Annotated in this window: 49 protein-coding genes and 2 pseudogenes (2 of these 51 running past the window's edge); 22 read left to right on the plus strand and 29 right to left on the minus strand. The window is 72.5% G+C overall.

Going from position 1 to position 55,972, the window contains the following annotated elements; genetic code table 11:
- From AB8A24_RS04550 to AB8A24_RS04560, 3 genes are all read right to left on the minus strand, one after another.
- Positions 1 to 556, minus strand: partial view of a thiolase domain-containing protein gene (locus AB8A24_RS04550; protein WP_328964649.1) — the 5' portion only. The gene continues 503 nt to the left of window position 1, outside the view; the window shows 556 of its 1,059 coding nt (coding positions 1–556); the start codon lies at positions 554 to 556; the stop codon falls past the left edge of the window.
- Positions 556 to 1,515 carry an OB-fold domain-containing protein gene (locus AB8A24_RS04555; RefSeq protein ID WP_328964648.1) on the minus strand — a complete coding sequence of 320 codons (960 nt, stop codon included), beginning with the start codon at positions 1,513 to 1,515 and terminating at the stop codon, positions 556 to 558. Before AB8A24_RS04555 ends, AB8A24_RS04550 begins: the two co-directional genes overlap by 1 nt.
- Positions 1,516 to 1,797: 282 nt before the next feature.
- Positions 1,798 to 2,598: a crotonase/enoyl-CoA hydratase family protein gene (locus tag AB8A24_RS04560; RefSeq protein WP_369474797.1), complete on the minus strand. Its 801-nt coding sequence runs from the start codon at positions 2,596 to 2,598 to the stop codon at positions 1,798 to 1,800.
- A 166-nt stretch (positions 2,599 to 2,764) separates the two neighbouring features.
- Between AB8A24_RS04560 and AB8A24_RS04565 the strand changes: the two genes are divergently transcribed.
- On the plus strand, positions 2,765 to 4,393 hold the full coding sequence (locus AB8A24_RS04565; RefSeq protein ID WP_369474799.1) for an acyl-CoA synthetase: 1,629 nt from the start codon (positions 2,765 to 2,767) through the stop codon (positions 4,391 to 4,393).
- Positions 4,394 to 4,468: 75 nt separating this feature from the next.
- Here the strand turns inward: AB8A24_RS04565 and AB8A24_RS04570 are convergent, their stop codons facing one another.
- Positions 4,469 to 4,828 (minus strand): hypothetical protein, encoded by a 360-nt coding sequence (locus AB8A24_RS04570; protein ID WP_369474800.1) that lies wholly within the window; start codon positions 4,826 to 4,828, stop codon positions 4,469 to 4,471.
- Positions 4,829 to 5,345: 517 nt separating this feature from the next.
- Between AB8A24_RS04570 and paaK the strand changes: the two genes are divergently transcribed.
- Both paaK and AB8A24_RS04580 read left to right on the plus strand, forming a co-directional pair.
- Positions 5,346 to 6,650: a phenylacetate--CoA ligase PaaK gene (paaK, locus tag AB8A24_RS04575; RefSeq protein WP_328964644.1), complete on the plus strand. Its 1,305-nt coding sequence runs from the start codon at positions 5,346 to 5,348 to the stop codon at positions 6,648 to 6,650.
- A gap of 71 nt (positions 6,651 to 6,721) precedes the next feature.
- Positions 6,722 to 7,585 carry a YhjD/YihY/BrkB family envelope integrity protein gene (locus AB8A24_RS04580; protein WP_328964643.1) on the plus strand — a complete coding sequence of 288 codons (864 nt, stop codon included), beginning with the start codon at positions 6,722 to 6,724 and terminating at the stop codon, positions 7,583 to 7,585.
- 44 nt (positions 7,586 to 7,629) lie between these two features.
- Here the strand turns inward: AB8A24_RS04580 and AB8A24_RS04585 are convergent, their stop codons facing one another.
- Entirely contained in the window at positions 7,630 to 9,171 is a 1,542-nt protein-coding gene (locus AB8A24_RS04585; protein ID WP_369474803.1) for a fatty acyl-CoA synthetase, read from the minus strand.
- A 157-nt stretch (positions 9,172 to 9,328) separates the two neighbouring features.
- On the opposite strand from AB8A24_RS04585, the gene AB8A24_RS04590 reads away from it, so the two are divergent.
- Positions 9,329 to 11,773, plus strand: coding sequence for a penicillin acylase family protein (locus AB8A24_RS04590; protein WP_369474805.1), 2,445 nt, complete (start codon positions 9,329 to 9,331; stop codon positions 11,771 to 11,773).
- A 74-nt stretch (positions 11,774 to 11,847) separates the two neighbouring features.
- Here AB8A24_RS04590 and AB8A24_RS04595 read toward each other — a convergent pair whose 3' ends face one another.
- Both AB8A24_RS04595 and AB8A24_RS04600 read right to left on the minus strand, forming a co-directional pair.
- On the minus strand, positions 11,848 to 12,126 hold the full coding sequence (locus AB8A24_RS04595; protein WP_328964640.1) for a hypothetical protein: 279 nt from the start codon (positions 12,124 to 12,126) through the stop codon (positions 11,848 to 11,850).
- A gap of 121 nt (positions 12,127 to 12,247) precedes the next feature.
- The gene (locus AB8A24_RS04600; RefSeq protein WP_369474807.1) at positions 12,248 to 13,351 is read right to left on the minus strand and encodes a calcium:proton antiporter; all 1,104 of its coding nucleotides are present in this window, start codon (positions 13,349 to 13,351) and stop codon (positions 12,248 to 12,250) included.
- 142 nt (positions 13,352 to 13,493) lie between these two features.
- On the opposite strand from AB8A24_RS04600, the gene AB8A24_RS04605 reads away from it, so the two are divergent.
- Positions 13,494 to 14,096, plus strand: coding sequence for a hypothetical protein (locus AB8A24_RS04605; protein ID WP_369474809.1), 603 nt, complete (start codon positions 13,494 to 13,496; stop codon positions 14,094 to 14,096).
- Here the strand turns inward: AB8A24_RS04605 and AB8A24_RS04610 are convergent.
- Both AB8A24_RS04610 and AB8A24_RS04615 read right to left on the minus strand, forming a co-directional pair.
- Positions 14,078 to 15,661, minus strand: a complete 1,584-nt coding sequence (locus tag AB8A24_RS04610; protein WP_328964637.1) for an acyl-CoA synthetase — start codon at positions 15,659 to 15,661, stop codon at positions 14,078 to 14,080. The two genes, AB8A24_RS04605 and AB8A24_RS04610, sit on opposite strands and share 19 nt — an antisense overlap.
- A gap of 5 nt (positions 15,662 to 15,666) precedes the next feature.
- Positions 15,667 to 16,782 carry a nitronate monooxygenase family protein gene (locus AB8A24_RS04615; protein ID WP_328964636.1) on the minus strand — a complete coding sequence of 372 codons (1,116 nt, stop codon included), beginning with the start codon at positions 16,780 to 16,782 and terminating at the stop codon, positions 15,667 to 15,669.
- Between the two features lie 408 nt (positions 16,783 to 17,190).
- Between AB8A24_RS04615 and AB8A24_RS04620 the strand changes: the two genes are divergently transcribed.
- Complete coding sequence (locus AB8A24_RS04620) at positions 17,191 to 19,092, plus strand: serine hydrolase (protein ID WP_369474810.1); 1,902 nt, start codon at positions 17,191 to 17,193, stop codon at positions 19,090 to 19,092.
- Positions 19,093 to 19,114: 22 nt separating this feature from the next.
- Here AB8A24_RS04620 and AB8A24_RS04625 read toward each other — a convergent pair whose 3' ends face one another.
- The 4 genes from AB8A24_RS04625 to AB8A24_RS04640 all read right to left on the minus strand — a co-directional run bounded on the left by AB8A24_RS04625 (position 19,115) and on the right by AB8A24_RS04640 (position 22,652).
- Positions 19,115 to 19,489, minus strand: a complete 375-nt coding sequence (locus tag AB8A24_RS04625; protein WP_369474811.1) for a VOC family protein — start codon at positions 19,487 to 19,489, stop codon at positions 19,115 to 19,117.
- Between the two features lie 9 nt (positions 19,490 to 19,498).
- Positions 19,499 to 20,056, minus strand: coding sequence for a hypothetical protein (locus AB8A24_RS04630; RefSeq protein WP_328964633.1), 558 nt, complete (start codon positions 20,054 to 20,056; stop codon positions 19,499 to 19,501).
- A 137-nt stretch (positions 20,057 to 20,193) separates the two neighbouring features.
- Positions 20,194 to 21,597 (minus strand): alpha/beta hydrolase family protein, encoded by a 1,404-nt coding sequence (locus tag AB8A24_RS04635; RefSeq protein WP_369474813.1) that lies wholly within the window; start codon positions 21,595 to 21,597, stop codon positions 20,194 to 20,196.
- A 425-nt stretch (positions 21,598 to 22,022) separates the two neighbouring features.
- Positions 22,023 to 22,652, minus strand: a complete 630-nt coding sequence (locus tag AB8A24_RS04640; RefSeq protein WP_328964631.1) for a TetR family transcriptional regulator — start codon at positions 22,650 to 22,652, stop codon at positions 22,023 to 22,025.
- A gap of 94 nt (positions 22,653 to 22,746) precedes the next feature.
- Between AB8A24_RS04640 and AB8A24_RS04645 the strand changes: the two genes are divergently transcribed.
- Together AB8A24_RS04645 and AB8A24_RS04650 are read left to right on the plus strand one after the other, a co-directional pair.
- Positions 22,747 to 23,955, plus strand: coding sequence for an FAD-dependent monooxygenase (locus tag AB8A24_RS04645; RefSeq protein WP_369474815.1), 1,209 nt, complete (start codon positions 22,747 to 22,749; stop codon positions 23,953 to 23,955).
- Positions 23,956 to 23,995: 40 nt separating this feature from the next.
- Positions 23,996 to 24,445, plus strand: coding sequence for a nitroreductase family deazaflavin-dependent oxidoreductase (locus AB8A24_RS04650; protein ID WP_266387751.1), 450 nt, complete (start codon positions 23,996 to 23,998; stop codon positions 24,443 to 24,445).
- A 105-nt stretch (positions 24,446 to 24,550) separates the two neighbouring features.
- Here AB8A24_RS04650 and AB8A24_RS04655 read toward each other — a convergent pair whose 3' ends face one another.
- Entirely contained in the window at positions 24,551 to 24,958 is a 408-nt protein-coding gene (locus tag AB8A24_RS04655; protein ID WP_033213962.1) for a PPOX class F420-dependent oxidoreductase, read from the minus strand.
- Positions 24,959 to 25,194: 236 nt separating this feature from the next.
- Here AB8A24_RS04655 and AB8A24_RS04660 point away from each other — a divergent pair, with 236 nt between their 5' ends.
- Positions 25,195 to 25,644: a hypothetical protein gene (locus AB8A24_RS04660; protein WP_328964629.1), complete on the plus strand. Its 450-nt coding sequence runs from the start codon at positions 25,195 to 25,197 to the stop codon at positions 25,642 to 25,644.
- A 154-nt stretch (positions 25,645 to 25,798) separates the two neighbouring features.
- On the opposite strand, the gene AB8A24_RS04665 is transcribed toward AB8A24_RS04660, so the two are convergent.
- The 3 genes from AB8A24_RS04665 to AB8A24_RS04675 are packed head-to-tail and all read right to left on the minus strand — an operon-like array spanning position 25,799 to position 30,407.
- On the minus strand, positions 25,799 to 27,367 hold the full coding sequence (locus AB8A24_RS04665; RefSeq protein ID WP_328964628.1) for an NAD(P)/FAD-dependent oxidoreductase: 1,569 nt from the start codon (positions 27,365 to 27,367) through the stop codon (positions 25,799 to 25,801).
- Positions 27,364 to 29,475: a serine/threonine-protein kinase gene (locus tag AB8A24_RS04670; protein WP_328964627.1), complete on the minus strand. Its 2,112-nt coding sequence runs from the start codon at positions 29,473 to 29,475 to the stop codon at positions 27,364 to 27,366. The genes AB8A24_RS04665 and AB8A24_RS04670 overlap by 4 nt, the downstream gene beginning before the upstream one ends.
- Before the next feature lie 26 nt (positions 29,476 to 29,501).
- Entirely contained in the window at positions 29,502 to 30,407 is a 906-nt protein-coding gene (locus AB8A24_RS04675) for an oxygenase MpaB family protein (RefSeq protein ID WP_369474818.1), read from the minus strand.
- Between the two features lie 140 nt (positions 30,408 to 30,547).
- Between AB8A24_RS04675 and AB8A24_RS04680 the strand changes: the two genes are divergently transcribed.
- A complete protein-coding gene (locus AB8A24_RS04680; protein ID WP_328964625.1) occupies positions 30,548 to 30,940 on the plus strand; it encodes a TOBE domain-containing protein in 393 nt (130 codons plus the stop codon).
- A 231-nt stretch (positions 30,941 to 31,171) separates the two neighbouring features.
- On the opposite strand, the pseudogene AB8A24_RS04685 reads toward AB8A24_RS04680, so the two are convergent.
- Positions 31,172 to 31,643 (minus strand): annotated as a pseudogene (locus AB8A24_RS04685) (trehalase-like domain-containing protein); the annotation flags it as partial.
- A 274-nt stretch (positions 31,644 to 31,917) separates the two neighbouring features.
- Between AB8A24_RS04685 and AB8A24_RS04690 the strand changes: the two are divergent.
- Together AB8A24_RS04690 and AB8A24_RS04695 are read left to right on the plus strand one after the other, a co-directional pair.
- Positions 31,918 to 32,481, plus strand: a complete 564-nt coding sequence (locus AB8A24_RS04690) for a MepB family protein (protein WP_369474819.1) — start codon at positions 31,918 to 31,920, stop codon at positions 32,479 to 32,481.
- The gene (locus AB8A24_RS04695) at positions 32,478 to 32,891 is read left to right on the plus strand and encodes a VOC family protein (protein WP_369474820.1); all 414 of its coding nucleotides are present in this window, start codon (positions 32,478 to 32,480) and stop codon (positions 32,889 to 32,891) included. Before AB8A24_RS04690 ends, AB8A24_RS04695 begins: the two co-directional genes overlap by 4 nt.
- A gap of 15 nt (positions 32,892 to 32,906) precedes the next feature.
- Here the strand turns inward: AB8A24_RS04695 and AB8A24_RS04700 are convergent, their stop codons facing one another.
- A complete protein-coding gene (locus tag AB8A24_RS04700) occupies positions 32,907 to 34,373 on the minus strand; it encodes a sialidase family protein (RefSeq protein ID WP_369474822.1) in 1,467 nt (488 codons plus the stop codon).
- Positions 34,374 to 34,838: 465 nt separating this feature from the next.
- Here AB8A24_RS04700 and AB8A24_RS04705 point away from each other — a divergent pair, with 465 nt between their 5' ends.
- From AB8A24_RS04705 to AB8A24_RS04725, 5 genes are all read left to right on the plus strand, one after another.
- On the plus strand, positions 34,839 to 35,210 hold the full coding sequence (locus AB8A24_RS04705) for a hypothetical protein (protein ID WP_369474824.1): 372 nt from the start codon (positions 34,839 to 34,841) through the stop codon (positions 35,208 to 35,210).
- A 108-nt stretch (positions 35,211 to 35,318) separates the two neighbouring features.
- Positions 35,319 to 36,164, plus strand: coding sequence for a hypothetical protein (locus AB8A24_RS04710; RefSeq protein ID WP_369474826.1), 846 nt, complete (start codon positions 35,319 to 35,321; stop codon positions 36,162 to 36,164).
- A gap of 16 nt (positions 36,165 to 36,180) precedes the next feature.
- The gene (locus tag AB8A24_RS04715; RefSeq protein ID WP_369474828.1) at positions 36,181 to 38,205 is read left to right on the plus strand and encodes a hypothetical protein; all 2,025 of its coding nucleotides are present in this window, start codon (positions 36,181 to 36,183) and stop codon (positions 38,203 to 38,205) included.
- Between the two features lie 222 nt (positions 38,206 to 38,427).
- Positions 38,428 to 38,961, plus strand: coding sequence for a hypothetical protein (locus tag AB8A24_RS04720; RefSeq protein ID WP_369474830.1), 534 nt, complete (start codon positions 38,428 to 38,430; stop codon positions 38,959 to 38,961).
- Positions 38,962 to 39,118: 157 nt separating this feature from the next.
- Positions 39,119 to 39,781: a hypothetical protein gene (locus AB8A24_RS04725; protein ID WP_369474831.1), complete on the plus strand. Its 663-nt coding sequence runs from the start codon at positions 39,119 to 39,121 to the stop codon at positions 39,779 to 39,781.
- Positions 39,782 to 39,934: 153 nt separating this feature from the next.
- On the opposite strand, the gene AB8A24_RS04730 is transcribed toward AB8A24_RS04725, so the two are convergent.
- Positions 39,935 to 41,125 carry an acyl-CoA dehydrogenase family protein gene (locus AB8A24_RS04730; RefSeq protein WP_109781959.1) on the minus strand — a complete coding sequence of 397 codons (1,191 nt, stop codon included), beginning with the start codon at positions 41,123 to 41,125 and terminating at the stop codon, positions 39,935 to 39,937.
- 147 nt (positions 41,126 to 41,272) lie between these two features.
- On the opposite strand from AB8A24_RS04730, the pseudogene AB8A24_RS04735 reads away from it, so the two are divergent.
- Positions 41,273 to 41,395 (plus strand): annotated as a pseudogene (locus AB8A24_RS04735) (DUF664 domain-containing protein); the annotation flags it as partial.
- Between the two features lie 73 nt (positions 41,396 to 41,468).
- Positions 41,469 to 42,155, plus strand: a complete 687-nt coding sequence (locus tag AB8A24_RS04740; RefSeq protein ID WP_328964616.1) for a hypothetical protein — start codon at positions 41,469 to 41,471, stop codon at positions 42,153 to 42,155.
- 67 nt (positions 42,156 to 42,222) lie between these two features.
- Here the strand turns inward: AB8A24_RS04740 and AB8A24_RS04745 are convergent, their stop codons facing one another.
- From AB8A24_RS04745 to AB8A24_RS04755, 3 genes are all read right to left on the minus strand, one after another.
- Positions 42,223 to 42,765 carry a hypothetical protein gene (locus tag AB8A24_RS04745; RefSeq protein ID WP_328964615.1) on the minus strand — a complete coding sequence of 181 codons (543 nt, stop codon included), beginning with the start codon at positions 42,763 to 42,765 and terminating at the stop codon, positions 42,223 to 42,225.
- A gap of 78 nt (positions 42,766 to 42,843) precedes the next feature.
- Positions 42,844 to 43,680: a class II fructose-bisphosphate aldolase gene (locus AB8A24_RS04750; protein WP_328964614.1), complete on the minus strand. Its 837-nt coding sequence runs from the start codon at positions 43,678 to 43,680 to the stop codon at positions 42,844 to 42,846.
- Positions 43,677 to 44,579 carry an SIS domain-containing protein gene (locus AB8A24_RS04755; RefSeq protein ID WP_328964613.1) on the minus strand — a complete coding sequence of 301 codons (903 nt, stop codon included), beginning with the start codon at positions 44,577 to 44,579 and terminating at the stop codon, positions 43,677 to 43,679. Before AB8A24_RS04755 ends, AB8A24_RS04750 begins: the two co-directional genes overlap by 4 nt.
- A 188-nt stretch (positions 44,580 to 44,767) precedes the next feature.
- Between AB8A24_RS04755 and AB8A24_RS04760 the strand changes: the two genes are divergently transcribed.
- The gene (locus AB8A24_RS04760) at positions 44,768 to 45,547 is read left to right on the plus strand and encodes a DeoR/GlpR family DNA-binding transcription regulator (protein WP_328964612.1); all 780 of its coding nucleotides are present in this window, start codon (positions 44,768 to 44,770) and stop codon (positions 45,545 to 45,547) included.
- A 59-nt stretch (positions 45,548 to 45,606) separates the two neighbouring features.
- Here AB8A24_RS04760 and AB8A24_RS04765 read toward each other — a convergent pair whose 3' ends face one another.
- From AB8A24_RS04765 to tdh, 4 genes are all read right to left on the minus strand, one after another.
- On the minus strand, positions 45,607 to 47,520 hold the full coding sequence (locus tag AB8A24_RS04765; RefSeq protein ID WP_328964611.1) for a S41 family peptidase: 1,914 nt from the start codon (positions 47,518 to 47,520) through the stop codon (positions 45,607 to 45,609).
- A gap of 137 nt (positions 47,521 to 47,657) precedes the next feature.
- Positions 47,658 to 48,572 carry a LysR substrate-binding domain-containing protein gene (locus tag AB8A24_RS04770; protein ID WP_369474835.1) on the minus strand — a complete coding sequence of 305 codons (915 nt, stop codon included), beginning with the start codon at positions 48,570 to 48,572 and terminating at the stop codon, positions 47,658 to 47,660.
- A gap of 48 nt (positions 48,573 to 48,620) precedes the next feature.
- Complete coding sequence (locus AB8A24_RS04775) at positions 48,621 to 49,829, minus strand: glycine C-acetyltransferase (protein ID WP_369474837.1); 1,209 nt, start codon at positions 49,827 to 49,829, stop codon at positions 48,621 to 48,623.
- 151 nt (positions 49,830 to 49,980) lie between these two features.
- A complete protein-coding gene (tdh, locus tag AB8A24_RS04780; protein ID WP_266387813.1) occupies positions 49,981 to 51,009 on the minus strand; it encodes an L-threonine 3-dehydrogenase in 1,029 nt (342 codons plus the stop codon).
- A 211-nt stretch (positions 51,010 to 51,220) separates the two neighbouring features.
- On the opposite strand from tdh, the gene AB8A24_RS04785 reads away from it, so the two are divergent.
- Entirely contained in the window at positions 51,221 to 52,129 is a 909-nt protein-coding gene (locus AB8A24_RS04785) for an alpha/beta hydrolase fold domain-containing protein (RefSeq protein ID WP_369474838.1), read from the plus strand.
- A gap of 55 nt (positions 52,130 to 52,184) precedes the next feature.
- On the opposite strand, the gene AB8A24_RS04790 is transcribed toward AB8A24_RS04785, so the two are convergent.
- Positions 52,185 to 52,922, minus strand: a complete 738-nt coding sequence (locus tag AB8A24_RS04790) for a class I SAM-dependent methyltransferase (protein WP_266387818.1) — start codon at positions 52,920 to 52,922, stop codon at positions 52,185 to 52,187.
- A 187-nt stretch (positions 52,923 to 53,109) separates the two neighbouring features.
- Between AB8A24_RS04790 and AB8A24_RS04795 the strand changes: the two genes are divergently transcribed.
- The gene (locus tag AB8A24_RS04795) at positions 53,110 to 55,329 is read left to right on the plus strand and encodes a SpoIIE family protein phosphatase (protein ID WP_369474905.1); all 2,220 of its coding nucleotides are present in this window, start codon (positions 53,110 to 53,112) and stop codon (positions 55,327 to 55,329) included.
- Positions 55,330 to 55,342: 13 nt separating this feature from the next.
- Here the strand turns inward: AB8A24_RS04795 and AB8A24_RS04800 are convergent, their stop codons facing one another.
- Positions 55,343 to 55,972, minus strand: partial view of a glycoside hydrolase family 15 protein gene (locus tag AB8A24_RS04800; protein WP_328964608.1) — the 3' portion only. Its footprint extends 1,155 nt past the window's final position; 630 of the gene's 1,785 nt are visible here — the last part of the coding sequence; its start codon lies off the right edge, out of view; its stop codon occupies positions 55,343 to 55,345.

A 55,972-nucleotide genomic window follows, 5' to 3' on the forward strand; every position in this document is an offset into this window, starting at 1 on the left:
CGGGGCCGCGGAGCTGGGCGTGCGGGTTGGCGACGGCCGCGTCCCGGCTGCGTGCCCCGACGGCTGCCAGGGCGGTCTCGTCGGTCTCGCCCGCATCGATCAGGGCCTGGGCCTGGAGAGCGGCCAGGGCGACCGCGTCGGGCCAGAGCGGGGCGACGTAGTACGGATCGAGCTGGCGCGTCAGCACGTCGCGGACCGATCCCGGGGAGGACTTCCCGTACGAGTAGACGAGCGCGGTGTCGGCCTCGCCGGTCTGGATCTTGACCCAGGCCTCGTAGAGGGCCCAGGCCCCGTCCATCTCGACGTGCGATTCGGAGATCGGCGGCCAGGCCCCGACCCCGTCGAGGGTCATGGTGAAGGAGAAGGCCCGGCCGGCCAGGTAGTCGCTGGAGCCGGAGCAGGTGAAGCCGATCTCGCCGGCCTTCAGGCCGGTGGCGGCCAGCACCTGGTGGAGGACCGGCATGACCATCTCGACTTCGCTGAGCTCGTCGGTGCGGCGCAGGTGGTCGCTCTGCGCGAAGGCGACCACCGCGACCTCGCGGGCGTATCGGGCCATCAGATGAGCTCCTTGTACGCGTCGTAGTCCGCGTCCGGTTCGCCGGTGGGGCGGTAGTGGTCGGGGTGGCGACCGCCCTCGGTCCATACCGGCTCGACGCGCAGGCCCATGCGGACCTGGTCGTAGGGGATGCCGCCGATCCGGCCGTGGAGGGCGAGGCCGGCGCCGTCGAGGGCGATGTGGGCGTAGACGTAGGGGACCTCGATGTCGAGGTTCTTCGCCTTGATGTTGACGATGCAGTAGGTGGTGACCGTGCCGGCGGGTCCGACCTCGACGCGGTCGGTGGTGGCGACCCCGCAGGTGGGGCAGGCGCCGCGCGGCGGGACGTACACCTTGTGGCAGGAGGGGCAGCGCTCGCCGACGGTCCGCCGCTCGGAGAGGGCGGCGATGTACGCGGTCTGGGCGCGGCCGGGGCTGTACACGTAGTCGAGGCGGGCCTCGGCGACGATGCCGGTGACCGCGTCGGCGAAGTCCCCGTCGTGCGGGACCGCTTCCCCGCCCGCGGGGCCGTCGTACGGTTCGAAGCAGGCGATGTCGGTGATGGCGCCGGTGCGCTCGGCGGCCCAGCGCACGCGTACCCGCATGCCGGTGCGGACGGCGTCGGGGCCGGGCGCGTCGAGGGCGTGCAGGAGGGCGGTGTCGGCGCCGTCGAGCTTGACCAGCACCCAGGCGAAGGGGGTGTCCAGGGGCTGTTGGGGGCGGGGGCGATCGTTCCACGCCCAGGTGGTGACGGTACCGGTGGCGCCGACCTCGACGAGTTCGCGGATCTCCTCTGCGGTGACGGGGTCGTACTCGACGGGCGGGACCATCACCTTGCCGTCGGAGGTCTTCACCCCGAGGACGACGCCCTCGCGCAGCCCGGTGAGGAAGGCGCTCTGGACGGGCCCGAGGGACCGGGTGAAGGGGAACTCGACGACGAGGGGCGCGCGGAGCACCTCCGGTGGGGAGGCAGCTGTCATGGCGATTCTCCGATGCGATCGATTCCGATGTTTTCAGCCCCCGGCGGCGCCCTTCCGGCCCGGCCGACGCTCGCTCAGCCCGCCGACGCCCTTTCAGCCGGGCCGGCGCCATCTCAGCCCCGCCGGCGTTTGAGGCGCCATCTCAGCCCCGCCGGCGTTTGAGGCGCAGGGGTCCGGGGGCGGCGCCCCCGGCAACGGCGCCGCACCCGGGCACGGGCGCAGCCACGGGCACGGCCACGGGCACGGCCACAGGCGCAGCCACGAGCACAGGCGCGGCCCGAACTACTCGCGCCGATACACCGCGGGCCGCTTCTCCGCGAAGGCCCGCGCCCCCTCCTTCGCATCGGCGGTGTCGAAGATCGGCCACCCCCGCAGGAGTTCGGACGCCAGCCCTTCCCGCTCCGTCAGCTCGGCGGTCTCGTAGACCGACGCCTTGACGGCCTCCACCGCCAATGGCCCGCACGCGTTGATCCGCTCCGCGATCTCCAGGGCGGCCGCCAGCGCCGTACCGTCCGGCACCACCCGCCCGACCAGCCCGATCCGTTCGGCCTCCGCCGCGGAGTAGGGACGTCCGGTCAGCAGCATCTCCAGGGCGTGCGTCCGTGGGATCTGCCGCGGCAGCCGCACCGTGGAGCCGCCGATCGGGAAGAGCCCGCGCTTGACCTCGAACAGCCCGAAGGTGGCGCCCTCGGCGGCGACCCGGATGTCCGTACCCTGGAGGATCTCCGTACCGCCCGCCACGCAGTACCCCTCCACCGCCGCGATGACCGGCTTGCGCGGGCGGTGGTGGCGCAGCATCGCCTTCCAGTGCAGGTCGGGGTCGGCCTTCAGCCGGTCCCGGTACCGGTCGCCCGCCAGTCCCTTGCCGGCCAGTGCCTTGAGGTCCATTCCGGCGCAGAAGTCCCCGCCGGCGCCGGTCAGGACGATGGAACGGATCCCGTCGTCGGCGTCCGCCTCCAGCCAGCCGTCGTACAGCCCCACCAGCAGCGGCAGCGAGAGCGCGTTCTTCGCCTCGGGCCTGTTCATGGTGAGCACCAGCGTGGCGCCGTGCCGATCCACGGTCAGGTGTTCTGTCCCACCCATTGCCGTCCTCCCGTCTCAAGACCTAGAACAGGTTGCAGTAGGGGAGGGTGCAGTTCAATAGTTTTCTGACACCCAGTCAGACTTCTTGAGCGGTGCCCTTCCCAGTTGCCGTCTCCGACGCTCTAATGACCGCCGGAGCAGACCAGTCACGGGGTCAGGAGGAACGGTGGAGTACAACCTTGCCGACCTGTTCGAGTCGGTCGTGGACGTGGTCCCGGACCGCGAGGCCCTGGTGTACGTGGACCACCCCGGGACCGGCGCCGAGCGCCGCCTGACGTACGCGGAGCTCGACACGGCGGCGAACCGGATCGCCCACCACCTGCTCGACAGCGGCCTGAAGGCGGGCGAACACCTGGGCCTGCACCTCTACAACGGGATCGAGTACCTGCAGACCGTGCTGGCCTGCCTGAAGGCCCGACTGGTCCCGGTGAACGTCAACTACCGTTATGTGGAGGAGGAGCTGGTCTACCTCTACAACGACGCCGATCTCGCCGCCCTCGTCTTCGAGGGCGAGTTCACCGAGCGGGTCGCGGCCGCGCTGCCGCAGACGACGAAGCTCCGGCACCTGATCCGGGTCGGCGAGGCTCCCGATGGCGCCCCGGAGCCCTCGATCGCGCCGGTCCCGTACGCGGAGGCCGAGGCGGCCGGCTCACCCGGGCGCGGATTCCCGCCGCGCAGCCCCGACGACCTCTTCATCATCTACACCGGCGGCACGACCGGCATGCCCAAGGGCGTGATGTGGCGCGCCGAGGACCTCTTCTTCGCAGGGCTCTTCGGCGGCGAGCCCTCGGGCGAGCCGGTGAAGCGGCCGGAGGAGCTGGCCGAGCGGGTCGCGGCGCGCGGCGCCGGGCTCACCTTCTTCCCGGCGCCGCCATTGATGCACGGCACGTCGACGCTGACCTCCTTCATCGCCTTCAACTACGGCCAACGGGTGGTCATCCACCGCAAGTACGCGCCCGAGGAAGTGCTCCGCACGATCGAGAAGGAGAAGGTCTCCAGCGTCTCGTTGGTCGGCGACGCGATGTTGCGGCCGCTGATCGACGCCCTGAACGGCCCGCTCAAGGGCACGGACCTGTCGTCGCTGTTCAGCGTCTCCTCGTCCGGGGCGATCATGTCGGAGACGGTGCGCGCCGAGTTCCAGCGGCTGGTGCCGAACGTGCTGCTCCTGAACAACTTCGGGTCGTCCGAGTCCGGGTCCAACGGCCGGGCGACGGACGACTCCGGCCCGGAGAAGGGCTTCCGGCTGGAGGTCAACGACCGTACACAGGTGGTGGACCCGGTGACGCACGAGCCGGTCGCGGTGGGCGAGCCGGGACGCCTCGCCCAGCGCGGGCATGTCCCGCTCGGCTACTACAACGACCCGGGGAAGACCGCCGAGACCTTCTTCCAGAAGGGCACGGAACGCTGGGTGCTGCTCGGCGACATGGCGACCGTCGACGAACAGGGCATCGTCACGGTGCTCGGGCGCGGCTCGCAGTGCATCAACACCGGCGGCGAGAAGGTGTATCCGGAGGAGGTCGAGCAGGCGCTGAAGTCCCACCCGGACGTGTACGACGCCTTGGTGGCGGGGGTCCCGGACCCGACCTGGGGCAGCCACGTGGCCGCGGTGGTCCAGGTCCGGGAGGGTGCCCGGGCGCCGTCCCTGGACCAGATCCAGAGCCACTGCCGCACCAGGCTGGCGGGCTACAAGATCCCGCGGCAGCTGGTCATCGCGCCCGCCATCCAGCGCTCGCCGAGCGGCAAGGCGGACTACCGCTGGGCGAAGGCGGTGGCGACGGAGGCCGACACGGCCTGACCAGGGCCCGCGCGCCGGAAGCCGCCCCCAGGCGGTTTCCGGCGAGCCGTACGGGTCGCACCCCGGGCAGCTCGCTCAGGACGACGCGGGCGCGGGTGCGACGGCCGGGGCGGAAGGCGCCGTGGGGGCGGTGGTGGTGTCGCCGTCGATGCACGTCATCGACACGATGACCATCGCCGGCAGACCCGCCGGCGGCGTGCTCGCGAAGCCGGACGTGACCGTCCAGTTGTTCTTCTTGAGGGTGAGCACGTCCCCGCCCAGGTCGGGGCCGGTCTGCCAGCCGCGCTCGGAGCGGGCCCGCTCGAACGCCGCTTTCAGGGCCGCCTGGACCGTCTCCGGCGCATGCTGCCCTGAGAGCCGTTCGTGGCACGTGCGTATGCCCCCGGAGGGTTCCCGCTCCACCGTGATGCCCTCCGCCGCCAGTATCGCGGTCATCTCCGACACCACCGTTTCGCGAGGCAGCGGCGGACCCGAGTATCGCGGGGGCAGCGGGCCGAGGTCCCTCAGCAGATACGCGCCGGCGGCCACCGTGGCCGTCGCCAATGCCGCCAAGGCCAGGGACGCCACGGCTGTGAGCATCAGTATCCGTCGCACAATGATGTCGGTCCTCTCGGTTCGCGATACGGCCGGCCATTCTGTCACCCCGCCGATCTTGAAGGATCATCGGCCGTCCGGTATCGCCGAGTCGCCCGTACCGCGCGGGTCGAGGAGGATCGGAAGACGCCGCGCCGCGAGTCCGCCGAGGTCTCCCAGGTATGCGGAAGCCCGGGATGCGGGCCGGCGGCTCACCGTCCCCGTGGAGGTACCAGGCGAGTTCGGTTCCGTCATAGATGGTGAGGGTGGACATGCGGGCCACCACAACAGACGACCGCTCGTTCGAGTCATTGATTTAACCTGCGGATTCCTGGCAATCTACCGAATGATCGGTCGGTTCTCATGATGAGGTGACGGCATGGCGGTGTACACGGATCTCCACGACGAGGGTGAGCGGCTGGGCCGCGACGAGTTGGCCGCGCTCCAGCTCACCCGGCTGCGCGCGACCCTGCACCGCGCCTACGAGAAGGTCCCCTTCTACCGGCAGGCCTTCGACAAGGCGGGCGTGCATCCCGACGACTGCCGCTCGCTCGCCGACCTCTCCCTGTTCCCGCTGACCACCAAGGCCGATCTGCGCGACCAGTACCCCTTCGGGATGTTCGCCGTGCCGCGCTCGCAGGTGCGCCGCATCCACGCCTCCAGCGGCACCACCGGGCGGCCGACCGTCGTCGGGTACACCGACGCAGACCTCGCGACCTGGGCGGATGTCGTCGCCCGGTCCATACGCGCGGCCGGCGGACGGCCCGGTCAGATCATCCACATCGCCTACGGGTACGGGCTGTTCACCGGCGGCCTGGGCGCGCACTACGGCGCCGAGCGCCTCGGCTGTACGGTCGTGCCCGCGTCGGGCGGGATGACGGACCGGCAGGTCCGGCTCATCGAGGACTTCCGGCCGGAGGTCATCATGGTGACCCCTTCCTACATGCTGACCCTGCTGGACGAGATGGAGCGCCAGGGGATCGACCCGCGCGCGACCTCACTGCGGACGGGGATCTTCGGCGCGGAGCCGTGGACCGAGGAGATGCGCCGGGAGATCGAGGAACGGCTCGACATCGACGCGGTGGACATATACGGCCTGTCCGAGGTCATCGGACCGGGTGTGGCCCAGGAGTTCGCGGAGACCAAGGACGGCCTCCACATCTGGGAGGACCACTTCTTTCCCGAGGTGGTCGACCCGCTGACGGGCGCGGTGCTGCCGGAGGGTGAGCCCGGCGAGTTGGTCTTCACCTCCCTCACCAAGGAGGCCATGCCCATCATTCGCTACCGCACCCGGGACCTGACGCGGCTGCTGCCCGGGACGGCCCGGCCGGCCTTCCGCCGGATGGAGAAGATCACGGGCCGCAGCGACGACATGATCATCCTGCGTGGGGTGAATGTGTACCCGACCCAGATCGAGGAGGTCCTGCTGCGGACGCCGGGGCTGGCTCCCCACTTCCAGCTGCGGCTGACCCGGGAGGGCCGGATGGACGCCCTGACGGTACGGGTGGAGGCACGCCGGGAGACGGACGCCGAGCGGCGGCAGGACGCGGCCGCAGCCGTGGTCCGGGCCGTCAAGGAGGGGGTCGGGGTCTCCGTGCGGGTCGAGGTGGTCGACCCGGAGACACTGGAGCGTTCGGTGGGGAAGATCAAGAGACTGGTCGACCTTCGGGGAGCCGGCCGCTGAAACCACCCCTTCGGACCCATTTGGGGGTGGCCTCCGGGAGCGAGCCGGCGCTCGGGGGTAGTGCATGAGGTGTGATCTCCACCCTCCGGCAGCTCTACGACCGGCTCCAGGGCTCCCAGATCGGGCTGGCCTGGAGCCGCGGCCGGGAGATGGAGCTGATGCACCGGGCGATGGGCTTCGCGGCTCTCGGCTTCCTCACCCTGGTGCCGCTGCTGGTGGTCGTGGCGGCCGCCGCGCCCGGGAGCGGCTCGGGCTTCGGCCGCTGGCTGGGCCAGGCCCTCGGGGTGACGGAGGCCTCGAGGGTCCGGGTCGAGATGCTGTTCGGCGCCGCGGACCTGGCGCTGGAGCGGACCACGGCGTTCGGTCTGGCCGCCCTCGCGGTGTTCGGCCTGACCTTCGGTTCGGCCGTGCAGACCGGCTACGAGAAGGTCTGGGACCTGCCGACAGCGCGCTGGCACACCATGTGGCTGCACGTCGTCTGGCTCGCCCTGCTCGTCTGCTACCTCGGCCTGCTCGTGGGGATCCCCTCGCCGTCGAACGACGCCTTCGGCACGGTCCTCGGCGCGCTGGGCGACCTCGTCGGCACCTGCCTGTTCTTCATCGCCTCGCAGCGCCTGCTGCTCGGCGGCCGGGTCCGCTGGCGCGCCCTGGTGCCGGGAGCGGTGGCGACCAGCCTCGGGCTGCTGGGGCTGCGGATCTTCTCGCAGCTGGTGTTCTCCCCGCTCATCGCCTCCAACGCGGTGATCTACGGCCCGTTCGGCACCCTGCTCGTCGTCCAGTCCTGGCTGGTCGGCGTCGGCTTCGTGGTCTACGGGGGCGCGCTCGTCGGCCGTCTCGTGCACGAGCACCTCACCCTGCGCCGGCTCCGGCGCGGCGGGCTCTTCCCGCCCGAGGACCCCGCCGCGCACCCTCCGCACCCTCCGCACCCCGGCTGACCGGGCTCCCCCGCGTCGGCGGCCGGAAGTCGGTGGCGGCAGGCTCAGGTGCCCGGCTCCGCGAAACGGTCGCGCAGTTCCCGCTTGAGGATCTTGCCGCTGGCGTTGCGCGGGAGGGCGTCCACGAAGAGCACCCGCTTCGGGGCCTTGAAATGGGCGAGCTTCTCCCGGGCGTAGGCCATCAGCTCCGCCTCCGTCACCTCGCCCGCCTCCCCACGCGGTACCACCACCGCCGTGACGGCCTCGATCCAGCGCTCGTCGGGCAGCCCGATCACCGCCGCCTCGGCCACGCCCGGGTGGGTGTAGAGCACGTCCTCCACCTGCCGTGAGGCGACGAGCACCCCGCCCGAGTTGATGACGTCCTTCACCCGGTCCACGACCGTGAAGTACCCCTGCGCGTCGCGCACCGCGAGGTCGCCCGAGCGGAACCAGCCGTCCCGGAAGGCCTTCTCCGTGGCCACCGGGTCGTTCCAGTAGCCCAGGCAGAGCTGGGGCGAGCGGTAGACCACCTCGCCCGGCGTGCCGTCCGGCACGTCCTTGCCGTCCTCGTCCACCACCTTCGCCTCCACGTGACGCACGGGCCGCCCGCAGGAGTCCATCCGTCCCTCGTGCTCCGCCGGCCCGAGCACCGTGGCCAGCGGGCCGATCTCGCTCTGGCCGAAGCAGTTGTAGAAGCCGAGGTCCGGCAACCGCTCGCGCAGGCGTTCCAGGACCGGGACCGGCATGATCGAGGCCCCGTAGTACGCCTTCCGCAGCGCGCCCAGCTCACGCACCGCGAACCGAGGGTGGTTGGCCAGGCCGATCCACACCGTCGGCGGGGCGAAGAGGCTGTCCGCCTCCCCCGCCTCGACCAGGTCGAAGATCCGCTCCGCGACCGGCGCGTCCACGATCGTGTTCCGCGCCCCGACCGCCAGGTACGGCAGCAGGAAGACGTGCATCTGCGCCGAGTGGTAGAGCGGCAGCGAGTGGACGGGCCGGTCGTCCTCGGCCAGGTCCAAGGCCTCGATCGCGCTCTCGTACTCGTGCACGAGGGCCCGGTGGGTCATCATGGCGCCCTTGGGCAGGGCGGTGGTCCCTGAGGTGTACAGGAGCTGTACCAGTGCGTCCGGATCCCGGTCGGCCTCGAAGGGCAGCGGATCGGCCAGCTCCGCCAGGAAGGAGTCGGGGGCGTCGCGCAGCGCCCGTACCCGGTACCCGTCGGGGATCCGCCCGGCCAGGTCTGGATCGGCGAGGACCAGGGCGCTCGCGGAGTTGTCCAGGATGTACGCGAGGTCCTCGCCGGTGAGGTTCTGATTGACCGGGACGTGGGTGAGCCCGCCCCGGGCGCAGGCCAGGTAGGCGAGGAGGTAGGCGTCGGAGTTGTGGGCGAAGGTGGCGACCCGGTCCCCGGCGGCCAGTCCGTACCGCTCCCGCAGCACGGCGGCCCCGGTGGTGACGGCCGCGTCGAGTTCCGCGTACGTCCAGGTCCGTTCGCGGTAGCGGACGGCCGGGCGGTCGGGGACCCGCCGCGCGCTGTCGTGCACCAGTCCGTCGACCGTGTCGTCCCGTACCGCTCGCCCTGCCCGCACCGCCCGCTCTGCCGTCATGGCGCGATCCTCGTCCTCCCGTACGCCCAAGGTCAATAACCGGATACCGAACGGGATGTTGACAGATCATCGGACGGGCTGAATGAGTGTGGGGGCACGGAAGTACCGCCTGTCAATCGGGTAACCACGCCCACCCACAGGCCACTTGGGAGGACTGTTGCGTCTCAGCACTCGTCCGATACTCCGCCGCGTCGCCCTCACCGGCGCCGCTCTGCTCGCCGCGTCGGCCGCCGTGCCCCAGGCCTCGGCGGCCGCGGCGCCCGACGGCCGGACCGCCGCCGGGGGCGGCCTGTCCGCCGTCATCCGGTACACCGAGAACGGCATCCCGCACATCCTCGCCCGCGACTACGCGCACCTCGGCTTCGGCACCGGTTGGGCCCAGGCCGCCGACCAGGTCTGCGTCCTCGCCGACGGATTCGTGACCGTCTCCGGTGAGCGTTCCCGCTGGTTCGGTGCCGACGCCGCGCCCGACTTCTCGCTCTCCTCGGCCACGAAGAACCTCTCCAGCGACCTCTACTTCAAGGGGGTGCGGGAGTCGGGCACGGTGGAGAAGCTGCTGGCGACCCCCGCCCCGGCCGGTCCCACCAAGGACCTCGAGGAACTGATGCGCGGCTGGGCCGCCGGGTACAACGCCTGGCTGGCCCAGAACAAGATCACCGACCCGGCGTGCAAGGGTGCCGGCTGGGTCCGCCCGGTGACCACGGCCGATGTGGCCGCCCGCGGCTTCGCCGTCTCGGTCCTCGGCGGCCAGGGCCGCGGCATCGACGGCATCACGGCCGCCCGGCCCCCGGGCCCCGCGGGCTCGCCGACCGGCCCCATGGCGCTCCCCCAGGGGGCCGATCCGGCGGCCGCCGCCGAGGCGGCACGGGAGTACTTCGACACCGGCCGCTACGACATGGGCTCCAACGCCGTGGCCTTCGCCGGCTCCACCACGGCGAGCGGCCGCGGCCTGCTGCTCGGCAACCCGCACTATCCGTGGCACGGCGGGCGCCGTTTCTGGCAGTTCCAGCAGACCATCCCGGGCGAGCTGAACGTCTCGGGCGCCTCCCTCCTCGGCACCGCCGTGGTCAACATCGGCTTCAACGAGAAGGTGGCCTGGAGCCACACGGTGGCCACCGGCACGCCGGTGAACCTCCATCAGCTCGCGCTGGATCCCGCCGATCCGACCGCCTACCTGGTCGACGGCACGCCGGAGCGGATGACCCGGCGGACCGTCACCGTCCCGGTGACCGGCGGCGCCCCGGTCACCCGCACCCAGTGGTGGACCCGCTACGGACCGGTGGTCTCGGACCTCGGCCCGAGCCTGCCCCTGCCGTGGACCGCGCAGACGGCGTACGCGCTGAACGACCCGAACGCCGCGAACCTGCGCGGCTCCGACACCGCCCTCGCGATGGGCAAGGCCCGCTCGGTGGCCGGGATCCAGGACGCGCTGGGGCGCACCCAGGGCCTGCCCTGGGTCAACACCGTGGCCGCCGACTCCGCGGGCGGCACCCTCTTCACCCAGGCCCAGGTGCTGCCCCGGATCACCGACGAGTTGGTGGCCCGCTGTTCCACCCCGATGGGCCGGGCCACGTACCCGGCCTCGGGGCTGGCGGTGCTGGACGGTTCGCGCGGCGACTGCGCGATCGGCTCGGATCCGGACGCGGTGCAGCCGGGGGTCTTCGGCCCGGGGAAGGCGCCGACGCTGCGGGACGCCCCGTACGCGGAGAACTCCAACGACAGTGCCTGGCTGGCCAACGCCGACCGGCCGCTGACCGGCTACGAGCGGATATGGGGCAACGTCGCCACCGCGCGCTCGCTGCGGACGCGCGGCGCGGTCGAGGACGTGGCCGCGATGGCCGCGAAGGGCCGGCTGACCGTGGCCGACCTGCAGAAGCAGCAGTTCGCGAACCGGGTCCCGGCCGGTGAGCTGGCGGCGGCGGACGCGGCGAAGGCGTGCTCCGCCCTGCCGGGCGGCACGGCGACGGCGAGCGACGGCGGTGCGGTGGACGTCTCGGCGGCCTGCGGGGTGCTGGCGAGCTGGGACCGTACGACCGACAGCACCAGCCGCGGCGCGCTGCTCTTCGACCGGTTCTGGCGCAAGCTGACGGCCTCGACGCCGACCAAGGACCTGTGGCTGGTGCCGTTCTCGGCGGCCGATCCCGTACGTACCCCTCGTACGCTCGACCAGGCGGCACCCGGCATCGGGCGGGCGCTCGCGGACACGGTGGCGGAGCTGAAGGCGTCCGGGATCGCGCTCGACGCCCCGCTGGGTGAGCACCAGTTCGTGGTCCGCGGCGCGCGCAAACTGCCGGTGAGCGGTGGCACGGAGGCGCTCGGCGTCTGGAACAAGATCGAGGCGCCGTGGAACGCGGCGGCCGGCGGCTACGCGGAGGTCACGCACGGGTCCAGCCACATCCAGGCGGTCGGCTGGGACGGCGGGCGCTGCCCGGTGGCGCGCACCCTGCTGACGTACAGCCAGTCCTCGAACCCGGGCTCGCCGTACCACGCCGACCAGACCCGGATGTACTCCGAGGAACGCTGGGTCACGGCACGGTTCTGCGAACGGGACATCCTCACGTCGCCGAAGCTGAAGGTGGCCCTGGTCCGCGAACGACGGTGAGCCCCGCGCCCGAACCCACCGCCGCCCGACCCGCCTCCTCCTGACCGCACAGGAGGAGGCGCGGGCGGCGGCGGTCATCCGGCCGGCGTCGCACCGAGGGCGGTGGCCAGGGCCCGGGCCTGATCCGGGGTGATGCCCAGGACGAGCGGTACCCGGCGGGGGCTGTACGGGGCGGAACACACGGGGATCGGATGGGCGTCCGTCGCCGCCCACCGGGGCCCGCCAGCCGGGTCAGGCGCCCCCAGCAGGGTCGCGGCCAGTTCCCCGGCGGCGTCCGCGCGTATCCCGCAGTGGGCGGGCGCGCGGGCCACGGTGTCGGGTGCCTCGGCGGGCAGGTCGGCGTCGCCGAGCATCGGGAGCAGGAGCAGAGGGCGCTCGGACGCGGCCTCGCGCGGCCTCGCGCGGGGTCACGTGGGGTCACGTGGAGTCGTGCGGGGTCACGTGGAGTCGTGCGGGGTCACGTGGGGGCATTCGCTACGGGCTGACCGCCAGGAAGAGGTACGCGGCCAGCAGCACGATGTGGACGCCGCCTTGGAGCAGCGTGGCGCGCCCCGGGACGATGGTGAGGGCGCTGACCACGATGGTGAGGGCGAGCAGCACCATGTGGATCGGGCCGAGGCCCAGCAGGAGCGGGCCGGAGAGCCAGATCGAGGCGAGGGCGATCGCCGGAATGGTCAGGCCGATGCTGGCGATGGCGGATCCGTAGGCGAGGTTGAGGCTGGTCTGGACGCGGTCGCGGCGGGCGGCCCGGACGGCGGCGAGGGTCTCGGGCAGCAGGACGAGCAGGGCGATGATCACACCGACGACCGCCTGGGGCAGCCCGGCGGCCGCGACGGCCCGCTCGATGGTCGGGGACACGGCCTTGGCGTCGCCCACCACGGCGACGAGCGCGATCAGCAGGAGGCCGAGGCTGACGAGGGAGGCGCGGGCGGTGGGCGGGTCGGCGTGGTCCTCGCCGCCGGCGACGCCCCCTCCGGTGTCCACGGGCAGGAAGTAGCTGCGGTGACGGACCGTCTGGACGGCGACGAAGAGCCCGTACAGGGCGAGCGAGGCGACGGCGGCGAAGGTGAGCTGCGCGGTGGAGAACTCCGGGCCCGGCTTGCTGGTGGTGAACGTCGGCAGGACCAGGCTGAGGGTGGCCAGGGTCGCGACGGTGGCCAGGGCGGCCCCGGAGCCCTCGGGATTGAACACGGCGACCCGGTTGCGCAGGGCGCCGACGAGCAGGGAGATGCCGACGATGCCGTTGCAGGTGATCATGACGGCGGCGAAGACGGTGTCCCGGGCCAGGGAGGCGGTCTTGTCGCCGCCGTCGGCCATCAGGGTGACGATGAGCGCCACCTCGATCACGGTGACCGCCACGGCGAGGACGAGGGAGCCGAAGGGTTCGCCGACGCGGTGGGCGACGACCTCGGCGTGGTGGACGGCCGCGAGCACCGCGCCCGCGAGACAGAGCGCGACGAGCGCCACCGCGAAACCCGGTAGGTCCCGTCCCCAGCTGAAGACCAGCGCGACGAGCGCGACGACGGGGACGACGATGGTCCAGTCGGTCAAGAACGATCTGCGGGTTGCCGTACTCATATCGGCCAAGTTGCCAGAATTGTCCCGATGGTGCGGCGCAAGGCGCGCCTCAGGGTGCCTCTCGTGGCATTTCTCACGCGATCCCCGGGCGTGGCGGGGGCCGGCTCCACCGGGAACGTCGCACCGCACCGCAGGATGGCGCATGACCTCGGCGGACGCGCCGTCGCAGTGGACCGAGCCCGAGCTGACCGGCCTGCACCGCATCGCGCTGCGGGAGCTGCTGCGCCACGTCTCCCCGGCGCCGGGGGCCGAGCACGCGGGTGTGGGGCGGCCCGTACTCGGGGTGCTGCGGCCGCCCGGACGACCGGGGCACACCCGGGTGGTCCTGTGGGACGGCCGCGACCTCGGCTCGTCGGTCGCCTACGACCTGCCGCTGGTCGACGCGGACGACAGCAACGTCCCGTGGCCGGCGATCGCCGGGACGGTGCGCCGGCTCGCCGCCCGGCCCGGGGCGGCGGACGGACCTGCGGCCCGGGACGGCCTGGGCATCCCCGTCGTCGACGCCACCGCCGAGGCCGCGCGCTTTGGAGCCGAGCCCTCGTACGACCGGACCGACGCGCTGCACGCGGCCGTCTCCATGCTCAGGCCCTTCCACCACGTGGAGCCCGAGCCGGACCCGGACCCGGAATCAACATCGGCATCGGCATCGGATCCCGAGCCCGAGCTGCTGCTCGGCGGTTTCCTGCCGGTCGGGCCCCGGGTGAGGGCCGCGGTCGGGGCGTACCGTCACATCGCGCGCTCGTGACCCTCCCAGTACGGGTCGCGCAGCCGCCGCTTGTAGAGCTTGCCGTTCGGGTCGCGTGGCATCGTCTCGATGAAGTCGACCGTCTTGGGGCGCTTGTAGCCGGCCAGCTGCCGCTCGCAGTGGTGCAGGATCTCCGCGGCCAGGGCGTCGCCCGCCACGAAACCCTCGGCCGGTTCGACGACCGCCTTGACCTGCTCGCCCCAGTCGGCGTGCGGGATGCCGAAGGCGGCGGCGTCCGCGACGGCCGGGTGGGTGAGCAGGGCCGACTCGATCTCGGCGGGGTAGATGTTGACCCCGCCCGAGATGATCATGTCGATCTTGCGGTCGCGGAGGAAGAGGTAGCCCTCCTCGTCCATCAGGCCCAGGTCGCCGACGGTGAAGAAGTCGCCGATCCGGTTCTTCCTCGTCTTGCCCTCGTCCTTGTGGTAGCTGAAGCCACCGGTGTTCATCTTGAGGTAGACGGTGCCCAGTTCACCGGCGGGCAGCCGGTTGCCGTCGTCGTCGAAGATGGCGAGTTCGCTGATCGGCCAGGCTTTGCCGACCGTTCCCGGCTTCTTCAGCCAGTCCTCGGCGGTCGCGAAGGCGCCGCCGCCCTCGCTGGCCGCGTAGTACTCCTCCACGCACCGGCCCCACCAGTCGATCATCGCCCGTTTGACGTGGTCGGGGCAGGGCGCGGCGCCGTGGATGGCGTGCCGCATCGAGGAGACGTCGTACGCGTCCTTCGTCTCCTGCGGGAGGGCGAGGAGGCGGTGGAACTGGGTCGGCACCATGTGGGTGTGCGTGCAGGCATGGCCGTCGATCAGGCGGAGCATCTCCTGCGGGGTCCACTTGTCCATCAGGACCAGCGGATGCCCGATGTGCAGGGCGGCGCCCGCGAATTGGAGGACGGCCGTGTGGTAGAGCGGCGAACAGACCAGGTGGACGTTGCCGTCGAAGGGCCGGATGCCGAAGATGGCGAGGAAGCCGCCCAGGTACGTCTGCTCCGGGAGCTTGCCGGGCAGCGGGCGGCGGATGCCGCGCGGGCGGCCGGTGGTGCCGGAGGTGTAGTTCATGACCCAGCCCAGCGTGCGGCCCTCGGGGACGGTCGCGGGCTGCCCGTCGAGGAGCTGCGCGTACGGGCGGAAGCCGGCGACCGCTCCGACGGCGTACCGGTGGCTCGCGGGCAGGGCCGCCTCGTCGGCGGCGGCCGTGGCGGCGTCGGCGAAGCGCTCGTGGGCGATGAGGACCTTGGCTCCGGAATCGGAGACGATCCAGGCGATCTCGGGGCCCACGAGGTGGTGGTTGACGGGAACGAGGTAGAAGCCCGCCTGCGAGGCGGCCAGGTAGGCGGTGAGGAACTCGACGCCGTTGGGGAGGACGACGGCGAAGACGTCCCCCTTCTCCAGTCCGGCGGCGCGCAGGCCGTGGACGAGGCGGTTGACGTCGGCGTGCAGCCGGCCGGCGCTCCATTCCTCACCCTCGGGGGTCACGAGTACGGTGCGCCCGGGGTCGGCGGCGGCCTGGGCCCAGAAGCCGTTGGGCGGCTGCTGGTCGGTGGCGGGGGTCGTGGACGTCGTCGCGGTCATGTCGGTCACGCCTCTCGGACTCGGCCGGCGATGCGGTTGATGCGGTCGATCGCCCGCTCGAAGCCGCTGGTGAGGTCGTCGAAAACGGCCTGGACGCTGCGTTCCTCGGTCATCCGGCCCACGATCTGGCCGACGGGGGTACCGAGCAGGGGCCGGACCTCGTACTTCTGGATCCGGGAGACGGCCTCGGCGACGAGCAGGCCCTGGAGCGGCATGGGGAGCGCGCCCGGGCCCGCCGGGTCGTCCCAGGCGTCGGTCCACTCGGTACGCAACTGGCGGGCGGGCTTGCCGGTGAGGGCGCGGGAGCGGACGGTGTCGCCGGAGCCGGCGGCGAGCAGTTTCTCGGTGAGGGCGCGCGAGTGGAGGTCCGCCTCGGTGGTGGTGAGCCAGAGCGAGCCGAGCCAGGCGCCCTGGGCGCCGAGGGCGAGGCCGGCGGCGATCTGCTCGCCGCTGCCGATGCCGCCGGCGGCGAGGACCGGGAGGGGGGCGACGGCCTCGACGATCTCGGGCACCAGGACCATGGTGGCGATGTCGCCGGTGTGGCCTCCGGCTTCGTAGCCCTGGGCGACGACGATGTCGATGCCGGCTTCGGCGTGGCGGCGGGCGTGCTTGGCGCTGCCGGCGAGGGCGGCGACGAGGACGCCGTGGTCGTGGGCGCGCGCGATGACGTCGGCGGGCGGCGAACCGAGGGCGTTCGCCAGGAGTTTGATGGGGTAGTCGAAGGCGACGTCGAGCTGGCTCCTGGCGACCTGTTCCATCCAGCCGGTGATCCGCCAGCCGGAGGCCTCGCCCTCGGCGAGCTCGGGCACGTGGTGCTTGGCGAGGGTGTCGCGGACGAAGGCGCGGTGCGCGGCCGGGATCATCGCCTCGATGTCGGCCTCGGCGATGCCGTCGACGGCCTTCTTGGCGGGCATCACGACGTCGAGGCCGTAGGGCTTGCCGTCGGTGTGCGCCTGCATCCATTCGAGGTCGCGTTTCAGGTCGTCGGGGGCCGTGTAGCGGACCGCGCCGAGCACACCGAAGCCGCCCGCGCGGGTGATGGCAGCGGCGACCGCCGGGAAGGGCGTGAAGCCGAAGATGGCGTGCTCGACTCCCAGTTTCTTGCTCAGCTCCGTCTCCATGGGCGGCAGGATGCCGCAGCCCGCCGGCCGAGGGAAGAGATTTTCTGATGCAGTGTCAGATTCTTTACGGGTCGGTCGGTGCGGAGGGTGCCCGATGGGCGGGCAGATACCCACTACCGTGCGGATCGCCTGCGGCGCGCTCGGCGGGTACGGGGCTCCGGCCCGAGCCGGTTCGCCTGCGGCGCGCTCGACCGGTACGGGTTCCGGCCCGGACGGCGCGGCTCCGGGAAGAGCGGCGGGCCGGCGGGCGGCGCGCCCGGAGGACGACGGACCGCCCGCGGCGGACCGCGGTGCCGGTGCCGGGTGCCTGGTGCCGTGCGGACGGCGGGGCCGCGGGGCCGCGGGCGCGGAATGCGCACGGCGGGTGCGGGTGTTGTGGGCGCGGGTTGCGGACGAGGAGGACCGGACATGGCAGCGGACACGGGGGCCGAAGCGGTGGCGGAGGTCGGCACGGAACGGCCGGGCGGTGTCGGCCGTGAACGACCGCACGACCGCGGGCAGGGAGGCGACGGCGTGGCCGAACCGGGCCGCGGGCTGAACCGGCGGCGCCTGGGGGCGCGGTTGCTCGCGCTGGGCGGGGTGCTCGTCCTGCACGCGGCCCTCCCGGGCTCCGCGGGCGCCGCGGGCGGGCCCGCCGAGCGGCGCGCGCTCCAGGGGCTGCGGCTGCGGTACGGGTCGGCGCGCCAGGCGGGCCTGTCGGAGCAGCACCTGGAGGGGGTCGCGGACGAGGCCCGGCGTTTCCTGGGCCCCTCCCCCGAACACCCCTACTACGCCGGGGCGGTGGTCCTGGCCGGCCGGGGCCGCACCATCGCCCTGCATCGCGCCATGGGGTACGCGGTCCGGTACGCGGACTACGACGGCCGGGCCGACCGGGTCCGGGAGTTCCCGGCGGCCGAGCGGATCGCGATGGCCGAGGACACCGTCTTCGACCTGGCCTCGCTGACCAAGCTGTTCACCTCCATCCTGGCGGTGCAGCAGATGGAACGCGGGCGCCTGGAGCTGGAGGCTCCGGTGTGCCGGTACCTGCCGGAGTTCGTCGGGGGCGGCAAGGAGATCATCACGGTCCGCCAGCTGCTCACGCACACCTCGGGGTTGCGTTCCTGGGCACCCTTCTACCAGGAGTCCACGCGGGAGGGGCGGCTGAGGCTGCTGTGGTCGGTCCGACCGCAGGAGACCCCGGGGACCGTCTACCGGTACTCCGACCTCAACCTCATCGCGCTGCAACTGCTCCTGGAACGGATCACCGGTCGCACTCTGGACACACTGCTCCACGACGAGATCACCGCTCCGCTCGGAATGCACCGCACTCGTTACAACCCACCGCTCTCCTGGCGCCGAGTGATCGCCGCCACCGAGGTGCAGCGCCCGCCCTGGTCCGGCCTGGACCGCGGGCTGGTGTGGGGCGAGGTCCACGACGAGAACGCGTACGCGCTCGGCGGCGTCGCGGGCCACGCCGGGGTCTTCGGCACCGCCTGGGATCTGGCCGTCCTGGCCCGCGCCCTCCTCGACGGCGGGGTCTACGCGGGCAGGCGCATCCTGCGCCCCGCCTCCGTCGAGCTGCTCTTCACCGACTACAACACGGCCTTCCCCGGTGACGACCACGGCCTCGGCTTCGAGCTCTACCAGCACTGGTACATGGGCGCCATGGCCACCCCGCACTCCGCCGGGCACACCGGCTTCACCGGTACCTCCCTGGTCCTGGACCCCTCCACCGACTCGTTCCTGATCCTGCTCGGCAACTCCGTCCACCCCGTACGGACCTGGCGGGCCGGCAGCGCGCCGCGGGTCGCGGTCGGCAACCGCTTCGCCCGCGCCGTCCCGGTCCGTACCCGGCACGGCGGGGCGGCCTGGTTCTCCGGCATCCGGCCGGGCGCCTCGGGCACCCTCACGCTGCCGCCGCTCGGCCCGGCGACGGCCGCCGCCCGGCTGCGCTGCGCCGTGTGGTGGGACACGGTGCCGGGCGAGGGCGCCCTGCACCTGGAGGCCTCCGCCGATGGGGAGCACTGGGAGCCGCTGCCCTTCAGCACGCTGCGGTCCACCGGCGGCACGCCCGAGCAGTGGCCGCGGGGCTCCGTGAGCGGCTGGTCGGGTCGCGTCTGGCACCGCCTCGAAGCCCCCCTCACGGCCGCCTGGGCAGGTCGCGAGGTACGGCTGCGCTTCCGCCACACCGCGACCGGCCGCTACGTGGGACGCGGGGCCTACGTGGACGTCGTCCGCGTGGCGGAACCGGGCCGGCTGCTCTTCGCGGAGGACCGCCCGGCCGACGCCCACCGCATCGAGGCCATCGGCTGGACCCGATCGACGGACTGACCGCTCCGACCGGGTCCGTGACTCAGTCTCGGACCAGGCAGAAGGGGTGCCCCGCCGGATCCGCGTAGATGCGCCAGCCGCGCCCGTCCGAGCCGTCGAGCAGTGTCCCGCCGGCCGCCAGTACCTCCTCCTGGGCCCGGTCCAGGTCCGGGACGCCGAGGTCCAGGTGGAACTGCTGCGGCCGGGTGGGGTCGGACCGGCGCGGGGGCACGTGGTTCAGGGCCTGCTGGAAGGCGAGGACCAGGCCCGAGGGCGTGTGGAGCGTCGCCCAGCTCTCGTCGAGCGCCCAACGCCGGTCCTGCTGGTTGACGTTCCCGCCCAGCAGGGACCGGTAGAACTCGGCGAGCGACTGCGGATCGGGGCAGTCCAGGACCACGCACTGCAGTTCAGCGATCATGGTCGGATCCTAGAGCGTGTCCGATCGGTCGGACCGGATCGGGGAGCTGCGCCGATGCTTGCCGCGGGTGGCGGGCCGGACCGGGTCCTGCCGGGCGGCGCCGGGCGGCCAGAGGACCTCCACCGGTAGCCCCCGCGCACGGGCCGCGGCCACCGCGTGGCCCGTCCCGCCCTGCCTGCCGCCGGCCCCGCCGTCCCACACCGCGACCAGGAGTTCGGCCCGGCCGAGCAGGAGTCGGTTGGCGGCGGCGTAGGCGTCCGTACCGGCCCTTCGATAGGGCATGACCTCGACCTCGGCGGCGGCCTCCAAGAGGCGGTCGAAGGCGACGGCGTCCGGACCCTCCCGCATCCGCGCCCGGTAGTCGTCCGAGGGGAGCACCGCCACCAGCCGCCCACCCAGGGCGAGTACGGCATTCCCGAAGACCGTGTCGGCGCCGGGGGCCAGGCAGGACATGCCGGTGAGCTCCGCGGTCGGGTAGCGGGCGAGCAGCGCGCGCAGCGCCTCCTCGACCGGCGCGACGCTCGCCCCGGTGAGGTTCGCGTGGCCGGTCACCGCGATGGTCGCCATGGCAGTACTGCTCCGCTTCGGGGGTCGGTGTCGTCGCCGCGGGCGGGCGACGACGTCCCCATGATGCGGAGTCGGTGCGGCGCCGGCCAGAAGTGCGTGTCCTGGCGGGACCGCGTCTCCTGGCGGGGAGCCGTTCGTCAGCGGTCCGGGAGCGTCTTCCGGAGCCAGTCGAAGACGACTTCGCAGTGCAGCTGCGGGGCCATCGGGGAGCAGTGCAGCTGCGCGCCTTCGGCGGCCGTCAGTTTCAGGTAGTCCTTGGGCGAGGTGAGGGCGTCGTACATGCGGCGCGGCTGGCCGGGGTAGAACTGCTCGCCCTCGTAGTCCAGCACCAGGGTGGGGGCCTTGATCCGGCCGACGACATCGGTGATGGACAGCGCCTGGATCCGGGTGGCGGGCGTGTAGAAGTCGGTGAACAGCTTGCCCTGCCGCGCTTCGAGCATGGCCGGGATCGAGAAGGGCTCGAAGCGCTTCTTCATCACGTCGGCCGCGTCCGGAGGCAGTTCGGGGACGACCTCCTTGTTCCAGATGTCGTTCGTCTCCTGCTTGTCGGGGGTGAGGATCTGCCGGATCTCGGGTGGGAAGCCCAGCCACGGCTCCAGACAGCCGGGCATGGCGACCAGCGCGGCGATCCGGGTCTCGAAGGCGGCCGCCCGCGGGGCGAGGTCGCCCGCCATGCTCAGACCCGTCAGGGCGATCCGGTCGGGGTCCACGTCGGGGCGGGCGGACAGCCAGTCGACGAGGGGCGTGACGACCTCCTCCCAGGTGGGCGTGAACACCACCTGGTCCACGAAGAACAGTTGTCCCTGGCCCGGCCCGTCGTAGACGAGTGCGTTCCAGCCGCGGTCCAGCGCGGCAGGGACCCCGTAGGTCCACATGTCCACGTTCTGGCCGTCGCTCCCGTTCGTCAGGATCACCGTCGGGCGGGGGGTGTCGCTCGTGTCGGGGCGGAAGAACCACACCGGCAGGGGGGTGCTCCCGTAGGGGACGTTCGCCTTCACCGGGGCGGGCTCGCACAGGTCGCAGAAGGTGTCCCAGGCTCCGCGTCCCGCCTTGTAGAGCTGTTCCTCGCTGCCGGGGTCGTCCGACCCGAGGACGAAGAAGAGCGCCTGGCCGTAGTACTGGGCGGCGCGCAGCGCCCGGAACCGCTTGGTCCGGCCGTCGGCCGGCGCGCCCGGAGGCGCCTTCAGCAGTTGGTCACCGAGGGTGCGGAAGGTCTTCACGTACGACTGGGCGCTCAGTCCGGAGTCGTTGATCGTGTTCACGGCCGTGAGGACCTCGCCGACCTCGGCGGCGCCGGCGCCCGAGGCGCCGAGCGCGAGGAGCCCGTTGAAGTTGTAGCCCGGGTCCTTGAACAGGGTCATCACGCCCGGGGTGATCCCGCCGGCGGCCGCGGTGGGGGTGGCGGTGCCGCCGCCCTCCGCCGCCGGAGCGCCGGAGGCGCCGCCGCGCGCGCAACCCGCCGCGAGGGCCGCACCGGCCCCGGCGGTGAGCAGGGCGCGTCGGGTGGGGCCGGAGTGCCGATCGCCGGGTATGCGGTTCATGCCTCCGGAACGTAGCGCCGACCCGGCGCGCCGGCCTGCCGTCCCGCCCCGCGCGGTCCGCGCCGAGCCCTGGGCCCGCGCCCCGGCCGTCGCCCGGAGCGGCAGGTGGCGGGGCCGGGGGCAGGGGCAGCGGCGCGGTCTTCCGGGGGGCGCCGGTCTTGCGCCGTCCGGGGGACGCGGCGCCGGGTTTCCGAACCCCGACCGCCTCGGCGGGACGCCGGCGGCGCCGACCGCACGCAGCCCACCGTACGTATGGGCCCCGACCGGCCGGGGGGGGTGGCCGATCGGGGCGGGCCCGGGCCGACCGGGGGGGAAGGCCGGCCTGGGCGTATGAGGGTGGGCACGCGGTCCCACACCTGAATGAACGATAAACCAATCCGGGAAGTTCCCGGCCGAGGCCACGGCCTCCGGTGCCACTGCCGGGGTCAGCCCTCGGCGAGGACCGCGTCGAGCATCCGCCGGGTGATGGAGGTCAGTTCGGCGAGGTCCGGGGCCGGGCGGGAGCGGGCGAGGGCGCCGGCCAGCCGGTCGTAGAGCAGTCCGTCCGTCCAGGCGACGAGCAGTTCGGCGGCCTCCTCGGGCCGCCGCGCCCCGAGGGCGGCGAGAATGCCCGAGGCGCGGGCCCGGGCCCCCTGGCCCGCCCGGTGGAAGTCCGCCTCCAGTTCGGGGTTGCGGGCCGCTTCGAGGCTCAGCTCGAAGCGGGCCAGCTGGCGCGCGCGGCCCACCGTCAGCCAGCGGTGCAGCAGCCCGGCCAGCGCGGCCGCCGCCGTCTCCCGGTCCGCCGGCGGGGGCGCGGGCGGGCCTTCGCCGCCGACGTCGCCGAAATCACCGACATCGCCGAGGTCCAGCTCGGCCAGTCGCGCGTAGCAGGCCCCGATGAGCGCCGTCCTCGTACGGAAGTAGTACGAGGTGCTCCCGGCCGGCAGCCCCGCCGCGCCGTCGACCGCGCGGTGGGTCAGGCCCCGGAGCCCGGCGGCGGCGACGAGGTCGATGGCGGTATCGGCGATCAGCGTTCTGCGATCCGCCGCGGGCGGGCTCGAATGCGGGGTGGACATCAGTCCACTCTACAGCTGTAGAGTTACACCATCGGACTCTACAGATGTAGAGGATCCGGCAGAGGAGAACCGAGGAAGAGGAAGCGGGGGACTCATGTCGGCAGTTCAGCGTCACGCGGTCGTGGCAGGCGCGGGGATCGGCGGGCTCACCGCGGCCCTGGCCCTGCACCGCCACGGTTGGCGGGTCACCGTGTGCGAGCGGGCGGCCGGGCCGACCGCCGTCGGCGCCGGGATCGTGCTCGCCCCCAACGCCCTGCGCGCCTTCGACACCATCGGCTTCGACATCACCCGCACGGCGGGCCGCGCCGTCCCCGCCGCGATGGGCCTGCGCCGCCCGGACGGCCGCCGGCTCAGCCGCGCCGACACCGTCGCGTCGGCGGCCCGCTTCGGCGGCCCGCCGCTCGCCCTGCACCGCTCGGCCCTCGCCGACGCCCTGGCCGCCGCCCTCCCCACCACCGCGATCCGCTACGGAGTCGCCGTCACCTCCGTCGACGACGCCGACGGCTCCCCCGTGGTCCGCACCGACGCCGGCGACCTCGACGGCGCCGACCTCGTCATCGCCGCCGACGGCATCCACAGCCCGCTGCGCCGCCAGTACTTCCCCGAACACCCCGGCCTGCACCACAGCGGCGAGACCGCCTGGCGCACGGTCCTGCCGGCCGCCGCGAGCCTCACCGGAACGGCGACCGCCGAGACCTGGGGCCGCGGCGAGCGCTTCGGCGTGGTCCCGCTCGCCGACGGCCGGACCTACCTCTACGCCACCGCCGTCGTCCCGGCGGGCCGGCGTCCCGCCGACGTCCGCGCCGAACTCCTGCGCCGCTACGGCACCTGGCACGACCCGATCCCGGCCCTGCTGGACCGGATCGACCCGGCGGCCGTGCTCCAGCACGACCTGTACGACCTGGCCGCCCCACTCCCCCGCTTCCACCACGGACGCCTGGCCTGGCTCGGCGACGCCGCCCACGCCATGACCCCCAACCTGGGTCAGGGCGGCTGCCAGGCCGTCGAGGACGCCGCGGTCCTCGGCCACCTGCTGGCCGGCGCCGGCCCCACGGAGGTCCCGGCCGCCCTCGCCGCCTACAGCGCGGCCCGCTGCGCCCGCACCGACGCCATCCGCGTCCGCTCCCGCCGGGCCGGGCGGGTCGCCGCCCTCAGCCACCCCCTCGCCGTGGCCGTCCGCGACCTCGCCGTCCGGGCCACCCCGGCCCGGGTCACCGGCCGGGCGATGGCTGCGCTGTTCGACGGATTCGCGCTCCCGGACGGAATGGACACCGTGCCCACGGGCGTTGGCGCTCGTTGGTGAGGTTCGCTGACTGTTTCGACGCGAAGGCAGGCGCAGGCACATGACGACCGACATCGACTGGGACCACCCGACCGATCCCAGGGAGGGAACCTGGCAGCTGGACCACGTCAAGCTCTACGCGGGCTCGGGCGGCTCGGAGGGGCAGTACTGGAACGGCACCCAGACCCTCCTGCTCACCACCCTGGGCCGGGTGTCCGGCAAGCCCGTGCGGACCCCGCTCATCTACGGCGAGGCCGACGGCGGTTACCTGGTCGTCGCGTCCAAGGGCGGCGACCCCGCGCACCCGCTCTGGTACCGGAACCTCTCCGAGCACCCCACGGTCCGCATCCAGGTCGGCACGAAGATCATGCAGGGGACGGCCCGTACCGCCACCCCCGAGGAACGCGCCGCGTACTGGCCGGTGATGGTCGGGCACTGGCCCGCGTACGACGAGTACCAGACCAAGACGGACCGCGAGATCCCGATCGTCGTCATCGAACCCACCGGATGACCACGACGGCCCGGCACGTGCCCGAAGGCGCGTGGACGGGCCGGAGCGCGCACCGCGGGAACGGGCCCACGGGAGTCCTCCTCCCGTCGGCCCGGCCGGGACGCGTCAGATCGAGCCGACGACCTTGCGCGGGGTGACGCGCACGACGACGCGCTGGGCGTCCTCCTTCGACGCCGGGTTGAAGTCGGCGTAGGCCTTGCCCGTGTACTTGCGCGACAGCGCGTCGATCAGCTCCTGCCCACCCTCCGTGGTCAGGTGGGCCGTGCCGCGGACCTCGGCGTAGGAGTAGGGCGCGTCCGCCGGGTTGATCATGACGGTGACCCGCGGGTCCGCGCGCAGGTTCTTCTCCTTGCGGCGGCCGACCGTCGTGGAGACCAGCAAGTCGTCGCCGTCCCGGGTGAGCCAGGTGATCGACAGCTGCGGGCTGCCGTCCGGCTGGATCGTGGCCACGGTCGCGAAGACCGGGCTGTCGTCGATGAGCTTCTTCAGGTCGTCGGAGAGTGCGGCGGACACGCGGCGGTTCCTTCCCTCGGCTGACTGCCCTCCCCGGGCCGATTGGCCTCGGAGGGGACCGGCAACGGACAGCCTGCAAAATCGCCGCCGTCCCGGGGGCCCGGCGGGCGGACGCGGTACGCACGATCCACCCGTCCGGCCGAGCGAACTCGCACCGCGGCGGCCGCCTTCGGGCCGGGTCGTGGCCGCGCGGTGGCGGCTTCTACGATGGCCGGGTCGACGAAGGGGGCAGCGCAGTGGATCTCGTACCGCCGGTACCGGAGCGGAGCCATGGGCCGTACGCGTTGGACGCGGACGGGATCGCGGCTCTGCTGGCCCGCTACGCGTTCGGTGACGCCTGTGTCCGCCGCGTCGTCCTCGATCAGGAATTCGGTCCGCGGACGCGGGGGCGCGTCGCCCGGATCGTGATCGATGCCCGGGTCGTGGCGGAGGACCTCCGGTGGGAGCCGGTGTGCCTGGACCTGACGGGCGTACGGCACCTGCGGATCGACGAGAGCCGGCACTTCTCCTGGGTCCTCTACGATCCCCCGATGTTCACCCATTTCGACGGGCTCATGCGGGTGGATCTGTGTGCCGAACGCTTCGGCCGCTCGTCCCCGCAGAACGCGCGGGAGGTCTTCGAGGGTTCGGACCTGGTCTTCGCGGCGACCGGTGGCACCTGGAGCGCCCTGCGGCCGTGGAGCTGAGCAACCCGGCCTAGGCCGTCTCTTTCGGATCTTGCCGGGTCCGCGCCGCCCGGCACGGCACCGGACGACGCGAACCTGACCGACAAGATCCGAAAGAGACGACCTAGTGCTGTGACCGGAAAGATCCACCGGGCAAACCTTTCCGGCCACAGCACTAGTGCCCGAGTACCGCCATCGCCGCGTTGTGCCCGGGGACCCCGCTGACGCCGCCGCCGCGGACCGCGCCCGCCCCGCACAGCAGTACGTTGCGGTGGGCGGTCTCCACGCCCCACCGGCCGCCCGGGTCGGCGTAGGGCCAGGACAGGTCGCGGTGGAAGATGTGGCCGCCGGGCAGCCGTAGTTCGCGTTCCAGGTCCAGCGGGGTCTTCGCCTCGATGCACGGGCGGCCGTCCGCGTCGAAGGCGAGGCAGTCGGTGAGCGGTTCGGCGAGGTGCGCGTCGAGCTGCGCGAGGGTGGCCGTCAGGAGCACCTCGCGGGCCTGCTGGTTGTCGTGTCCGAAGAGCCGGGCCGGGGCGTGCAGGCCGAAGAGGGTGAGGGTCTGGTAGCCCTGCTCCACCAGTTCCGGGCCGAGGATCGTCGGGTCGGTCAGCGAGTGGCAGTAGATCTCCGAGGGCGGTACGGAGGGCAGTTCGCCGGAGGCGGCCTCCGCGTAGGCCCGGGCGAGCTCGGCGTAGCCCTCGGCGATGTGGAACGTGCCGCCGAATGCCTCGCTCGGGTCCACCGAGGTGTCCCGGAGCCGGGGCAGTCGGCGCAGCAGCATGTTGACCTTGAGCTGGGCGCCCTCCGGGGCCGCGGCCGCGCCCGCGGCCGGGGTCTCGCCGAGGAGTTCGGACAGGGCCCTCGGCGAGGCGTTCACCAGGACCGTACGGCCGACGACCCGGCCCTCCCCGGCCGCCGTGCGGAACACCACCTCGGCCGGGGCGACCCCGTCCGTGTCGATCCGCAGCACCTCGTGGCCGGTCGCGATCTCGGCTCCGGCCGCCCGGGCCGCCGCCGCGAGGGCGTCCGTCAGCGCGCCCATGCCGCCGACGGGCACGTCCCAGTCGCCGGTGCCGCCGCCGATGACGTGGTACAGGAAGCAGCGGTTCTGCGCGAGGGAGGGGTCGTGCGCGTCCGCGAAGGTGCCGATCAGCCCGTCCGTGAGGACCACCCCGCGGACCAGGTCGTCGGCGAAGTTACGTTCCACGGCCTGCCCGAGGGGTTCCTCGAAGAGCATCCGCCAGGCGGCCTCGTCGTCGATCCGGGCCCGCAGCTCCGCCCGCGTGGGCAGCGGCTCCGTCAAGGTCGGGAACACCTTCTGGGCGACCCGCCCGGTGGTCCCGTAGAAGGCGCGCCAGTTCTCGTACTCCCGCTCCGAGCCGGTCAGTCGCGCGAAGGACTCCCGGGTGCGCTGCTCGCCGCCGCCGACGAGCAGTCCGCCGGGCCGCCCGCCGCGCTCGGTGGGCGTGTACGAGGAGATCGTCCGGCGGCGTACCGCGAACCGCAGGTCGAGGTCGCGCACGATCTTCGACGGGAGGAGGGAGACGAGGTAGGAGTAGCGCGAGAGTCTGGCGTCGACGCCCACGAAGGGGCGGCTGGAGATCGCCGCCCCGCCCGTGTTCCCGAGCCGTTCCAGGACCAGCACCGAGCGGCCGGCCCGGGCCAGGTACGCGGCGGCCACCAGGCCGTTGTGCCCACCGCCCACGATCACGTCGTCGTACACGTCCCGCCCGAAGGTCGTCATGGCTCTTGGTAGCACACCTGGCCGAGCCGCTCCAGACAGTGTGCCTCGTCGGCGTGGGCCAGGACCGTGTCGGGATGTTCGTCGCCGAGGGACCGTTCACGGATTCCGGAGAGGTCTCGGTAGATGGGCAGCGCCTCGTCCCAGCGGCCCAGCCGGCCCAGGCCTCCGGCCAGTTCCCGGCGGCTGACCAGGGTGTCCGGGTGCTCGGGACCGAGCACCTCGGCCCGCAGGGCGCCCACCTGACGGGCCTCGGCCACTGCCTCCGCCCAACGGTCCAGACGGCCCAGGTTGACCCCGAGGACGTGCCGGGCGCGCAGCGTCTCGGGGTCGGTGACCCCGTAGGCGCGGGTGCGGTCGCGGACCAGGGCCCGGAACAGGTCGAGGGCCAGGGCGCTCTTCCCGGTGCGGCCGAGCGCGATGCCGATCTCGTAGCGGGCGGCCAGGGTGTCGGGGTGGTCGCGGCCGAGCACCCGTTCCCGTACGAGGGCGACCTCGTGGAAGGCGACCAGGGCTTCCTGCCAACGGTCCAGGCGGCCGAGCGCGTACGCCGCCTCGTACCGGGTCAGCAGGGTGTCCACGTGCTCGGCGCCCAGGACGGCCGCCCGGTCGGCGGCGACCTCGGCGGCGGTGGCGTGGGCGTCCGCGAACCGACCCAGGGCGCCCAGCGCGCAGGCCAGGTTGTGCCGGCAGCGCAGGGTGTCGGGGTGGAGCGGGCCCATCGTCCGCTCGCGGGCGACGAGCACCGCGCGGTAGACGTCGTGCGCCTCCTGGTGGCGGCCCAGCCGACCCAGCTCGTACGCCGTCTCCTGGCGCGCCGCGAGGGTGTCGGCGTGGTCGGCGCCCAGGACCCGCGTGCGCCCCTCGGCGACGGCCGTGTACCCGGCGAGCGCCTCCGCGGGCCGACCCTCGCGACTGAGGGCGTACGCGCGCGCGTGGCCGGCGGCGAGCGCGTCGGGGCCGCTGCCGCGCGGGCCGGCGGGGCGCGGGAATCCGTACGCGGCGGTGAGCCGCGGGTCCTCGGCGGGCGCGGGTCGGACGATGGTGGTGGTGCCGGGGTGGACCGGGGGGTACTCGCCGCGCGGGCGCGGCACCGACGGCAGGCCGGCGGGGCGCGCGGCCGTCCAGGCTCCGGTGAGCACGGCCCATTCGCCGCTCGCGGGCCGGGCGTCGATCCCGGCCTTGCGTCCGGCGGTCATACCGCGGGCCCAGGGCGGGAGCGGGGCCTGGGCGCCGGGCAGCCCGCCCGGTCCCAGCCGTGCCTCGACGAGCCGGCGGTGCACGTGGCGGGCGTCGCCCGGCCGGTCCTCGGGGCGCTTGGCGAGCAGGTCGAGGACCACCTCGTCGAAGTAGCCGGGCAGCTCGGGGCGGTGCTCGCGCAGCGGTACGGGCGCGTTGTCGCGGTGGCCGACCAGCACCGACCAGGAGTCGCCGAGGTCGAAGGGCGGGGCGCCGGTGGCGATCTCGTACAGGACGCAGCCGAAGGAGTAGAGGTCGCTGCGGTGGTCGACCTCGCCGCCCGCGATCTGTTCGGGCGACATGTAGTGCGGGGTGCCCATGGCCATGCCGCCGCCGGTGAGCTTGGCGGTGAAGCCGATGTCGTGGGCGAGGCGGGCGATGCCGAAGTCGCAGATCTTCACGGTGCCGTCGGTGAGCCGCATGATGTTGGCGGGCTTCAGGTCGCGGTGCACGACGCCCTGGTCATGGGTGTAGCCGAGGGCGGCGGCCATCTGCTCGGCGATGTCGACGACGACGTCCACGGGGAGCGGGCGGGTGTCGTTGTCCTCCAGGAGCTGACTGAGGTTGCGGCCCTCCAGGAGCTCCATGACGAGGTACAGGGGACCGCCGGCGGCGCTGTCGTCACCGAAGTCGTGGACGACGGTGACCCCGCGGTGCTGGAGGGAGGCGGCCACGCGCGCCTCGCGCCGGAACCGCTCGCGGAGCACCTGGGTGAAGTGGGCGTCCTGCTCGGCACCGATCGGTTTGAGACACTTCACGGCGACCTGTCGGCCCAGCGATTCGTCCCGGGCGCGCCATACCTCGCCCATGCCGCCGCGCCCGATCAGATCGAGCGACCGGTACCGGCCCTGGATCAGTCTGGACTCCGCCATGTCTTAAAGCCGCCCCCGTGTTCGTGCTACGCCCTCCCCGGCCGGTCCAGTATGGCCGCTGATGTACGCAGTGTGTACGGCGAGGGGCGGCTCCCGGGGCCCATGCGACGCATCGCTTTCAAGATGTGACCTGGAGGCAGCTGCCAGCGTAGACCTGCGGGAATGCTGCGCAGTACGTGCCCGGTGAGGCGCAGGCGCCGGGTGATGCTGCGCGGGGCCGGTGCGGGCCGCCCGTACAGCTGGTGCGCCCAGCCCGGGAGGGAACCGTACGCCAGGCCGGCGATCGGCGGCCACAGCAGGTTTCGGCCACGCACGAGAAGGGGAGGGACGGGCGGGCCGCGCAGGAAGTCGTCGACGGCGAGGGCGTCGGGGCCGGCGGCGAGTTCGGGGCGGATCGCCTCGAAGTACGCGGCGAGCCCGGCGGTGTCGGCGGGGACCGTGGCCGGGTCGAGTCCGACGAGGCGGGCGTTCACCCGGTTCTCGTCGACGTAGCGGTCGGCCTGGGCGGGGGTGAGACGGACGCCGGAGCGGCGCAGGACGTGCAGGAAGCTGTCGATCTGCGCGCAGTGGATCCACAGCAGCAGCTCGGGGTCGTCGACCGGGAAGCGTGCGCCGGTGTCCGGATCGGTGGCGGACAGTCCGCGGTGGATCGTGCGGACGCGGAGGCCAGCGCGCTCGGCGGCCTCGGTGGTGCCGTAGGTGAGGGTGCCGACGAAGTCGGCGGTGCGCAGCAGCCGTCCCCAGGCGTCCCGCCGGAAGTCGGAGTTCTCCATGACCCCGCGGACGGCGCGCGGGTGGAGGGCCTGGAGGTAGAGCGCGCGGAGCCCGGCGATCCACATCATCGGGTCGCCGTGGCACTGCCAGGTGACGGACGACGGGCCGTACAGCCCCGGGTCGGCGCCGGGGCGCGGTCCGGTCACGGTGGTCCCCATCGCGTACCTCCCCGTCACAGGCGCCCGGCGGCTCCAGCCTACCGATCCGGGGCGGCGGTCGGCGGGACCTCGGGAGCCGGGCCGTCCCTTCCGGCTCTTGCCGAGCGCCGGAAGGGACGTCGGCGGCATAGAGTTGCGGCGTGCAGCTCTACACGATCGGCGAGGCCGCCCAACTCCTCCGCGTCAGCACCGACACCGCGCGCCGCTGGGCGGACGCGGGCCGCTTCCCGATCCTGCGGGAGGGCAACAAGCGGATGATCGAGGGCGTGCATCTGGCCGCTTTCTGCGTGGCGCTCGCCCAGGAGTCGGCCGAGGGGGACGGCGAGTCCGCGACCTCGGCGCGCAACGCGCTGCCCGGGATCGTGACGGCGGTGACGCTCGGCGAGGTCTCCGCCCAGATCGAGATCCAGGCCGGCCCGCACCGCGTGGTCTCCCTGCTGACCCGCGAGGCGGTCGAGGAGCTCGGTCTCGCGGTCGGCGTGCAGGCCGTCGCCCGGGTGAAGTCCACCAGCGTCCACATCGACCTCGACTGACCGGGCCGCCCGGTCGGCCCGCTCACTCCTTGTCGAGCTCCGTGTCGAGGGCGAGGGCCGCGACGATCAGGGCGAGGTGGGTGAAGGCCTGCGGGAAGTTGCCCAACTGCTCGCCCGTGGGCCCGATCTCCCGCGTTCACCGGCCGACAGCGTCACCGTGGCCCGTACGTCGCTCCCGTCGGCCTCCAGCGTGATGTGGCCGACGGCGTGCAGGTGGGCGGTGGTGCCCGGCGCCTCGAAGCGCGCGGCCGCACCGTCCAGGACGAGGGCGTGGGGGGGCACGCCCGTAGTCGAAGCGCGGCCGGCATTCCAGCGCGAAGCGCACGGAACCTCGTACCACGCGCAGCACCCGTACCACCCGGTGCCGGTCGGTGGCGGTGTGCGGATCGTCGACGGCCATGAAGTCGACCACCTCCCCCACGCCGTCCCGCGTGAGGAACCGGGTGATCAGGACGGCTGTGTCGGCGAGGTAGAGCTGGCGGGTGACGACTCCGGCGCTCTCGGTCCCGCCTTCGGCGGCGGGGGTGTCCGCGGTGATGGCGAAGTATCCGCCGCGGTCGTGGTCGAGCAGAGCGGCGAAGACGCAGGGTGAGTCGAAGCGGGGCGAGCAGAACCAGTTCAGCACGCCCTCGGAGGAGACCAGCGCGCACGTCTGGAGGTCCCCGATCAGACCGTGTTCGGCGATGGGCGGATAGGGACGCATCGGCCCTCCACGGTTCGCGGGGAGACCCTCTGACCGCGCGGGCCGCGCGGACCGCGGCTTCGGCCTGGCGTGGCTCGGGCCGCCCCTCATTCTCGGGTCCTGCGCCGGTGATCGCCACGCGGACCTCGCCCCCGGGAACCCCCGGACCCCCGGCCTCCGGACTCCGACTTCCGGACTGCGGGCCGCGGGACCGGGCCGCTGGGCCGCGGGGTCGGGCCGCTGGGCCGCGGGGTCGGGCCCTGGGGCCGGGCCCGCGTCATGACAGGGTGAGGGCATGACGACGCACCACGAACCCTCATCCCCTCCTCGCCTCCGGCCCTGGTCGGACACCACCACGGCCCACGCGGAGCTCGTCGCGGCGAAGGCGCTCGTCTACGACCCCTGCGGATTCACCTGCTCGCAGCCGGTCCCGGAGGCGGAGAGCGCCGACTACGCCGCCCACACCTTCACCGTGGACGGCCTCGCCGTCCGGTTCCGCGCGGCGAGGACGACCCCCACGAAGGTCGGCCAGTTCGTCACCGTCTGGAAGCGTTCACCGGAGGGTCCGATCCAGCCGTTCGACGCCGCGGACCCGGTGGACCTCTTCGTCATCAGTACGCGCGACGGTGAGCACTTCGGCCAGTTCGTCCTCCCCCTGGACGCGCTCCGCCGGCACGGGGTCGTCTCGACGGACGGCGCCGGCGGGAAGCGCGCCTTCCGGGTCTATCCGCCCTGGGTGACCACCACCAACCGGCAGGCCGGCAGCGCGCAGAAGTGGCAGCTGGAACACTTCCTGCCGCTGCCCCGGCCCGAGGACGGCCCCGTCGATCTGGATCGCGCCCGGAAGCTCTACACGTGAGCCGGCCGGTCGGCGGCACGCTGCATCACATCGAGCTGTGGGTGCCGGACCTCGACCGCGCGATCGCCTCGCTCGGCTGGCTCCTGGAGGCCCTGGGACACACCCCCTACCAGCACTGGGCCGACGGCCGCAGCTGGCGGCTGGGGCCGACGTACCTGGTCGTCGAACAGTCCCCGGCCCTCACCGCCGACCGGCACGACCGCTGCCGGCCGGGACTGAACCACCTGGCCTTCCACGTGGAGGACGCGGCGGCGGTCGACCGCCTGGCCGAGGAGTCCACCCGCCACGGCTGGCAGCTGATGTTCCCGGACCGCCATCCCCACGCCGGCGGCCCGCGGCACTACGCCGCCTACCTGGAGAACACGGACGGCTTCGAAGTCGAACTCGTCGCGCACACCGCCCAGGACTGAGCACGTCCGCGTCGGTCAGCGGGTGCGGAGACTGCCGGTGTACACGTCCGTACGGTTCTGTGGTGCGTCGGAGTGGGTCTCGGTGAGTACCGCCCGTACTCCCTTGCCGTCGGCCACCAGGCCTTGGTAGTCGCCGAGGAAGTAGCCCCCGGCGAACGGTGCCTGCAGCCAGTCGAAGATCCGCGAGATCTGTCGTTCGGTACGTCGCCGCGGGTCTCCGTGCGGCAGGGTGGCCAGCTGGTAGGCGGTGGGCAGGGTAGTCGTGTCGCCCGGCTCGAGGAAGCGCAGGTCGTAGTAGGTGAGTGCGACGGTGCCGCGCTCGTCGACCGCGATCGACGGGGAGAAGGCCGGCACGCCCGGCGGGCTGATCAGCTCCGGGGCTCCCCAGGTGCGTCCGCCGTCGGTGGAGCGCACCAGCTGGACGGAATCGAAGCTGCCGCCGGAGAAGTCCGAGCCCTCGTACGCCATGTAGAGCGTGCCCGTCTTCGGGTCGACGGCCGGGCTGGGCAGGGTGGCCGCGGCGCGCAGCGGCTTGGTGGGGTCGTTCGGGTCGACCTCCGGTACGGAGGTGTCCTCGGCCACGGTGACCGGGGCGCTCCAGGTCTCTCCGGCGTCGGTCGAGGTGACCATCGCGTAGTGGGCCTCGACGACGGTGCTCAGGTCCTCGGAGTAGGTGATCCGGTCGAAGAAGTCGTACAGGGTGCCGGTGTGCCGGTCGACGACGATCAGATGGCCGATGGTCTGGGTGTTGGGCACGGTGCTGGTGTCGACGAAGGGCCGGGCCCCGCTCCAGGTGCGGCCGCCGTCGCGGGTGACGGAGATGTAGCCCGGACCGTCGAGGGAGCTGGGGCCGGGCGGGTCGTTGTCGAGGCGGTTCCAGACCTGGTAGGCGGTGCCCTCGCGGATCGGATCGGCGGTGAGCGAGGGCTTGTCGTTGAAGAACGGCTGCTCGTCGACGTGCGTGGTGGTGAGGTTCTCCCAGGTGCGGCCGCCGTCGCGGGACGTGGCGGCCAGAAGGCCGGTGCGCGTGCTCTTGGTGAAGTCGACGCCCTCGCCGCTCGCGTAGACGGTGCCGTCCGGTCCGGTGCTCACCCAGGGGTCGGAGGCACGTTCGAAGTCCGCGCCGCCCGGGGCGCACAGGCTGAACGGCAGTGTGCTCCGGTGGAAGGTGTGGCCGTCGGTGGTCCAGCTCGCCGCCAGGCCCCGGGCGCCGCCGTCGTTCCAGCGGTCCTGCTGGAACACGGTGACCACGCGCTCGGGATCGCGCGGATCGACGGACAGGTACGGCTCCACCTCGGTGCCCGGGTAGACGACGCTGTCGGGGGACCTCGCTCCGATGGTGCACTCCGCGTACGGGTCGCCCTGGGACACCTTGACCAGTGGTGTGCCGTCGGGGGTCCGGTCCGCTGCGGCGGGAGTCGCGCCGGTGACCGTGACGAGCAGGAGCGCGGCGGTGGTGACGGCGGTCAGGGGCACGCGCATGCGGGATCTCCTCCGGGCCTGTCGGCTGGGGCACCGGGACGCCGTCATCGGGGCGGCCTGGGGCGCGGAGGCGTACCGGAAGGCGAGGGTGGGGCGACTCCGCTTGGTTCTTTTCGGCGTGGGAGTCGGTGCCCTTGATGAGCCGAACGACGGAGTCGTCCCCAAAGAGAGTCACAGGCCAGGTCGCGGTGCGGCGCACGGTTGTCCCTGGCCGAAGGGCCGTCGGCCCGCAGTGCCCGGCACGTCTTCCTGCCGAGCAGCACCCGCCTCGGCCTTCTGATGATCGCGGCCCCGGCCCTCCACCAGGGCCTCCCGGTCGCACCCGCATGACGCACGTGACGGAACGGTCCGACCCACCGGCAACTACCGGAGAGTAGTTGTCCCCAACGCCTCCTGGACCGCGTGTTGTCATGGGATGGTTCTCACGGTCTGCAGGGGAAGCGGGTCGAGGAGAGCGGGGTATCGGTGGTCGATCTCAGTCCTACGCAGCTGCTGATCATCGGCGTGATCGTGCTGGTCTTGGTCGCGCTCGTGGTCTTCGGGCTACGGCGAGGTTCGCTCCGGAGCGCCAGTCTCCGGGGAATGGGCATGGGTGCGCGTATTGAAGGCGCCCCGGAGTCGAAGCCGCTGACGGACCAGACGATTCAAACGGATGAAGTCAAAGCCAAGTCGTCATGGTTCAGGATCATGATTGGGGCGAAGACGTCGTTCAGGAGGTCGCGCTTCAAGAACAGCGTGGTGGAGATCGTGTCCGATGGTACGGGCGCCATGCAGGAGCCCGGTGACGGCCCTTCGTTCCCCCCGGGACCGTCCGGACCCGGCCAACACGCAGGCTAGGCCGTCTCTTTCGGACGTTGCCGGGCGACGCGGGTCAGGCACGTTCCGGAAGGAACGGCCTGGCCCACCGGAACAGCACAAGAAGGACCATGGGGGCGGGGGAAGCAGGTGCGCGAATCAGCGGACCGGCATAGGCACATCGACCGTGCCGACCAGTTGGAAGCGGCGGCACGCCTCACGGCGAGGGACACGGAGCGGGACGGCACAGGGCACAGGGAGCGGCAGGGGCTCTTCTTCGAGGGGCCCCGGGGCATCGGCAAATCTTCGTTGCTCTGGGAGATCTACGAGCGCCACGCCGCGGACGGCGCGTACTTCCTCGACCTGCCTCGCATACCCGCGGAGCATCACGTACTCGAAAGCCTGGCCATGCAGGCACGTGGGAATCAGGTCGACGTACCGAGCTACGAGAACACACGGACGAGGTTCGCCGAGCAGTCGGCGCAAACGCACGTGGACTTCGACAACGTTCGGATCAGAAACAGTACGTTCCAGCTCCTTGCGGCGGCACAAGACCGCACCCTGCAGACCGCCTCGCTCAGCGACGCCTTACTGGGGAATCTGGTTGCCGACGCCCGCAGGCCGGTCATCTGCCTCGATGGCTTCGAGGCCTGCGCGCAACCCATGCGGGACTGGCTGGGCCGGAGCCTGTTACCGAACCTGTTGTCCAGGAGGGAGATCAGCGTATTCGTGGCCGGACGGCAGTTGCCGAGCCTGACGCGTCCGTACACCAGCGCCGTGCGCACGCTGGTGTTGCCGCCGTTCGACGTGCAGGCCGTACAGGAATGGATCGAATCGCTCGGGATCATCAGCCTCAAGGACGAGGCCACGGCGATCCAGCAGGTTCATGGAGGCATCCCGGAGTTGCTCGACGAGTTCTTCGAACTCCACATCGAGTCGGCCGAGACCGGCGCGGGACATACACCGGGTGGTCCGGACGACGGCCGGGCGGGGTGACGGCATGACGCATTCCGTGGCCCAGCAGGCCTTGGCCCGTATCGACAGGCTTCCGGCTGACGAGGCGCGGCTGTTCGAAGCCCTGGCCGTGCACCAGTGGTTCACGGCGGACGTCGTGACGTACACCGCTGCGGATCTCGGCGTCGGTGTGCAGGCCGAAAGGGTGTGTGCGTCGGCTTTCGTCGTTGTGGACCGAGTTCCGTTCGGTACGTTCGAGACCCCGAGCCATGAAGATCAGCAATACGGGGTCCGGCCCGTCCTCCGGGACGCCCTCTATGAGCGCATGCGCTCGGACCGGCCGACGGAGCACCGCCAGGCCCACAGAATCGCGGCGGCCTACTACCACCAGTCACTGAACCCCCTCCGCGCCGATCGTCTCATTTGGTACGTGCACGAGTTGCGTCATCTGAGCGCCGTACGGCCCGAGCTCGCATCGGGGCGCCTCGCCGCATTCGCCCACGGTGCTCTGATCGCCGGGTACGCCGAGGCCGCCGGCCGGGCTGCGGCCGTGGTGGCTGAGGCCTCCCCGGTCTCCGACGACAAGCTGCTGGCTGGGATCATCCAGGGATTGGCCGAGGTTCTGAACGCACCGATGCAAGTCGAGCACGGCACGATCGTCGAACTGGACCATCTGCTCGCTCGCTATACGGTGCCCCTCGATCCGGCGGCCACCCGTCTCGTGTCGCTCGCACGCGACCTCGTCACGTACTACACGGAGCGGCCGGAACCGGTCACCTCCCTGACGGCCCTGGCAGCCCCGGGTGTCACCGCCGCGGTCGATCCGCGCGGAATGCCGGTACTCGGGGGCGAGCTACGTCTGCTGCAGGACATCGCCGCGCCGTCCCGGGCCATCACGGCCCGCACCCAGCGGGTGGAGGTGGACTCCACGACCGTCGCCTTGCACCAGGTCACCACGAAGCTGGCGACGGAGGACCGTGCCGGACGGACCATGGTCCTCGCGGACCTCGTGCCGTGGAGCCGGGAAGACCGTCTGGAAGGCCTGCACCTGAGCGAACGCGGTTCGCGCCCCGTCACGGTGCTCGGACCGAACGAGATGGTCCGAGCCGTCGCGCGTGGCGTCCACCGACTCCTGGACACCGGCGAAGAGCCGACCGGGAACTCCACGCGCGCCGAGCTGGCCCGCCGGCTGGGCACTCTCGGCTGGCGCAGCGGCACCGATGAGCTCACCGCCCTCTTGGACCGCACCCGAGAGGCACAGGACGTGGACGAGCCCCTGCGCCGGCGCGTCGGAGGCCTGATGCGCCACATGCCGGTGGTGGCCCTGCTCGACGTCCATCCGGGTCTGCCCTCCGAGGTGACGTACGCATTCCAGGAAGACTGCACCACGCGCCGTGTCGGATGGGGCAGAGCCGCCGTATCGCTCTCACTGACACTCCCGCGAGAAGTGCGGAACCGACTCGAGTTCGTCACCCCCGACGGCCTCGCACCTGCCGGTTTCCGGCAGCGGTCGGGCGACCCGCTCGTACCGGTCCACAGCGAAAGATCCACCTCTGCCCTGCAGCGATTCGACGTGGAACGCGCCGGGGGCACGGCGGGCGACGACGACGACGAAGGCATGGCGCGCATCGAGGTCGACCTGGGATTCCGTCCGACCGACCAGGAGTTCGGCGACGTGCAGCGCACCGGAGCACTGTGCATGCTGATCTCGGTGACCGCCTTGGGCCTGCTGTTCCTCCTTCAGGGAACCGCGATGTGGACCGTGCTTGCCACGTTCGTCGCGTCCGTCGGACTGCTGGTGGACTTCTCCCGGGACAGGGCCCAGCACCACGGCAGCGAGCCACTACACGTCTACACCAGCAAACCACTTCGGTTCATGCGCAACAGCAATGCGGCCATGGCTCTTGCTGCCGCCGCCGTGCCGAATGCCAACACAGGCACCCTCTTCGCCAGCCTGATCGTCTCCGGCGTGGCGTTCTTCTACTGTCTGGGCACCTGCATTGTCGTCGCCGGAGTGAGAAGAGCCGCTGCCCGCCCTCTGCCGCATGTGGCGAGCGAGGTGGGACCTTCATTGCGTGGCTGACACCGCGAGAGCCCGCCGTTCTCGGGACGCCCCGGTCCACGACATCGCGACGAGAGCCGGCATCTCCGTGGAAGCTGTGCGGTTGCCATGTCGAGGGAGAACGGCCGGCTCGGGATCCGAAGTGCATCCGGCTTCTGCGCAATCCGAGAGATGCGAGCCGAGTCACAGGACCGCCAGGGGGAACCTCTGGCTCGGTCGTGGATCAACGTAGGATCACGGGCTGTGAGCCAACTGGGTGAGGTCGGGAAGACACGCCATCTGGTCCTTCATGACTACGGCATGGGAGGTCTGTGGTGGTGGTGGGTGTGGGCGGGCTCTGCCGAGGAGATCGTCAGCGCGTGCGCCGAAGTTGAGGTGATCGCGAACCCGGATGCCGTGAAGCGGGCCGAGGCTTGGGGCTTGGAGGAGGTCCACCTCGACGCTCCGGATCCGAATCCGCTGTCCAGCTTCCGCGCGAAGAGGGATGCCCAGCGCGGTCAGCCCGGATTCGCCGTCCTGGTAGGACGAGACCGCGTCCACTTGCGCTGGCCGGAGTGCGAGGACGGAGAGGTCTTCTTGATGGAGCTCGGGCCGGACGGACGGCGGTTGCGCCAGGTTGAGATCGGTCCCGACGGTGGTGCGGTCAAGACGAGCGTCGAGAACTGGCCGTTCAACGCGCCGTTCGACCTTCATGATCCGTGGTACGTGGCCATGGAGATCGGCTGTGACGACTTCGAGGACGCATGGCATCGAGCCCACCGAGAGCCCAAAGGTTGATCAGTCGGGGCAGCGCCACCGCGGTCTGCGCGGACGCCCCCGGACGGTGTTGGTGAGCGTGCACGACGTGCAGCCGGTCATGTGGGTCGGATCGGTCGACAACTGGACGTGGGTTGATGACACCTGGACGAAGAGCTGCTGAGATGAGGGAGCTTTCATGAGTACGGGGAGATGGCTGTGGGTCTGCCTACAGCGCTACGTCATGACCGCCGCTCTCGGGTGGGTGGCCGCGGCCCTGGTGCTGCCCGTTCTGGGCGACGATCCCTTCTGGGCGTCGTTCGGCGCGGGGCTGGGAGCGGGGCTGATCGGGGTGCCGCTCCTGACGGTCGTGACCATGTTCGTACTCGTCCTGCTGGCCGGTCGGCGGTTCGAGCCGCCCACCGGTGGTCCCTCGCGGATCCGGGGCAGCCGGCTGATCGTGCTGCCCCTGCTCCTGCTGCTGCCCGTGGCCCTGCTCGTGCCACTGCAGTACCTGATCGTGCTCGGCGCGCAGCTCGTGTACCTGGTGTGGGTGCTGCCCTACCAGGACGCCCGCGACACGGCGGACCTGCTGCGCTCGCTCGCCGACCCGGCCGTCCCCGCGGAGCAGCGGGCCCGGATGGCACGGGCGGTCGCGGGACTGCAGGGCAGGCCGGTCGTCGAAGCCCTGGTGCAGACCTCGGCCGACGCGGAGCCGGAGGTCGCCGAAGCGGGTCTGGAGACCCTCTGCACCATTTGGCGGCGCGACGGAGTCATCGGCGAGGACCTGCTGCTGAAGCTCGACCCGCAGGCCCAGGACCGCGTCCGGGCCCTCGGCGTCAGGGTGCGGAGCCCTTGGTGAGAACGGCGACGATCCGCCGCGCATGACACGGGCCCCGCCCTCCCGAGACCACTCGGGAGGGCCGGGTGCCGGACCCACCCGCCGTCACCGCCGAGTGGACCCCATGAGTCTCCGGTCGATAAGTGCCAACTGAAAAAGCCTCGTCACAACGGCTCAGCGACGAACGCGGGGCATGCCGAGGCCGATCCAGGAGATGATCTCGCGCTGGATCTCGTTGTTGCCCCCGCCGAAGGTGAAGATCACGGCGCTGCGGTAGCCGCGTTCGAGTTCGCCGTGCAGGACCGCGCCCGCCGAGCCGTCCTTGAGGGAGCCGGCCGCGCCGACGATCTCCATCAGCCAGGCGTACGCGTCCCGGCGGGCCTCCGAGCCGTACACCTTGACCGCGGAGGCGTCCTGCGGGGTGAGGGTGCCGGCTTGGACCGCGCCCACCATCTGCCAGTTGAGCAGCTTCATCGCGTCGAGCCGGGCGTGGGTGCGCGCGAGGCGGCCGCGGACCCAGGAGAGGTCGATGACCCGGCGGCCGTCGGCGAGTTTCGTCGCGGCGGCCCAGCGCTGGACGTCGTGGAGCGCCCGGATGGCCATGGTGCCGTGGGCGGCGAGGGTGACGCGCTCGTGGTTGAGCTGATTGGTGATCAGGCGCCAGCCCTTGTTCTCCTGGCCGACGCGGCGGCTCGCCGGAACGCGGATGTTCTCGTAGTAGCTGGCGGTGGTGTCGTGCGAGGCGAGGGTGTTGATCAGGGTGCAGGAGTAGCCGGGGTCCGAGGTCGGGACCAGGAGCATGGTGATGCCCTTGTGGGCCGGGGCGTCCGGGTCGGTGCGTACGGCGAGCCAGACCCAGTCGGCGGTGTCTCCGTTGGTCGTCCAGATCTTCTGTCCGTCGACGACGTAGGTGCCGGTCTCCTCGTCGCCCTCGCGGACGGCCTTGCACTTGAGCGCCGCGAGGTCGGTGCCGGCGTCGGGTTCGCTGTAGCCGATGGCGAAGTCGATCTCCCCGGCGAGGATCTTCGGCAGGAAGTAGGCCTTCTGCTCCTCGGTGCCGAACTGCATGATGGTCGGCCCGACCGTGTTGAGCGCCATCAGCGGCAGCGGTACGACGGCTTGTGCGGCCTCGTCGAAGAAGATGAACTGGTCCATCGGGGTCATCCCGCGGCCGCCGTACTCCTTGGGCCAGCCGACCCCGAGCCAGCCGTCGGCGCCGAGCCGGCGGATGGTGTCCCGGTAGAAGCGCTTCTGGGCGGCCGGGTCCTCGTAGCGGGCGTAGACGTCCTGCGGCACGAGCTCGGCGAAGTAGGCGCGCAGTTCGGTGCGCAACTGCTGCTGCTCAGGCGTGTATTCGAGGTGCACGGCCCCTCCGGGGTCTCACGGTCCTACCGGGCGCTGTGGTGGCGGCGGTCAGAGTAGAACCTGTTGCAAGAATTCGGAAGGACCCGGGTACCGGCCGTTCGGGGCAGGCGTTCATGATCGCCACCATGACGAGACGTCGAGGCCGTCGACGCGTGGCGTGGGAAGGTGTCGCTGCGCTGGGTGCTGATCCACATGGTCGAGGAGTACGCGCGGCACAACGGGCACGCCGACCTCCTGCGCGAACGGATCGACGGGGCCGTAGGCATCTGAGCACGCGGGTCCGGACGCCCAACTCACCTGAAAAGCAGGTGCGGTTCTCTCGTCTGCCGCACAATGGGCGGATATGGACATCGACGCATGGCGCCGCGAGGACCCCGAGTTCACGCGGGCGGTGACGCAGATCCACGAGCCGGGCGCGCTCCCCACGGACCCCGAGATCCCGGCCCGGCACGCGTACTGGGAGCTGCTCCCGGGGGACGTACGGGCCCGGCTGCTGGAGAAGGCGGGCCGGTGCCTGACCTGGTGGGCCGGGCCGGATTCCGACGGCCGGCCCTCCGCTCTCGTGGTCGGGGACCGCGGGCTGTGCCGGGTCGGCCAGGTGCTGCGGGACGGAGTACCGGAGTTCCGCGGGCAGCGCACCCGGGTGGAGCCGGGCTCGCTGCACAGCCGGTCCTTCGACGGGAGGCCCCCGGCGGACGGGCGGGCCACCGCCCCGGGCCTGCCGGGGGCTCCGGTACTACGCCTGGAACTGGACCGGGAGGCCCAGGGGGTGCTCGGCCATTTCCCGCTCCCCGTCCAGGACTTCCTGCAGCGCCCGTTCCTCACCGGAGAGGACCGCGTCACCGCCGACTGGTACTACGACGAGACCGTCGAGCCCGACCGGACCACCTGGTTCGTCGCTCTCGTCCTGTCCTGCGGACGCGCCCTGACGCTCGCCGAGGGCACCCGGACCCTGGACCGGGGCGCCCGCCCGGACCAGGCCCGGTGGCACGGGATCCAGTACCACCAGGCCCGCCTCACACCGCGCTGACGCCCGCCTCGCCAGGACCGGGGTGAGCCGCGCCCCGATGGCGGCACCACCCGCTCCCCGTCCGCATTCAGGTGAAGAGGTACAGGACGTCGAAGTGGACGAGGTCGCGGGCCGTGTCGAAGAGGTACCGGCCCGAGGGGATCCCGTCCGAGGCCTGGCCCGCGGCCCCCTGGCCGTTCGCGTACGTGTCGAAGCTCGGGCTGTGCTGCCAGGTCGCGGCGGCGGGCAGGTACTGCTTCAGCGCGGCGGGCAGGTCGTACGGAGCCCCGCCGGCGGCGGCGAAGACGTGGTCGGGCTTGCCCGTGATCGCGGCCGCGCCCCCGGCCGGGAGACGGGCGACTCCGACCACCCGGATCCGCGAGTCGGGGCCGGGAATGCTCCGGCTGTCGCCCGTGCCGTCGATGTCGTAGCCCAGCCAGTGCGCGTCGGTCAGCTCACCGAGGAACGGCCCGAGCCGCCGGTTCAGCGGCTCCAGGTCGGTACGGACCTCGGGCCCGCGCGGCGGCTCCGGCCACATCAGGTAGGTCAGGCCCCCGCCCACCGTCAGCAGCGGGAGGCCGGCGATCAGCAGGAATCGGCGGCGGTTCGTGCGTCCCCGCTGCGTGTCCATGATCGCCGTCCCCCGTAGCCCATCGCCCGTGACCGATCGCCAATCATCGGTCATCGGTCGCCGATCACCTGGCACCCCTCAGTTCAGGGCGCCGATCATAGCCGTAGCCGTCGCCGCCATCGCCGTACGGGCCGCCGTCAGGTACGGCCGGGGGTCCGCCGGGGTCAGGTGGGTACGGATGGCCTCGGTCATCGCCACGTTGAGGGCGGTGCCGATGTTGACCTTGCGGATGCCGCCCGCGACGGCCGCCGCGAGTTCGGTGTCCGGCAGCCCGGAGGACCCGTGCAGGACGAGCGGCACGTCCACGGTCTTGGCCAGGCGGGCCAGCAGCACGTGGTCCAGGGCCGCGGTCCGGCTGGTCATCGCGTGGCTGCTGCCGATGGCGACGGCCAGGGCGTCGACCCCGGAATCGGCGACGAACCGCCGGGCCTCGTCGGGGTCGGTCCGGGCGCCGGGCGCGTGCGGGTCCAGCGGCGCGGCGCCGTTCTTGCCGCCGACCTCGCCCAGCTCGGCCTCGATCCACAGCCCGTTGGCGTGGGCCCAGTCGGCCGCGGACCGGGTGGCCTCCAGGTTCTCGGCGTAGGGGAGTTGCGCGGCGTCGTACATCACCGAGCTGTATCCGGCGTCGCAGGCCTGCCGGAGCAGCTCGGGGCTCTTGACGTGGTCGAGGTGCAGGCCGACGGGGACCCCGGCGGCCTCCGCGCACGCGCCGGCGGCCCGGGAGATGGGCAGCAGCCGCCCGTCGCGGAACTTCACGGCGTTCTCGCTCAGTTGGAGGATGACCGGCAGGCCGGCCGCCTCGGCCCCGGCGACGACGGCTTCGGCGTGCTCCAGGGTGATGATGTTGAAGGCGGCGACGGCCCGGCCGGCCGCGGCCGCCTCCAGGACCAGGTCGCCGGCACGGACGAGGCTCATCGGACGGCCTCCTCGCCGGTGGTGAGGATCACCGAGCGCGTGAGGTTGCGCGGCGCGTCGGGATCCAGCTGTTGGTGGGCGGCGACGGCGAGGGCGAGTCGGTGTACGCGGACCAGTTCGGCCAGCGGGTCGAGCCCGCCGGGCACCCATTGGCAGCCGGTGGCGCGGACCTGTTCGGCGAGCCCGTCCGGGGCCTCGTCGAGGGACCAGGTGACGGTGCCGGGCCCGGAGACGCTGATCGGCCCGTGCCGGTACTCCATCGCCGGGTAGGACTCGGCCCAGGACAGCGACGCCTCGCGCATCTTCAGCGCCGCCTCGTGGGCGAGCCCGACGCTCCAGCCACGACCGAGGAAGGTGAACTGCCCCCGGCCGGCGATGTCGGCGGGCAGCGGCTCGATGAGGGCGGTGCGGGCGTCGGCGACCACCGAGGGGGTGTGCAGCCCGACGTGGGCGCGCAGCAGGGTGAGGGCGGTGGTCGCGAAACGGGTCTGCACGACGGACTGTTCGTCCGCGAAGTCGAGGACGACCAGCTCGTCCGCGGCGGTCATCACGGGGGTCGCCGGATCGCCGACGACCGCGGTCGTGGGTACGCCCGCGTCGCGGAGCCCGGCCAGCAGGTCCAGTACCTCGGTGGTGGTGCCGGACCGGGTCAGGGCGACGACCCGGTCGTAGCGGCGGTGGCGCGGAAACTCCGAGGCGGGGAAGGCATCGGTCTCGCCTTGGCCGGCCTGCTCGCGCAGCACGGCGGCCGCCTGGGCCATGTAGTACGAGGTCCCGCACCCGACGATCGCGGTACGCTCCCCCGGCTGCGGCAGCACCGCCCGCCGGGCCGGGGCCAGTTCGGCGGCCCGCTCCCAGCATGCGGGCTGCGTGCCCAACTCGTACGCGACGTGACTCATGCAGGCTCCCTCGTGCGACAGGCGGGTCCGAATGCTCGATTGCGTGTTCCTGCAAGGTAGCGGCCTGTTTCACGCAACTTCAAGCATCCACGGCGGGAGCGGCTGAGTTAGTGTCGCCGGGCGGGCCGATGGGGGCCGCCGGGAAACGCCGTGGAACGCATGTCTCAGAACACCGAAGGGGGCGGCCGATGACCCGCAAGGAGCGCTGGCAGGCACTGCTGGACCTGCTCGTGGAACGGGGCGAGCTGGAGGTGGAACCGGCGGCGGAGACCCTCGGCGTGTCCGCCGCGACCATCCGCCGCGACCTCGACCAGCTGGCCGAGCAGCAGTTGCTGGTCCGCACGCGCGGCGGAGCCGTGCTGCACGGGGTCTCGTACGAACTCCCGCTGCGCTACCGCACATCGCGCCGTGCCGCCGAGAAGCAGCGGATCAGCGAGGCGGTGGCGGCCCTGATCACCCCGGGCGAGGTGATCGGCCTGACGGGCGGCACCACGACCACCGAGGTGGCGCGGGCCCTGGCCGGGCGCCCGGACCTGGCCCAGGGCTCGCCCGCGCTCACGGTGGTGACCAACGCGCTCAACATCGCGGGCGAGCTGGTGATCCGACCGCAGTTCAAGATCGTGCTGACCGGCGGGGTGGCCCGTCCCCAGTCGTACGAGCTGACCGGCCCGCTCGCCGAGCAGGTACTGGGCCAGCTCGCGGTGGACACGGCGGTGCTCGGCGTGGACGGCTTCGACCCGACGGACGGCGCGGCGACCCGCCACGAGGACGAGGCCTCGATCAACCGCCTGCTGTGCGAACGCGCCCGCCGGGTGGTCGTCGCGGCCGACTCCAGCAAGCTGGGCGTCCGCGCGTTCGCCCGGATCTGCGCGACCTCGTCGGTGGACGTGCTGGTGACGGACACCGGCCTGACGGCTGAGGTCGCCCAGGAGTTCGCGGCCGCGGGCGTGGAGGTGCTGCGGGTCTGAGGGGGCGCGGCCGGAGCCTCCCGGGGCCCGGCCGCCCTCCCGTCCGTCGCGGCCGCGCCCTACAACCGCCTGCTGCTGCTGGCGACGAGCTCGCCCAGGGCGAAGCCGTCCACCCGTACCGACGTGGCCGCGCCGGCGCCCGGTACCGTGACGTCGGCCCGCCCGTCGGGGATGTCCACCGACGTGCGCGGCCGCCGGTCGAGGTACACGTCCACGCGGTCGACGTTGGCGGTCTTCAGCCTGAGGCGGAGCGAGCCGTCGGCGCGCGTGACGTCGGCGATGGTCAGCTCGCGCACGGGCTGGGCCCGGAGGAGTTCACCGGCCCGTGCCATCAGGTCCACGTTGCCCTCCAGGAGGTCCCGGCGGGTCATCCGGTGGCGCTCGTCCGGGACGACCCCGAGGTCCTCCAAGGGCGCACCGGCCCGCTCGCCCACCCGCAGGGATCTACGGATCGCCACGCGCATCCCCGCCCCGTTCGGCAGCGGGAGGTACGGCGAGGAGGCGACCGGGAAGTCCTCCATGAACTGGCCCTGCTCCCAGACGTTGGCGCCGCCCGCTCCGGTGTTGTCGTCGGTGCCGAGCACGGTGCCGATCGCGTGGTCCTGGAAGCCGGCCGCGAACATGTCGGTCGCGGAGTAGCAGCGGGCGTTGGTGATGAGGACGACCGGCCCGAAGTACTGCTGGCCGATCTGGTTCGCGAGGTCCTCCGGGGTGAGGGGCAGGGCGGCGGAGAAGGTGGCGCCGGTCTCGACGGACTGCTCCATGGAGCTCACCCACGGCCGCAGGCGGGGGTTGCTGCGGCAGATTCGCAGGTTGAGGGGGGTGTTGATGAACTGGAACGGTTCCGGGGTGATCCGCCGGGGCGTCAGGGTCTGGAGGGTGAGCTCCGACGCCCAGACCGAGCCTCCGCCGTTGCCGCGCACGTCGACGATCAGGCCGTTCTGCGGCAGCTCGCCGATCAGCCGGACGAATTCCTCGACGAAGGCGCCGGCGTCGGGGACGTGGAACGTGTGGATGCGGATGTGTCCGAAGGTGCCCGAGGGGGTCTGGACGGTACGGGCCGTGAAGACCTCCGGCATCGTGCTCGCGGTCTCGCCCGCCGCGATGTCCGGGGACCTCCCCGCGTCCACGGCCAACTGCTGCTCGATGACGTGGGGGACGAAGAGCATGACCTTGGCCCGGCTGACCTCCTCGGACTCGTGGTCCAGGCCCAGGACGAGCGACGCCTCGCCCTCCGGGCCGGCCGCCGACGGGCGGTTCTCCACGATCTGCCAGTTCTCGCGCAGTTCGCGGGCGACGCCGTCGGTACCGACGTAGCTGACGGTCACCCATTCCTCGAACGGGGGCAGATGGGCCGAGAGCGAGCGCACCGTCAGCGACTCGACTCCCCGGCTGCGGCGCGCCGCCACGTTGCCTCCGGCGAACCGGGCGGCGTTGAGCTCGACGGCCTGTTCGATGGGGACGCCGCTCCAGTGGGTGACCTCGACGCCCGGCGCGAAGGCCGGTGCGGAGAAGCCCTGGACGACGCGGGTGATCAGGAAACGGGGCTCCGGTCCGTCGGTGGTCTCCTCGACCAGGAAGGGCAGGAAGGCGATCTTCCCGGCGAACGGTGCGGGCAGCTGGTAGTTGGTGTGCAGGTCCCGGACCGAGTGGAACACCTTGGACATCTCCGAGTGGAAGATCCACTCGGGCGGCATGGTGGCTGCCGTCTGCTGCTCCAGCTGCCGGCGGATGAGGCGCAGCCGCTGCACGGGGTTGACGGCGTGCATCGAGATCTTCAGGGGCAGGTGTACGTAGTTCTGCTCCAGCAGCACCAGCGCCTGGTCGACGAGGAGCATCCGCTGGTCGAGGGTGAGGGTGCCCGCACCCGTGAGGAAGGTTTCGAGCTGGGTGGCGGCGGCGAGGTGTTCACGCACCGGTTCGGCGGTGAGACTGAGGTACTCGGGAGCGGTTTCGGCAGTGGATCGACCCATGATGCCTCCGTGATCGGGTGGGGCTCCGACGGCTCGGGGCACAGTCTTCGACCGTGGAGGCCGGCGCTGACAGAGCGCGCGCCGGAGTTCACCCGTACAGGCGCGTGGCGAAACCATTCGCCCTTCCGCCGACGGCCTCAGTGGGCCGGCAGCCGCTCCGATTCCCTGACCAGGGCCGCCAGGACGGGCGCGATCAGCGGGTGGGTCTCACCGCCTCGGCGGGTCGCCGCGAAGACGCGGCGGGTGGCGGCCGGGCCCGTGACCGGGCGTACCTGGACCTCCTTGAGGTCCATGCCGCGCAGGGCCGAGCGTGGTACGAGGGCCACTCCGGCCCCGGCGCCCACCAGCGCCGTCACGGCGCGGAAGTCGTCGGAGGAGTGCACGAACCGGGGCTGGAAGCCCGCCAGTTCACAGGCGAGCAGCGTCACGTCGTGGCACGGGTTGCCGGGGTACTGGCCCACCCAGTCCGCGTCGGAGAGGTCCGCCAGCGACACCGCGGGGAGGTCTGCCAGGGGATGCCCCGAGGGCAGGACCGCGTCGAAGGGTTCCGCGTACAGCGGGAGGACGGACAGCCGGGCGTCGTCGGCGCCGGGGCCGCCCCGGTACTCGACGGCCAGCGCGAGGTCGGCCTCGCCGTCCAGCAGCAGCGGCAGGCTCTGGTCGCCCTCGGCGTCCCGGACCCGCAGCCGGATGCCCGGCCGTTCCAGCGAGAGTCGGGCGATGGCCGGGGCCAGTACCTCCGCGATGCCCGTCGCGAAGGCGGCGACGGTGACCTCGCCCGCCGAACCGCCCGCGTACGCCGCGAGTTCCGCCTCCGCCCGCTCCAGCTGCGCGAGCACCTCGTGGGCGTGGCCCAGCAGGATCTCACCGGCGGCGGTGAGCCGGACACCGCGCCCGCTGCGGGTGAGCAGCGCGTGGCCCGTCTCCTGTTCCAGCGCCGCGAGCTGCTGGGAGACGGCGGAGGGGGTGAGGTACAGGGCTGCGGCCGCGGCGGTCACCGTACGGTGGTCCGCCACGGCGCGCAGGATGCGCAGCCGGCGGGGGTCGATCACCCCACCATTGTCTCAGGGTGCGGAGGCCCCTCTGACCTCGTGTTCCCCTCAGGCCCCAGCGGTTCCGAGGGCCGCACGGGCGTCGATGAAGGCGGCCACCGCGCGCTCGACGTCGGCCGTCGAGTGGGCCGCGGAGAGCTGGACGCGGATGCGCGCGGCGCCCATCGGCACCACCGGGTAGGAGAAGCCGATCACGTACACGCCGCGCTCCAGGAGCAGCTCCGCCATCTTGGCCGCCTCGGCCGCGTCGCCGATCATGACGGGGGCGATGGCGTGGTCGCCGGGCAGGACCTCGAAGCCGGCCTCGGTCATCTTCGTGCGGAAGAGCGCGGTGTTCGCGGCGAGCTGCTCGCGCAGGTCACCGGCGGACTCCAGCAGGTCCAGGACCTTGAGGGAGGCGGCCGCGATGACCGGGGCGAGGGAGTTGGAGAAGAGGTACGGGCGCGAGCGCTGGCGCAGCAGCTCCACGATCTCGGCGCGGGCCGCGACATAGCCGCCCGAGGCGCCGCCGAGGGCCTTGCCGAGGGTGCCGGTGATGATGTCGACGCGGTCCATGACGCCGTGCAGCTCGGGGGTGCCGCGGCCGCCGGGGCCGACGAAGCCGACGGCGTGCGAGTCGTCGACCATGACCATGGCGTCGTAGCGGTCGGCAAGGTCGCAGATCTCCGCGAGCGGGGCGACGTAGCCGTCCATGGAGAAGACGCCGTCGGTGACGATCAGCTTGCGGCGGGCGCCGCCCTCGGTGGCCTCCTTGAGCCGGGCCTCCAGCTCCGCCATGTCGCGGTTGGCGTAGCGGAAGCGGCGGGCCTTGGAGAGGCGGATGCCGTCGATGATCGAGGCGTGGTTGAGGGCGTCGGAGATGACCGCGTCCTCGGCGCCGAGGAGGGTCTCGAAGACGCCGCCGTTGGCGTCGAAGCAGGAGGAGTAGAGGATCGTGTCCTCCTGGCCGAGGAATGCCGAGAGCCGTGCCTCCAGCTCCTTGTGCACCTCCTGGGTGCCGCAGATGAAGCGGACGGAGGCCATTCCGTAGCCCCAGCGGTCCAGCGCGTCCTTCGCGGCGGCGACGACCTCGGGGTGGTCGGCCAGCCCCAGGTAGTTGTTGGCGCAGAAGTTGAGCACCTCGCCGACGGCGCCGCCCGAGGTGACGGCGACGGCCGCGTTCTGCGGGGTGCCGATCACGCGCTCGGGCTTGTGCAGGCCGGCGGCGCGGATCTCGTCGAGGGTGGAGCGCAGGTCCTCGCGGACGGTCTCGAACATGGTGCGGTTCTCCTTGTGCGGCGGAGGGCGACGAGGGAGGGGCCGGGCCCCGCGGAGGGGGGAGGGTGGGCGGGGCCCGGCCCGAGGGAGATGGTTCGGTGGGTGGGACGGCCGGTGCGGCGACTCGTGCGGCGACCCGTGTGGCGGTCGGTTACGCCGTCCAGTCCAGGATGATCTTGCCGCTGCGGGCGGTGGACGCCTCGTCGAAGGCGGCCTGGAAGTCACGGTGCGAGTAGCGGCCGGTGATGACCGGGCTGAGGTCGAGCCCACCCTCCAGCAGCACGGTCATGGCGTACCAGGTCTCGAACATCTCACGGCCGTAGATGCCCTTGATCGTGATCATCGAGGTGACCACCTTCGCCCAGTCCACCGGGAACTCCTGGGCGGGCAGGCCCAGCATGGCGATCCGGCCGCCGTGCGTCATGTTGTCGATCATGTCGCGCATGGCCTCGGCGCGCCCTGACATCTCCAGACCGATGTCGAAGCCCTCGCGCAGGCCGAGCTTGGTCTGCGCCTCGGCGATCGAGGACTCGGCGACGTTGACGGCGAGGGTGGCGCCCGCCTTGCGGGCGATCTCCAGGCGCTCGGGGCTGACGTCGGTGATGACCACGTTGCGCGCGCCGGCGTGCCGGGCCACGGCCGCCGCCATGATCCCGATCGGGCCGGCGCCGGTGATCAGGACGTCCTCGCCGACCAGCGGGAAGGACAGCGCCGTGTGCACGGCGTTGCCGAAGGGGTCGAAGATCGCGGCGACGTCCAGGTCCACGGTGGTGCGGTGCACCCACACGTTCTGGGCGGGCAGGACCACGTACTCGGCGAAGGCGCCGTCGCGGCCGACCCCGAGGCCGATCGTGCTGCGGCACAGGTGGCGGCGACCGGCCAGGCAGTTGCGGCACTTGCCGCACACCAGGTGGCCCTCGCCGCTGACCAGCGCGCCGACCTCGATGTCCTGGACGTCCGCGCCGAGCGCCGCGACCTCGCCGACGAACTCGTGGCCGAGGACGAGGGGGGTCTTGACCGCGCCCTGCGCCCAGCCGTCCCAGGCGCGGATGTGGAGGTCGGTTCCGCAGATACCGGTGCGCAGCACCTTGATCAGCACGTCGCCGGGGCCGTACTCGGGCTCGGGGACGTCCATGAGCCACAGGCCGGGTTCTGCCTTGTGCTTGACGAGTGCCTTCATGGGGTGGCTCCAGGCATGCGGAAGGGTACGCCGCGGGCGGATGGGCCCGAACGGCGGCGGTGACGTGCACCAATCTGCCGATCGGCGCGGTGATCAGTCCATCGAGACTTTCTTAAGCGGGTCGACAGCACAGCTTCACGCCTATGCTCCTCCCGTGACGGGGAAGGGGCTCGCGCTGGTGACGGCGCGGGGAAAAGGGGAGGTGAGGGGCGTGCCGAGTCTGCGCAGCAGGGCGCTGTCGGCGGCGCTGATCGCGGCGGGACGGCGAAGACGGTACGCGAGCGCGGAGGCCGTCCGGACCAGGGTGGCGGCGTCCGCCCGCAGGCCCGCCTCCCATCTGCCGCCGCGTTGGCTGGGGCGGGTCGCCGACATCTCGCGGACCTTCGTCGGAGCCTGGCCGGTGTACGACGTCTCCCCGCTCGGGGCGGAGCCCGCGGCGCATGTGCTGTACGTGCACGGCGGCGGCTACATCCACGAGCTGGTCCGCCCGCACTGGGCGCTGATCCGGACCCTGGTCACACAGGCGCGGGCCCGGGTCGTCGTACCGGCGTACATCCTCGCTCCGCGCGGCACGGCCGACCGGACCGTCCCGATCGCGGCCGACCTGCTGAGCGGTCTGATCGCGAGCGGCGGCTCCGCCGGGACGGTGCTGATCGGGGACTCGGCCGGGGCCGGGCTGGCGCTGGCGGCCGCGCAGCGGCTGCGCGACCGCACCGGGGACCAGCCGTCCCGGATCGTGCTGATCTCGCCCTGGCTGGACGTGACCATGAGCCATCCGGACCAGGCGGCCCTGGAGGCGGCCGATCCGCTGCTGGCCCGCCCGGGGCTGCTGGAGGCCGGTCGGTTGTACGCCGGGACCCTGGCCGCCGACGATCCCCGGGTGAGCCCGCTGCACGGTGGCTTCGCCGGGCTGGCGCCGATGACGGTGTTCACCGGGACCCGGGACGTGCTGACCACGGACAGCCGGGAGCTGCTGCGCAGGGCCCGCGCGGAGGGGGCCGAGGTGGAGTTCCACGAGGCGGCGGGGCTGCCGCACGGGTACCCGCTGCTGCCCGTCCCGGAGGGGCGGGCAGCGCGCGGGCGGATCGTCGAGCTGATCAGGTCGACGGCGGAGCTCTGAGGTCAGGGCGGTCACGGCGGATCGTGACGGCGGTTCGGTGACGGCCGCCCGCCCCCTACGCCGTACAGGTCATCAGTGAGCTGATCGGCCAGGCGCGGTACGCCGTCCAGTACGCCTCGTCGCGTACGGCGTCGGCCGGCGGGGTCTTGTTCGGCTGCCAGCCGATGGTGACGAAGCCCGCCTCGACGGCGGCCTCGGCGAGGTCGGCGTGGGCCCACTCGCGGAATTCGAAGGGCACCGGCGGCTCGGTCAGGAAATGCGCCTTGAGCAGCGGCGCGTCGCCGTCCGGGACCCGGTCGAGGATGCGCACCCCGTACGGGGACCAGTCCACGCGCGGGAACGCCCCCGCGTTGGGGACGATGGCCAGCAGCCGCCCGCCCGCGCGCAGGTTGGCGCGGACGGACCGGAACATCGCGTGCAGGGACCTGCGGTCGGGCGCGTAGCTGAAGACGTACGCGGCGGTCGCGAGGTCGAAGGGGCCGAGGTGGGGCAGGCCGGCGGCGTCGGCGACGTGGTACTCGACGTCCGGCCGGTCCTTGGTCGCCTCGTGCGCGCGGGCCTGTCGGATCATCTCCTCCGAGACGTCGACGCCGACGGTCCGCCGGGCCCCGCCGCGGGCCAGCAGCCGGGTGTTGTATCCGTATCCGCAGGCCAGGTCGAGGGCGTCGAGCCCGCGTACCCCGCCGAGGGCGTCGAGGGCTCCGTGCAGGGTGTAGGTGTCGGCGGCGGAGAAGGCCGCCGTGCTCGTGGACTCCGCGTAGCGCTCGCCGATGGTGTCGTACTGGAACCGCATGCTCTGCCTTCCGGGGGCCTGCCGGGGGTGGGACGCCTGGGTATCGTGCCCCGCGCCGTCCTGCGGGGGGTGGCCCGCACACCCGTGCGTCCCCCGGACGAGGGAAGCGGTCGGCCTATCGGCCGGGGCACGGCCGCGACCGGCCAGGATGCAGGGGCCGCCGCCGAGGGCGCATCCTGGCTGTGTGATGGCGAGAGCGGACAGCGTCGGCGCCGCGCCTGACACCACGGATGCCCCTGATGCGACGGCCCAGGTGCTCGCACGGGCCGCCGTGAACGCGATGGAGGCCGCCGGTGGGTACGCGGCCGGCGTCTACCTGCGCTCACCCACCGCCGGGCTGCTCCTGATGGCCGTGTTCACCGGGCTCCCGCTCCAGCTGTTCCGGCCCTGGTGGCGGATGCAGGTGAACCGCCCGTACCCGGTCGCCGAGGCCTACCGGTCCGGGCAGGCCGTGCTCCTGCCCGACGCGGAGTCGGCGATGAGCCGCTTCCCGCAGCTGATGGCCGGGCTGCCGTTCCCCTTCGCCTCGCTGTACGAGCCGGTGACCGCCGGGACGGAACGGTTCGGTGTGCTGGTGGTGCTGCGCGAGGCGACCCCGGGGATCCCGGTCGGGACCGCGGACCGCGAACGGCTGCGCCGGGCCGCGGAGCAGCTGGCCGCCGACCTCACCGCCCTCGCGGCGGACGGGGGGCGGGTGCTGTGGGAGGGCGACCCGATGGGGGTACCGGCGCCACCGCCCGAGGCCGGGGCCGAGGGTGCCCGCAGGGCCGCGGACCGGCTCGCGCAGGCGGTGCTGTCCCTGGACCGGGAGGGCCGGATCGGCTTCGTGAACACCGCGGCGGAGGAGCTGCTCGGCCTCGACGGGCCGCATCTGCGGGGGCGGCTGCTGTGGGAGGCGCTGCCGTGGCTCGGGCATCCCGCCTACGAGGACCACTTCCGGGCCGGTTTCATGTCCGGCGAGCCGGTGCACTTCCCCGCCCGCCGCGGCCGGCACCCGCCCGGGCAGTGGCTGTCGGTGGACCTGTATCCCGCGGCCGACGGCGTGACCCTGACCCTGGGCACCTCCGCCAAACCGGCCTACGCGCCCGCGTCACGGACCCGGCAGGGCCCGGACTCCGACGCCGACGCCGACGCCGACATGGACGTGGACCTGGACGTGGACGGGTACGCGGACCTCGACGTGTCCGCCGACGAGGCCTCGGCCCTGTACCGGCCGGTGGCCCTCGCCATCGCGCTGACGGAGGCGGTCACGGCCCGGCAGGTGTCGGCGGTGGTGACCGAGGAGCTGCTGCCGGCCTTCGGCGGCCGCCAACTGGCGATCTACCTGCTGGACGAGCGGCATCTGTACCTGGCCTGGGAGACCGGTTTCCCGCAGGGCTTCCTCAATCGGTTCGACGGGGTCTCCCTCGATGTCCGGCTGCCGGGCGTGGAGACGCTGACCACGGGCCGGCCGATGTTCTTCGAGTCGATGCAGCACCTGGCCGCCGCCTATCCGGGGATTCCGCTGGACGCCGACGTCGGCGCCCGCGCCTTCCTGCCGCTGATCGCCTCCGGGCGTCCCGTCGGCTCGTGCATCCTCGGCTTCGACTCGCCCCGCGGCTTCAGCCCGGAGGAGCGTACGGTGCTGACGGCGCTGGCCGGTCTGATCGCGCAGGCGCTCGCGCGGGCCCGGCGCTACGACAACGAGGTGGCGCTCGCCCGCGGTCTGCAGTCGGCCCTGCTGCCGCACCGGCTGCCGGTGCGCGAGCACGTGGACACCGTCGGCCGCTACCTCCCCGGCACCCAGGGCATGGAGGTCGGCGGCGACTGGTACGACGTCGTCGAGACGGGCACGGGCCTGCTGGCCCTGGTCATCGGGGACGTCCAGGGCCACGGTGTGGCGGCCGCGGCGACCATGGGTCAGTTGCGCAGCGCGGTACGGGCCTTCGCGCTCAGCGGGAGCACCCCGGAGCAGGTGGTGAGCGGTACCAACCAGCTGCTCATCGACCTGGATCCGGGCCAGTTCGCGAGCTGCTGCTACATGCTGCTCGACCCGGCGTCCGGCTCCGTCATGGCGGCCCGGGCCGGGCACCCCCAGCCGTTGCTGCGCCACCCGGACGGCCGGACCGAGGTGCTGGACCTGGCGGGCGGGGTGGTGCTCGGCATCGATCCGGAGGCCTCGTACCCGGTCACGGAGCTGCGGCTGACGACGGGCTCGATCCTCGCCCTGTACACGGACGGGCTGGTGGAGAAGCCGGGGCTCGACATCGACGTCGGGGTGGAGCGGCTGCGGACGGCCCTGGAGGCGGCCCGGCCGTCCCCGTTGGCCGAGACCGCCGACCGGCTGATCAGCGAGGCGGGCAACACCGCCGACCGGCCGGACGACATCGCCCTGTTGCTGGCCTCCCGTACGGGCGGGGACCCGTAGGACGTCGGGCGGTTCAGTCCGGGCTCGCCAGGGTGAGCGCGCTGTTCACCAGGCCGACGTGGCTGAACGCCTGCGGGAAGTTGCCGAGTTGGCGTCCGGCGAGGGGGTCGTACTCCTCCGCGAGCAGGCCGACGTCGTTGCGTACGGCCAGCAGCCGCTCGAACAGGGCGCGGGCCTCCTCCCGCCGGCCGGTCATGTGCAGGGCGTCCGTCAGCCAGAACGAGCAGGCCAGGAAGGCTCCTTCGGCACCCGGCAGCCCGTCGACCGCCGAGCCCGTCGTGCTGTAGCGGCGGACCAGTCCGCTGCTGCCGAGCTCGGCGCGCACCGCGTCGACCGTGCCGACGACGCGGGGGTCGTCGGGCGGCAGGAATCCGACCCTGGGGATGAGCAGGGTCGCCGCGTCGAGCTCCTCGGAGCCGTAGTACTGGGTGAAGGTGCCGCGCACGGGGTCGTAGCCCCGGTCGCACACGTCGCGGTGCACCTCGTCGCGCATGGCCCGCCAGCGTTCCACCTCGCCGTCCAAGGAGGGGTCGCTCTCCAGGGTGCGTACGGCCCGGTCGGCCGCGACCCACGCCATCACCTTGGAGTGCACGAAGTGGCGGCGGGGGCCGCGGACCTCCCACAGACCCTCGTCGGGCCGCTG

Origin of the sequence: Streptomyces sp. BF23-19 (assembly GCF_041106355.1) — a bacterium.
GTDB lineage: Bacteria > Actinomycetota > Actinomycetes > Streptomycetales > Streptomycetaceae > Streptomyces > Streptomyces virginiae_A.

Bases quoted from the DNA above. Each gene is read 5' to 3' on its own strand.
- AB8A24_RS04690 (WP_369474819.1), top strand. From the start codon at position 31,918: ATGACGACGCACCACGAACCCTCATCCCCTCCTCGCCTCCGGCCCTGG.
- AB8A24_RS04625 (WP_369474811.1), bottom strand. From the start codon at position 19,489: ATGATCGCTGAACTGCAGTGCGTGGTCCTGGACTGCCCCGATCCGCAG.
- AB8A24_RS04760 (WP_328964612.1), top strand. From the start codon at position 44,768: ATGACCCGCAAGGAGCGCTGGCAGGCACTGCTGGACCTGCTCGTGGAA.
- AB8A24_RS04755 (WP_328964613.1), bottom strand. From the start codon at position 44,579: ATGAGTCACGTCGCGTACGAGTTGGGCACGCAGCCCGCATGCTGGGAG.
- AB8A24_RS04740 (WP_328964616.1), top strand. From the start codon at position 41,469: ATGGACATCGACGCATGGCGCCGCGAGGACCCCGAGTTCACGCGGGCG.
- AB8A24_RS04725 (WP_369474831.1), top strand. From the start codon at position 39,119: ATGAGTACGGGGAGATGGCTGTGGGTCTGCCTACAGCGCTACGTCATG.
- AB8A24_RS04605 (WP_369474809.1), top strand. From the start codon at position 13,494: ATGACCTCGGCGGACGCGCCGTCGCAGTGGACCGAGCCCGAGCTGACC.
- AB8A24_RS04640 (WP_328964631.1), bottom strand. From the start codon at position 22,652: ATGTCCACCCCGCATTCGAGCCCGCCCGCGGCGGATCGCAGAACGCTG.
- AB8A24_RS04700 (WP_369474822.1), bottom strand. From the start codon at position 34,373: ATGCGCGTGCCCCTGACCGCCGTCACCACCGCCGCGCTCCTGCTCGTC.
- AB8A24_RS04635 (WP_369474813.1), bottom strand. From the start codon at position 21,597: ATGAACCGCATACCCGGCGATCGGCACTCCGGCCCCACCCGACGCGCC.
- AB8A24_RS04560 (WP_369474797.1), bottom strand. From the start codon at position 2,598: ATGGGTGGGACAGAACACCTGACCGTGGATCGGCACGGCGCCACGCTG.
- AB8A24_RS04555 (WP_328964648.1), bottom strand. From the start codon at position 1,515: ATGACAGCTGCCTCCCCACCGGAGGTGCTCCGCGCGCCCCTCGTCGTC.
- AB8A24_RS04650 (WP_266387751.1), top strand. From the start codon at position 23,996: ATGACGACCGACATCGACTGGGACCACCCGACCGATCCCAGGGAGGGA.
- AB8A24_RS04585 (WP_369474803.1), bottom strand. From the start codon at position 9,171: ATGACGGCAGAGCGGGCGGTGCGGGCAGGGCGAGCGGTACGGGACGAC.
- AB8A24_RS04795 (WP_369474905.1), top strand. From the start codon at position 53,110: ATGGCGAGAGCGGACAGCGTCGGCGCCGCGCCTGACACCACGGATGCC.
- AB8A24_RS04775 (WP_369474837.1), bottom strand. From the start codon at position 49,829: ATGTTCGAGACCGTCCGCGAGGACCTGCGCTCCACCCTCGACGAGATC.
- AB8A24_RS04570 (WP_369474800.1), bottom strand. From the start codon at position 4,828: ATGACCGCGATACTGGCGGCGGAGGGCATCACGGTGGAGCGGGAACCC.
- AB8A24_RS04620 (WP_369474810.1), top strand. From the start codon at position 17,191: ATGGCAGCGGACACGGGGGCCGAAGCGGTGGCGGAGGTCGGCACGGAA.
- AB8A24_RS04745 (WP_328964615.1), bottom strand. From the start codon at position 42,765: ATGGACACGCAGCGGGGACGCACGAACCGCCGCCGATTCCTGCTGATC.
- AB8A24_RS04765 (WP_328964611.1), bottom strand. From the start codon at position 47,520: ATGGGTCGATCCACTGCCGAAACCGCTCCCGAGTACCTCAGTCTCACC.
- AB8A24_RS04610 (WP_328964637.1), bottom strand. From the start codon at position 15,661: ATGACCGCGACGACGTCCACGACCCCCGCCACCGACCAGCAGCCGCCC.
- AB8A24_RS04595 (WP_328964640.1), bottom strand. From the start codon at position 12,126: ATGCTCGGCGACGCCGACCTGCCCGCCGAGGCACCCGACACCGTGGCC.
- AB8A24_RS04630 (WP_328964633.1), bottom strand. From the start codon at position 20,056: ATGGCGACCATCGCGGTGACCGGCCACGCGAACCTCACCGGGGCGAGC.
- AB8A24_RS04675 (WP_369474818.1), bottom strand. From the start codon at position 30,407: ATGGGGACCACCGTGACCGGACCGCGCCCCGGCGCCGACCCGGGGCTG.
- AB8A24_RS04600 (WP_369474807.1), bottom strand. From the start codon at position 13,351: ATGAGTACGGCAACCCGCAGATCGTTCTTGACCGACTGGACCATCGTC.
- AB8A24_RS04670 (WP_328964627.1), bottom strand. From the start codon at position 29,475: ATGGCGGAGTCCAGACTGATCCAGGGCCGGTACCGGTCGCTCGATCTG.
- tdh (WP_266387813.1), bottom strand. From the start codon at position 51,009: ATGAAGGCACTCGTCAAGCACAAGGCAGAACCCGGCCTGTGGCTCATG.
- AB8A24_RS04665 (WP_328964628.1), bottom strand. From the start codon at position 27,367: ATGACGACCTTCGGGCGGGACGTGTACGACGACGTGATCGTGGGCGGT.
- AB8A24_RS04790 (WP_266387818.1), bottom strand. From the start codon at position 52,922: ATGCGGTTCCAGTACGACACCATCGGCGAGCGCTACGCGGAGTCCACG.
- AB8A24_RS04615 (WP_328964636.1), bottom strand. From the start codon at position 16,782: ATGGAGACGGAGCTGAGCAAGAAACTGGGAGTCGAGCACGCCATCTTC.
- paaK (WP_328964644.1), top strand. From the start codon at position 5,346: ATGGCGGTGTACACGGATCTCCACGACGAGGGTGAGCGGCTGGGCCGC.
- AB8A24_RS04750 (WP_328964614.1), bottom strand. From the start codon at position 43,680: ATGAGCCTCGTCCGTGCCGGCGACCTGGTCCTGGAGGCGGCCGCGGCC.
- AB8A24_RS04645 (WP_369474815.1), top strand. From the start codon at position 22,747: ATGTCGGCAGTTCAGCGTCACGCGGTCGTGGCAGGCGCGGGGATCGGC.